Below are 55930 nucleotides of genomic sequence, written 5' to 3' on the forward strand. Positions count from 1 at the left end.
GCATCAGCGCGAACAGCAGTTCGCTCCATGCGGCGGTGAATACAAAACCCAGCGTCGCCGCAATGCCGGGCAGCGTCAGCGGCAGGACGATCTGGCGAAACGCCATGAACTGCGTGGCGCCATCGATCTTGGCGGCCTCTTCCAGCTCCTTGGGAATGCCGTCGAAAAACGACTGCATCAGGAACGTCGCGAAGGGGATGTTGAAGGCGGTGTAGACGACCACCAGCCCGGTCAGGCTGTTGGTCAGCCCTAGCGGCGAGAGCATCTTGAAGATCGGCGCGACCAGCATCACCAATGGAAACATCTGGGTGAGCAGCATGAGCGCGACCAGCCAGTATTTGCCGCGAAAGGTGAAACGCGACAACGCATAGCCGGAGAGGGACGCGAGCAGCGTCACGATCACGGCCGTTGCGCCGGCAACGATCATGCTGTTCCTGAAGAAGACCGGGAATGCGCTGTGGGCGAGCACGAAACGGAAATGTTCGAAGCTCATCCGCGACGGCCACATCCGCACGCCCTCCGAATAGAGCAGGTCGTTCGGCGTGACCGATACTTTCAACAGCCAGAACAGCGGGAACAGCGCAAAGACCACATAGCAGAGGATCGCCAGGCGGTGCAGCGCGGTGCCGAAGATCGAATAGCTGTTCATCTGGTCATCCCCCGACCCATCACGACCGATCCATCAGGACTTGCCGCAGCATGACGATCAGCATCGAATAGGCGAGCAGCAGGACGAGCAGCACCAGCGCGATGGCCGAGGCGTAGCCGAAATCAAGGGCTCTGAAGGCCTGCGTGAAGATGTAGCTCGCGACGATCTGCGTGCGGTCGGCCGGCCCGCCGCTGGTCATGACGATGATCAGGTCGGCGAAGTTCGAGATCCAGACAGTGCGCAACAGCACGGTGATCGCAATGGTCGGCGCAAGGAATGGCAACGTGATCGACGTGAACCGCCTGATCGCGCCGGCGCCATCGATCGCCGCCGCCTCGTAGAGGTCGCGTGGGATAGCCTGAAGCGCGGCCAGCAGCGTGATGGCGAAGAAGGGAATGCCCCACCAGACGTTGGCGATGATCGGTCCCCACATGGCGAGCTGCGGATTGGAAAGGATGTTGGCCGGCTCGCTCATGAGGCCGAGCGCATAAAGCCAATGCGGCAGCGGTCCGATGACGGGATTGAGCAGCCACGCCCAATTGAGCCCGGTAAGAAAGGTCGGCACCGCCCAGGGCAGGAACACCAGCGCCTGCGCGACGGCGCGACCGGCAAACGGCCGGTCGAGCAACAGCGCCAGGATCAGGCCGAACACGAATTGCAGGAAGACGGATGCGCCGGTCCACCACAGCGTGTTGCGCAGCGCCCGGTAGAAATTGTCGTCGCCATAAAGGGTGCGAAAATGATCGAGCCCGACATACCCGCCAGAGAAGGGATTGAGCAAGTGCACGTCGCGGAAGGCGTAGGACAGGCCTAGCACCAGCGGCGCCAGCATGATGGTGACGATCAGAATCAGCGCCGGGGCGGTGTAAAGATATGGCTCGGCGTGGCGCGTGATCCGGTCGACCAGCGACCGGCGGCGCGATTCCGAAAACCCGGCGGTGGCGTCAAAAACCATCAGCTAACGCTTTCGTTCCAATTGGCCATCGTTCCAATCGACCATGGACGAGACCTATCGGAGCCACCCGGCGATGGGCGGCTCCGATGCTCTAGGGTCCGCCGTTTATTTCTTGGCCAGGTACTTCTGCTGCGCCTTGGTCAGATAGTCGGCCCACTGGTTGGCCATTTCCTCGGGCGTGATGTCGCCGAGCAATGCCTGTTGACTGGTCTTGATGACCATCGAGTCCTTGAAGAAGGCGAACTCCTCGAGATAGGTCGGCATGACCGTCGGCACCGCATCCTTGTCCTTGAGTTCGGCGAACCAGCCCTTGAACTGCTCGCTTGCGTAGAAGGGATCCTTTTCGGCCGACTTGTGGACCGGCAGCGCACCGGTGCGCTTGTTCCACTCGACATTGCCCTCGGGCCCTTCGAGCGTTTCGATCAGCTTCCAGGAGAGGTCCTTGTTCTGGCTGGCCGCCATCATCGACCAACCGGCATAGCCGATGGTCGGGAAGGTCTTGCCGGACGGCCCCTTCGGCATGGTCGTGACACCGTAGTCTTCCGGCTTCATCCGCTCGGCGATTGCGATCAGCGCGTCTGGATCCTGATCAAGCATTGCGCAGGTGCCGGTGTAGAATCCGGCGACGATTTCGTTAAAACCCCAGTTGACGCTGTCCTTCGGCGCCAATCCCTTCTTGTACAGGTCGACGACCCAGGTCAGTCCCTTGACCCAGCCTTCGCTGTTCATCGTCGAGGTGCCGTCTTCATTGAAGAACTTGTTGGACCCGGCCATGGTTGCGCCGAACATGATCCAGCCGTTGAGGCCGCCCGGCCCGCCGCGCAGGCAGTAGCCATATTTGCCTGGAAGCTTGGATACTTTTTCCGACGCCGCCACGAACTCGTCCATCGTCTTGGGCGGCTCGGCGACACCAGCCTCCTGGAACAGCTTCTTGTTGTAGAACATCGCCCGGAGATAGAAGCCATAGGGCAGCATGTAGGCGGTGTTGTTCACGTCGCGGCCGAGTTCGAGCGCGCGATCGGTGAGGCCCGAGGTGTGCTCCCATTTGGCAAGATAGGGTTCGAGACTTTCGAGAAGGCCATTGTTGGCATAGAGCGACAGCCAGGTGTCCGGCATCTCCATGACGTCGGGGATTTCGCCGGCGGACACCATGGTCGCGAATTTCTGGAACGCCTCGCCCCAGGGCAGCGAGATGACCTCGACCTTCGTGCCCGGGTTGGCAGCCTCGAATTTGGAGACGATCGATTTCAGGGTTTCGGTGCGCTCGGGGCTGGTGATCACCTCCACGAGCTTCAGCGTCGTGTCGGCGAGTGCAGCACCCGACATCAGTACGGTGGCGAATGCGGCGATAAGAAGCTTCTTCATTTTCCGTTCCCTTCTTGTCTGGTTGCTTCAGGTCTTTTCTTCGGAAGCGGCTGTGATAGCCGTTTCCAGGTCACTCCACAGCGCCTCGGTTCCCTCGAGGCCGACATGGAGACGCACGGACCGCGGATGGACGCCGAACGCCATCGCGGAATTGGGTTGGGCTTTCTGCTGCAGCACGACCTCGCCGGGCACGATGAGGCTTTCGTGGCCGCCCCAGGACACGCCCAGCTTGAACAGTTTGAGGCGGTCGGCAAACGTCCGGATGTCGATGTCGTCGCGGAAAACAAATGAGAACAGGCCCGACGTGCCGGTGAGCCCCGCGGGAAGCTGGTTGGCCAACCCCGGATGGCAGACCTTCTCGACGATCGGATGATCCTGCAGGCGCCGTGCGATTTCGAGGCCGGAGGCCTGATGCGCGCGCATCCGGATCGGCAGTGTGCGCAAGCCGCGAATCAAGAGCCAGGCGTCGAATGGCGACAGCTTGCCGCCGAGATATGGGTAGGCTTCGCCGCGGATGCGGCCAATCAAGTCCCTCGAGCCCGCGACCACGCCGGCAACGACATCGCTGTGGCCACCCAGATACTTGGACGCGGAGTGGACAACAACATCAACGCCGAGCGACAGCGGCCGCTGAAAAACCGGGCTGGCCCAGCTGTTGTCGATGATGGTCGGGATGCCGCGGGACTTTGCCAGCGCAGCGAGCGCACCGATGTCATGGGTTTCCATGACCCAGCTGGTCGGGCTTTCCATATAGAACAGCTTGGCGCCAGGCAGGGCGCTCGCGACAGCCGCCTCGTCGCGCCCGTCGACATAGGTCACCTCGATGCGCATGCGCGCGAGCAGCGTCCCGAACAGCCGGAACGCGTCCGGGTAGATATGCCTGACCGCGACAATGCGGTCGCCCGGTTCGACGAAGCTCAGCACTGCCGACGAGATGGCGGACATGCCGCTTGCAAAACCGATCGCGTCCTCGGCGCCCTCCAGCTTTGCCAGCATTTCCTCGAACATGCGCACGGTCGGGTTCAGCCCGCGCGTGTAGGTCGGCCGCACCTTTTCGCCGCGGTATGTCTCGAGCATCTCGTCATAGTTCGGGAAGGTGAAGAGCGAGGTCTGCACGATCGGCGGCACGACGGCATCGAAGGCGTTGCCCTCGTCATGCGCGGCGATCAGCGATGCCTGGTCGAAAAAATCGGGACCGTTCATTTCGACATTTCCTCGATATCCTCTTCCACGATCTCGAGGATCTTCAGCGTTTTTCCCCGCGCCAGCTCCGCGTCCCTGGCGACGATGGCATCGAACAGCTCCCGGTGATACGGGAACGATCGCCGCGCGAAATCCTGCCGGTCGAAAGGATGATCCCAGAAGCGCTCGAATGCTTCGCGCATCTGCCCCAGGAGTTGCCGGAAAAGTGGATTGTGCGTGGCGTCGTAGACGGCCAGGTGAAAGGCTAGGTCTTCCGGACCCGACGTGCCGGTGGCGAGATGGACGCGCTCCATCTCGATGAGTTTTTCCTCGATCGTCCGCAGATCGTCGACTGTCCGCCGCCGCGCCGCGACCATGCTTGCCTCGGCCTCGATGCCGCGGCGTACCTCGAGGGTGTGCAAGAGACCATCGCGCAGCTCTGCCGTATCGAGCGACAGCGGCAAATGGATCGTGCCGGCGGATATCGGCTTGAGCAGATAGGTGCCGCTGCCTTTGCGGGTCTCGGTGACGCCGAGCGCTTCGAAACGCCCCATCGCCTCGCGTATCGTCGAGCGCCCGACGGAAAGCGCGGCCATCAATTCGCGTTCGGTCGGAAGCCGGTCACCGCTCTTCAACGCAGCGCGCTCGACATAGTCGGCCAGCGCTTCCATGACCTGCTTGCCGCGATCCAACGGCGGGAGCGTGGCGATTGCCACACGCGTGGCAGGTGCCCCGGGCAGTTCGCCGCGCGCTCGCATGGGAACCTACATCCAAAATTGGTCTGACATCTTAGCAGTTTTGCGCGCGGCCGACCTTTCGTCAAGTGCCCTGGGCAGTGTCTCAGTGCTCACGACCCGCTGTGGAACCCTAAACCTTGCCGCAAAGGCTTCTTCTGCGACGTTGCAGAAAATCAGGTGCAAAAACTGTCGTTTAAACGGGGATTTTGCGACAGTCGCTTTGAGCCCAAAGCTACCGTTCAGCCTCATCCTGGAGAGAGGCCATCGAGGAGGAAACCGAGGCCTTTCCGGAAGGTGCCACCCCAATCGTTATCCAACAGCAGACGAGAGCGTTCGATTGTCGGGTAGCGGTCGCTGAGACGTGTAAGGCGTTGCTGCGCGGCGGCCCTGTCGTCGTCCGAGAGGTCGAAGCTCGCCCGGGTGATGGTGGCGCCCATCACATAGTTCCAGAGCGACCATATCGCGACGTTCATATCTGCGTCCGCAACCCCGGCTCTGGACAAGGTGTTGCTCAGCAGTTCTAGGCGACTGAGGATGTTCGGGCCGAGTGCCCGGCGCGGCAACAGCGATGCCGACCAAGGATGGCGCAGCATACTGGCGCGCCAGTCTTCGAGCATATGAACGACTTCTCCGCGCCAGTCTCGAGACTCAACCATTTGCGGCGGTCCGCGATATTCAAGCACCGAGTCGAGCGCCAGATCAAAGACATCCTCTTTGTTGTCGACGTGCCAATATAGGCTCATCACGCCCGAACCGAGGCGATCGGCCAGCCGACGCATCGTCAATCCGTCGACTCCCTGGGCGTCCAGCAGTTCTACCGCGGTCGCCACGATGCGTTCCCGAGAGAGCGGCGGTTCACTGCGCGGCTCCTGCACGGGCTGGAGCCGCTCATTTATCCCTCGTTTGCTCCGGGCGCCGCTGCGTTTTGCAGCCATCCGTCTCCCTCGCTGTTCAGAACGTCGATTTTGCCCGGCAAAGCGGCGAATGTCGATCTTGAACGATTGACTCGTACGGCGTACCATACGAGTCATCGTATGAGCGATACGGTTAAAGTTCAATCATGCCGGCCGCGAGGGTACGTTGCTCGCAGTCCGCAAAGCCAAAAGAAAATCATGTCACGCGCAATCAAGCATCTGCTTACCGGAGGGCTAATCATCATGACCATCGGAATTCCCACCGCGACGACAGCGAATGAGAAGGATCTCAAGCTGACCATCGTCAATCCACAAAACCTCTACGACCCGTCGCCGAATGGCTACAGCACGGCGGTGATCATGCCCAGCGATGGCCGGGTGGCCTACATCTCCGGACAGGGCGGCCAAGACAGCACGGGAGCCTTGTCGCCCGACTTCGCCGTCCAGGTCGAGCAGGCCTACGCAAATTTGCGTACCGCCCTCGATGCGCTCGGTGCCAGGCCGGATCAGGTCGCCAAGCTCACGGTCTTCGTGGTCGATCACGATATGTCCAAGCTTGAGGTGTTGACCAAGAACGTCAAGAAAATGTTCGGTGAGACGCTGCCGGCGCAGACCCTGATTCCCGTTCCCAAGCTTGCAATTGACCCCATGCTCTTCGAGGTGGAGGCCGTCGTCATTCTGGAGTAGTGATGCCGGTCGCCTTTCACAAATATCCTTGAGCTTCGCGATAGTTTCAGCCTGTCCATCCGGTCAATGGTTTGCCTGTCGCAAATGTCCCTCGCAAAAAAAGTGGGTGTCTCGCGACCGATTTTTGGGACAGCCGCAAGGGGCGCTCGCCACCCGAATGCGACGGTCATGTAGTGTGCGGATCGAGGAGCCGAATGTGATGGCATTGGATGGTGTACGTGCCTTGGTATTCGACGTATTCGGCACTGTCGTCGATTGGCGCAGCGGCGTGGCGAGCGAAGCTGAACCGTTCCTGAAGCGGCATGGAGCAGGATCCGCCATTCCTACCGCTTTCGCGGATGCGTGGCGCCGCCGTTACTCCCCAGCGATGGAGGAGGTGCGCAGCGGCCGGCGGCCTTTTACACGGCTCGACGTGCTGCACCGGGAGAATCTGGAAGCCGTTTTGCCAGAATTCGGGATCGATCCGGCTTCGGTGCCAGCGTCCGAACTGGACGAACTGAATCTGGCATGGGCACCGATTGGAGCCATGGCCGGACGCGGTGGCCGGCCTCACACGGCTGAAGGCCCGCTATATCATCGCGCCGCTCTCGAACGGTAACATCGTCCTCATGCTCAACATAGCGAAGCGTAGTCGCATCCCCTGGGATGCGATCCTCGGCGCCGAAGTCGTGCAAGCGTACAAGCCGATGCCGCAAGCCTATCTTCGCACCGCTGACGTCCTGGCAATGAAGCCAGATGAGATCTGTCTTGTGGCCGCCCACAATGGCGACCTTGCAGCGGCTCGGTCATGCGGATTGCGAACAGCTTTTGTCCCGCGTCCGACCGAGCACGGGTTAGCGCAGACCACGGACTTGCATCCTGATCAGGCCTGGGATTTGGTCGCCAGCGACTTCATTGACTTGGCTGAACGGCTTCAGTTGTAGCGCGTCTCAACGATCAGCAAACCACCCCTTCGGGGGTTCTTCCACGTTTCGGTCCGATGCTCCATTCGGCATTGCGACCCAACCGCGCAGCGATCTGATCCCAGGAGGATAGGCAAGGCGGCAGGTTTTACTACGCCTTGCGTTCCCAGCGCCGGTCTGAAGTCTGCTGCCAGTAGGTGACCGCGTGGCCGGCTTCCTTCATCGTCTTCCAGTGCGTGCGCGCCGCCTCGACCTGGGCCGCATCGTGGCCGTCGAACAGGAACACGGCGCGCTCATAACCGGTAAGCTCCGGCGGCGCCGCGCCGTCGACCAGAAAGCGTATCTGCGCCTCGTTCGGATTGTCGTGGCCGGTCGTCAAAAGGATCGGCTGCTCGGCCAGATAGGATTCGCGGTCCGTCGCATGCGCCAAGAACGAATCATCCCTGAACGTCCACAGATGCTGGTCCAGCGCGTCGCGCCGCTCCTCGGTGCCGGTCTGCACCACGGCGCGCCAACCGCGATCGACGCTGCGTTCGAGCAGGCCGGGCAGCGCATCCTCCAGCGTCGATTCGGTCAGATGGTAGAACAGGACGTCGGCCATGATCGCGCCTTGAAAGGCCTCACCCCTCGTAGTTGTCGCGCACCAGCCGGTCGAGCAGCCTGACGCCGAAGCCGGAGCCCCATGACTGGTTGATCTCGCTGGACGGCGCGCCCATCGCGGTGCCGGCAATGTCGAGATGCGCCCAGGGCGTATCCTTGACGAAGCGCTGCAGGAACTGCGCCGCGATGATGGCGCCGCCATAGCGGCCGCCGATGTTCTTCATGTCGGCATTTTTCGAATCGATCAACTTGTCGTATTCGGTGCCGAGCGGCATCCGCCACACTCGTTCCTGCGTCGTCTGCCCGGCGCTCGTCAGCCTGTTCGCCAATTCGTCATTGTTGGAGAAAAGGCCGGCATAATGCTGGCCGAGGGCGACCATGGTGGCGCCGGTCAGCGTCGCCAGATTGACCATGAATTTCGGCTGGAAGCGATCGTTGCAGTACCACAGCGCATCGGCCAGAACGAGGCGGCCTTCGGCGTCGGTGTTGAGCACCTCGATGGTCTGGCCCGACATCGAAGTAACGATGTCGCCCGGGCGTTGCGCATGGCCGTCGACGGCATTTTCCACCAGCCCGATGATGCCGACGACATTGGCCTTGGCTTTGCGGGCGGCCAGCGCGTGCATCAGCCCAGTCACGGCCGCCGCGCCGCCCATGTCGCCCTTCATGTCCTCCATGCCGGAGGCCGTCTTAATCGAATTGCCGCCGGTGTCGAAAGTGACGCCCTTGCCGACGAAGGCAATCGGGCTGTCCTTGGCCTTGCCGCCATTCCATCGCATGACGGCCAGGCGGGCGCCACGCGGCGAACCTTGCGCGACGCCGAGCAGCGCGCCCATGCCGAGCTTCTTCATCTCCTTCTCGACCAGGATCTCGACCGTGACGCCGAGCGCTTCCAGTTCGTTGACGCGGGCGGCGAATTCTACCGGCCCGAGCATATTGGCCGGTTCGTTGACCAGATCGCGCGCCAGCAGCACCCCATCGATCACCGCCGCCTCGTCGGCGAAGGCCTTTTTCGCCGCCGCCGGATCGGTGGTATGGATGGTCACCTTGACCGGCTTTTTGGGCTCGGCCTTGTTGCCATCGCGCTGGCCGTCGCCATTGTCCTTTTTCGTCTTGTACTTGTCGAAGGCATAGCTGCGCAGAAGGATGCCCGCGGCAAGCTGTGCCGCTTGCCTGCCGCCGACGTCAGCACCCGGCAGATCGAGCACGACGGCCACCTCTGTCGCCTTGCGCAGGGACGCAGCGATGGTGCCGCCAAGCTTGAGCCAGGCATGGTCGTCGAGCCCCGAGACCTTGCCGGCGCCGACCGCCACCAGCCGGTCGAGCGATGTGCCCTCCGGCGCCAGCACTTCGACCAGGCCGGCGAATTTGCCGGAAAAGTCCGCCACCGGAAACGCCCGCTCCAGGGTCTTTGCCGGATCGCAAGCCTTTGCCGCGTCGCCGAGACCGCCATCGTTGGCCGCCAGCACGAAGACACTGCCCTTCTTGGGCGCTGCGAATTTGGCGAAGGCGATCGAAGGTCTCGAAGTCATCATGTCCTGCTTTCGGGAACGGCGTTGGATTTTTGGGAGAGTGCCTTGGCGAAACTAGATATTTGGCTGTTTCCGACCGGAAGCACCACCCCAATTTTCAATCATCGCCCCTTCCTGACGATCTCCTGCGCGATTGCGTTGGCCTGAATTCGTGCGTTTGGCGAAAGCAACCGCGAATGCTTGGCCGCATGCCGGTAAACCACAGGCCGGGCAATTTCGGGTTCGTCTCGCCGCCGTTGCAGCCACGGCGGCCAGGACCGTGACCGGCGCGACATTTGGTCGTTTTCCGGCATTTGGCAAGACTTTGCCGGAATCCGATCCCATATGGCGGATGGAATCGATGGCGATTCGTCGCGGCACGGCCCCGCTTTCCTGCCGCAACGTGTTGTTAACCATTGATGTTCGCCCTTTCTTATCCATTGCCGCCGACACTCCGGCCCACCGGAAATATCGATGTGGGATGGGAACCAGATCGAACCGCCAACGGACCGGTTGTACAGTCGTCGCCGGGCGACTACCTTGTCTGGAGGCATGATGCCGTTCGGCAAAATCGAGAAAAGCCTTCATGAAGGTCGTTGAACGCTACATCATGCGTCGTGCGTTGGCGGTCTTCCTGGCAGCGCTCATCTGGACGCTGGCGATCGTGTGGACGACGCAGGTGCTCGCCCGCATCGACCTTGTCACCGACAGCGGGCAGTCGGCGCTGACCTTCTTCGAGGTCGCTGCGCTGATCATTCCGTCGATCGTCCCGATCGTCGTGCCTTTCGCCCTGGTGGTCGCGGTCGCCCAGACACTGAGCGCGATGAATTCCGATTCTGAGCTTGCCGTCTTGAACGCCGCGGGCGCTTCGCGCTGGACCATCGTCAGGCCGATCATACTCCTGGCGCTGGCGGCCAGCATCTTTTCGTTCGCCGTCGACAACGGCGTCGACCCCTATGCACGACAGAAAAACCGCGAACTGGTGGCGTCTTCGCGTGCCGATCTTCTGTCACTGATCATCCAGGAAGGCACCTTCCGCAAGATCGACGACGGCCTGTTCCTGCAGATTGGCGAGCGGCTTCCGGACAACCGCCTTGGCGGCATCTTCGTCGCCGATTCACGCGAAGAGGGCATCAACCTGATCTACTACGCCAAGAGCGGCGCCATCATCGATAGCGGCGACGAGAGGGTGCTGATGATGAACGACGGCGTTATCCATCGCGAAACGCTGGCCGGCGATCTTTCGGTCATCCGGTTCACCTCCTATGCCTTCGACCTGTCCGCCTTCATGTCGGCCTCATCGGACGTATTGCTTTTGCCGAAGGACCGGACGACCCAGTACCTGCTCAATCCCAGTCCGAACGACAAGATGTTCCAGAAAAGGCCGAACAAGTACCTGGCCGAGCTCAACCAGCGTTTTTCCGAATGGTCCTATTCACTCGTTTTCGCGCTGATCGCGCTTGCGGTGGCGGGAGACGCACGCTCCCATCGCGAGGCGCGTATTCATCCGCTGATCACGGCCATCGCGATTGCGCTTTTCGTACGCTGGCTTGGTTTCTTTGCCGCCGGCAAAGCCGACAACGTTCCGCAATACACCTATATGGTTTACGGCGTTCCTATCGTGGCGTCCGCAGTCGCGACATGGTTCATCGTCTCCAACCGAACCATGGAGCTGCCGGTCGCCTGGGCCGACTGGATGACGAATTTCGCCGGCCGCATCAGTGACGGCTGGGGCGCCCTGAAGCTCCGCTTCGCCAGGCGCGGGGCTTCTGGCCAAGGGGCCGGCTAATGGGCTGGACACGCTAATGGGCTGGACTCTGGGCAGATACTTCTTCTTCCGCTACGTGACGATTACCATCTGGTTCTTCATCGGCCTCCTGGCGCTTGTGTTCCTGATCGACTTCACCGAACTTTCCGGCCGCACGACCGGCTTGCCGGGTTTCACCTACGGCACAGCGTTCGCCATTTCAGGGTTGCGAATGCCGATGATCATGCTGCAGACGGTTCCGTTCGTCGGCCTGTTCTCGGCGATGGCGACGCTGGTCTCGCTCAATCGCAGATATGAACTGGTGATCGCGCGTTCCGCCGGCGTGTCCGCATGGCAATTCCTGCTACCGTGCTGCATCGGGGCGCTGCTGTTCGGCGCGTTGTCGGTCGGCGTCATCAATCCGATCGCCGCGCATGCGTTTTCCTGGTCCGAAAAAATTGAAACCCAGCTCCGCTCCGGCAAGTCGAACACCGTCTCGGCTGACGCCGAGCCCTGGATCCGGCAGAAAACCAGTTCCGGCGATACCATCATCGGCGCGCGCGCCATTCTCAATCAGGGCCTGGAGATGGCCGACGCCGTCTTCTTCGTCCTCAACCCGCAAGGCGACATCGTCGAACGCAAGGACGCGGCGCACGCGTTTTTGCGGGACGGCTACTGGGAACTGCAGGACGTCAAGGTTTTCCGAGACGGCAACATTCAATCGGTGGCAAGCGACCGGGTGCCGACCAACCTCAAGCCCGAATTCGTGCAAGAAAGGCTGGCGCGCCCGGAAACCATCCCTTTCTACGATCTGCCCGGCAAGGTCGAGGTTGCCCGCTCCTTCGGCCTCAAGGCAAATGCCTTCGCCATGCAGTTCGATTCGCTGGTGGCGCTGCCGTTCCTCCTCGTCGCCATGACGCTGATCGCCGCAACGGTGTCGATGCGATTTGCGAGGATGGGCCAATCCGCGACGATGATTCTGGGTGGCGTCCTGGCCGGGTTTCTGCTTTATGTCGTCACAGTGCTGGTCAAGGCATTCGGCGTGGCGGGATTCGTACCCACAGTCGTGGCTGCATGGGTTCCGGTTGTCGTGGCTATGTTCTTCGGGGTGACTTTCTTGCTGTACAAGGAAGACGGCTAGTGAGGGGGGCGGTTTTGCGCATCCATAGGCAGGCCGGTTTGGCGCGCCTCTATGGGGCGAGCGCCTTGGCATGCCTGCTCGCTTGCGTGGTCCCGAATATCCCGGCTTCTGCCCAGGATATCAGCGACATGGCAGCCGACGTTCCTGCCGGCTCGCAAATGCTGCTGGCGGCAGATACGCTGGTCTATGACAACGATAACCAGACAGTGACGGCCGTCGGCGGCGTCCAGATCGATTATGGCGGCAACCGCCTCGTCGCGCAGCGGGTCGAATATAATCGCAACACCAAGCGCCTCGTCGCCAGCGGCAATGTCGAGGTGATCAACAGCGACGGCACCAAGATCTATTCGCAGCACGTCGACATCACCGACGATTTCGCCGACGGCTTCGTCAACGCGCTGCGTGTCGAAACCGTCGACAAGGCGTATTTTGCCGCCGAAAGCGCGGAACGCATGGGCGGGGTGCTGACGACGTTCCACAACGGCGTCTACACGGCCTGTGAGCCGTGCGAGGACCAACCGGACAAAGCGCCGACCTGGCGCATCAAGGCCAGAAAAATCATCTGGAACGGCGAGAAGAAGACGGTTCGCTTCGAGAATTCGAATTTCGAGTTCTTCGGCTTTCCGCTCGCCTATCTGCCGGCTTTCGAGATTGCCGACCCGACCGTCAAGCGCAAGAGCGGCTTCCTGATTCCAGGCATCGCCTACAAGAGCGATCTCGGCGTTGGCGTCAAAGTCCCCTATTATTTCGCGCTCTCACCGACCTACGACCTCACCGTCACCGGCAGCGGCTACACCAAGCAGGGCTTTCTCGGCGAAGCCGAGTGGCGCCAGCGCTTCAACAACGGCCAGTACAGCCTGAAGATCGCCGGCATCCGGCAAGTGGATCCCGACGAGTTCATCGACAGCGACGGGCACAATGTCGATTCGGGTGCGGCCGGCGACCCGAACAAGTTCCGCGGCATGATGGGCACCAAGGGCCAGTTCGCCATCAATCCGCGCTGGGACTTCGGCTGGGATGTCCTGCTGCAGACCGACAAGAACTTCTCGCGCACCTACGCCATCGAAGACTTCAACGACAGCGTGCATCACTCCTCGATCTACCTGACCGGCCTCAACGGCCGCAACTATTTCGACGTGCGCGCCATGCGCTTCGAGGTCCAGGAAGAGACGCTCTCTGACGATCCGACCGCGCGCGCCGGCAAGCAACCCTGGGTGCTGCCCTCGCTCGACTACGCCTACATTCCTGACATGGCGGTAGGCGGCGGGCAGTTGTCGTTCAATGTCAACGCGCAGGCCATCAGCCGCGACAGGCTGGACAGGGTCCTTGCCGATCCGAACAACGCTGCGTCCGTGACCAATGTACGCGGCATCGAGGGCCAGTCGGGCCGTCTCACCGCCGAAGCGGAATGGAAGCGCACCTTCACCACCGATGGCGGGCTGCTGCTGACGCCGCTGCTGGCGCTGCGCGGCGACGCCGGCTATGTCAATGCCTCTTCGGGATCGCTGAATGCCATCAATCAGATGGCGTCTAACCTCGGCGTCGACGACGATATGCGATCGTCGCTCGCCCGGTTCATGGCGACCGCCGGGCTGGAAATGCGTTGGCCGGTGCTGTTCTCGTCGACCAGTTCCAGCCACGTCTTCGAGCCGATGGCGCAGGTGTTCGTGCGTCCGAACGAGCAATATGTAGGCGGCCTTGCTGTCCCCAATGAGGACGCGCAGAGCTTCGTCTTTGACGCCACGACATTGTTCGAGCGCGACAAGTTCTCCGGTTACGACCGCTTGGAAGGCGGCACGCGCGCCAATGTCGGGCTGCGCTATTCCGGCGCCTATGACAATGGCTGGAGCACCAACGCGCTGTTCGGCCAATCCTACCAGCTTGACGGCCAGAACTCCTTCGCCGCGCCGGACCTGGTCAACGTCGGCGAAGATTCGGGCCTTGAGACAGCGACCTCCGATTATGTCGGCCTTGTCGGCTTCAACAGCCCCAGCGGGCTTTCCGGCTCGGTCAGCGGCCGCTTCGACGAGCAGAGCTTCGAGATTCGCCGCGCCGAGGTGAAGGCAGCCTATTCCGGTCTGCCGATCTCGTTCAGCGCCAAATACGCCTTCATCCAGGCGCAGCCACTCTATGGCTTCACGACCGATCGCCACGAGGTCACGCTCGGCGCCTCGACGCAACTTGCCGAGAACTGGCGTGTCTTCGGTACCGGCACCTACGATCTGGAGCAAAGTGTGCTGGTCAAGGACGGGGTCGGCTTTGCCTATAGCGATTCATGTTTCACCTACTTGATGACATTCTCGGAATCCCGCGACCTGAGCACCAAGGAAGTGTCGCAGAACATCGGTTTCAACCTGTCGTTCCGCACGCTCGGCGATTTCGGCTCGACACAAAGCTCCTTCAACACTGTGCAGTAGCAGGCGCCTGGCAAATAACAGACGGGCGGAACGGGCGGCCGGCCAACGCATCGGCCCGAAAATCGGAATTGATTTTCGGAAAGCACGATGCGTAGATTCAAAGTGTAAGAACGTATCTTGTGCGTCCAAGCGGACGCACATCGCTTCTGACGACATCGTTTCGCCGCATAGGGCAGGCACGGATTCCAGCTCCCACAAAATGGGATAGAATTGGGCCGGAACCGAGATAGAATTGGGATGCTTTCGATGAGGAAATACCTCTTTTCGGCAGGGTTCGCGCTGCTGGTGGCGGCGACCTCGGCCTCGATCACCATGATGACGCCGCCGGCTTTCGCCAGCCAGATCAAATACGTCGTCAACAACGTACCGATCACCACCGGCGACATCCAGCATCGGGCTGCCTTCCTGCGCCTGCAGCGCAAGAAAGGCGACGCCGCCGAGGAGATGATCGAGCAGACGCTGCGCGTCGCCGAAGCCAAGCGTCTCGGCATCCGCATCAGCGACGCCCAGGTCGATGCCGCCTATCAGCGCTTTGCCACGACTAACAAGATGCAGCTCAAGCAACTCGACGGCGTCATGGCGCAGTCCGGCGTCGGCAAGGAGCATTTCAAGGAATTCATCCGCTCCCAGATGGCCTGGAACCAGGCGCTGACCGCGCGCCATCGCTCCGACAGCGGCGGCGCCATGAGCGAGCAGGACGTGGTCAGGCGCATGCTCGACAATGGCGGCACCAAGCCGACCGCCATGGAGTACATGCTGCAGCAGGTCATCTTCGTTGTGCCGGCGGCCGAGCGCAGCGCGACGCTGGCCAAGCGCAAACGCGAGGCCGACGCCATGCGCGCCCGCTTCAACGGCTGCAACACCTCGCGCGAATTTGCCAAGGGCCTGATCGACGTCACCGTTCGCGATCTCGGCCGGATACTGGCGCCGCAATTGCCGCCGGACTGGGCCGACCAGATCAAGGCCACCAAGGTCGGCGGCGCCACCGCCACGCGCGAAACAGACCGCGGCGTCGAGTTCATCGGAATCTGCTCGTCGCGCGAAGTGTCCGACGACAAGGCCGCCCAGATGGTGTTCCAGAGCGAAGGCTCGAGCGGCAAGGATGCCGACGAGATCTCCAAGAAGTATGTCGAGGAGTTGCGGAAGAAAGCCCGCATCGTCGAGCGCTGAAGTCGCCAGAGGCAGAGCTTCCGCTGGCGCTGAGCGCCGGCGATCCATCCGGCGTCGGGCCGGAAATCGCCATTGCCGCCTGGCAGGCGCGCGACAGCGCCGGTGTGCCGCCCTTCTATCTTATCGCCGATCCGGCGTTGATCGCCGCACGGGCGCGCCTGCTCGGCGCCGATGTGCCAATCACGGAGACAGTGCCAGCCAAAGCGGCGCACGTCTTTACACGCGCCCTGCCCGTCGTGCCGCTTGTCGCCCGCTTCGTCGACGGCCCCGGCCGGCCGGACCCAGTCAACGCCGCCGGCATCATCGAGGCGATCGACCGCGCTGTTGACGACTGCCTTGGCGGCCGCGCAGCAGCAGTCGTCACGTGCCCGATCGCCAAGAAGCCGCTCTACGATGCCGGCTTCCGTTTCCCCGGCCACACCGAATATCTGGCGCATCTGGCGACGCTCCACACCGGCGCAGAAGCGATGCCGGTGATGATGATTGCCGGTCCCGAGTTGCGCACGGTTCCGGTCACCATCCACATTGCGCTGCGCGAGGTGCCGACAGCGCTGACCACGGACTTAATCGTCGCGACCGCCCGCATCACCGCCGCCGACCTCGAACATCGCTTCGGCATCGCCAAGCCGCGACTTGCCATTGCCGGCCTCAATCCGCATGCCGGCGAAGGCGGCGCGATGGGCGCCGAGGACGAGCGCATCATCCGCCCGGCGATCGACAGGCTGAGGGCGGAGGGCATCGACGCTTTCGGGCCGCTGCCGGCCGACACGCTGTTCCATGCCCGTGCCCGAGCCGGTTACGATGTGGCGTTGTGCATGTATCACGACCAGGCGCTGATCCCGGCCAAGGCGCTGGCCTTCGACGAGGCGGTCAACGTCACGCTCGGCCTACCCTTCATCCGCACCTCACCGGATCACGGCACGGCCTTCGATATCGCCGGCAAGGGCATAGCCCGGGCCGACAGCCTGATCGCGGCGCTAAGGCTCGCCGGCAGGCTTGCCGACACCGGGACGAAGGCTGCCGCCGCATGAGCATCGACGGGCTGCCGCCGTTGCGCGCGGTGATCGAACGCCATGGGCTGCAGGCGAAAAAGGCGCTCGGCCAGAATTTTCTGCTCGATCTCAATCTGACCGGCAAGATCGCGCGCGCCGCCGGCGATCTGACGGACGCCACGGTGATCGAGGTCGGTCCGGGTCCCGGCGGCCTAACCCGGGCGCTGCTTTCCCACGGCGCTGGTCGGGTCATCGCCATCGAGCGCGACGAGCGCTGCCTGGCAGCGCTCGCGGAGGTGTCAGACCACTATCCGGGCCGGCTCGAGACCATTGCCGGCGATGCGCTAAAGACGGATTTTGCAGCGCTTGCCAAAGGGGCGCATGGGGGCAATGGATCTGTGAGGATCGTCGCCAACCTGCCCTACAATATCGGCACCGAACTTTTGATACGCTGGCTGACCGTCGCCGAGTGGCCGCCCTTCTACACATCGATGACGCTGATGTTCCAGCGCGAGGTGGCCGAGCGCATCGTCGCCCGTCCCGGCAGCGATGCCTATGGCCGGCTTGGCGTGCTGGCAGGCTGGCGGACGGAGGCAAAAATCGCTTTCGACGTGCCGCCGCAAGCGTTCACGCCGCCGCCCAAGGTGGTGTCGTCGGTGGTGCATCTGGTGCCGCGGGCAAGTCCCCTGCCCACCGAGGTCAAGAAACTCAGCCGCGTCACCGAAGCGGCCTTCGGCCAGCGCCGTAAAATGCTGCGGCAGAGTGTCAAGAGGCTCGGCGGCGAAGCCCTGCTCAGCCGCGCCGGCATCGACCCGACGCGGCGGGCGGAAACCTTGAGCGTCGAGGAGTTCGTGCGACTGACCAACGCGGTGTAGCTCTCTTCTCCCCGTTTACGGGGAGAAGATGCCGGCAGGCAGATGAGGGGCAGCGCAAACCACCAAAGAGTGTGGCGCCGCCCCTCATCCGGCCCTACGGGCCACCTTCTCCCCGTATATTGACGGGGAGAAGGAAGGCGCCCTAATCCGTCTTCTCGTCGAGCAGCCCCGAGACGAAATCGAACAGGCCGGGCCGGCGATCGCGTCTGAGCCGCTCGGCGGTGACAATGCCGCGCACTTCGGCGAAGGCGCGGTCGAGATCATCGTTGATGATGACGAAATCATATTCCTTCCAGTGCTCGATCTCGTTACGGGCGTTCTTCAGACGCGTCTCGATCACCGATTCCTGGTCCTCGGCGCGGCGCTTCAGCCGCGCCTTCAATTCTTTCATCGAGGGCGGCAGGATGAAAATCGAGACGATGTCGGCGCGCATTTTCTCCTTGAGCTGCTGGGCGCCCTGCCAGTCGATGTCGAACAGCATGTCGCGGCCCTGTACCAGCGCGAGTTCGGCCGGTTCACGCGGCGTCGCATAGCAATTGCCATGCACTTCGGCCCATTCGAGCAGTTCGTCTGAATCGCGCAGCCGCTCGAACTCGCGCATGGTGCGGAAATGATAGTGGACGCCCTCGATCTCGCTGCCGCGGCGTGGCCGCGTGGTGACAGAGACCGACAGTTCGAGACTGGAATCGCTCTCGAGAAGATTGCGCGCGATCGTCGACTTGCCGGCGCCGGACGGCGACGACAGCACGAGCATCAAACCCCGGCGGCGAATGCGGGAACCCAAATCCCTGGCAACCATAGGCTCCTTGGCGACCATCAGGGTTACTCCAGATTCTGGACCTGTTCGCGAAATTGGTCGACGACCGCCTTCAGTTCCAGCCCTATGGCGGTGACCGCAGCGGCATTCGACTTCGAACACAGCGTATTCGATTCGCGGTTGAATTCCTGCGCCAGAAAATCGAGCTTGCGGCCGATGGCGCCGCCGCCTGCCAGCAGCACCCGGCCGGACGCCACATGCGTCTTCAGCCGGTCGATCTCCTCGCGGATGTCGGCCTTGGTGGCCAGGAACGCCGCTTCCATATGCAACCGGCTGGCGTCGAGATTGGCGGAGGCATCCATCAGCAGCCGAACCTGCTCGGCAATCCGTTCGCGGATCACCGCCGGCTCGCGCGACGGATCGGCCTCGGCGCGCAGCGTCAGCGCCTCGATAGCGTCGATATGGCCGGACAGTAGCGTGCGCAGGGCGGCGCCCTCGCCCTGGCGTGCCTGCTCCAGCCCGCCCAGCGCCACTTCGAGCGCCGAGAGAATCGCACTGTCGAGCGCCGCCCGCGCCTCTTCGGTTTCGGTGGTTTCGGGGATGTCGAGCACGCCGCGTAGCGAAAGCAGCCCGTCGGCTGTCGCAGGCGCTGCGCCGAACTGCTCCTGCAGCCGCTTGGCCAGCCCCGCCAGATCCCTAAGGAAGGCCTCGTTGATCACGGGCTGCGCCTGCTGGCCGGCGGCGCGACCGACGGTCAGCGTTGCCTGGAAATTGCCGCGCGCAAAGCGCTTTTGCACCGTCTGCCTGACGGCCGGCTCCAGTCGCTCGAGGCCCTGCGGCAGCCGCAGCCTGACCTCGACGCTCTTGCCGTTGACCGACTTGACCTCCCAGGCGATCGACGTGCCGCCATGTTCGGCGACGGCCCGCGCAAAACCGGTCATGCTCTGCAAATTCATGATGCCCTTGCTTCCCCCTGGCGCATGATCCCGGAAGCGGTTCCGGGCCAGATCATGCGCGGCTTCAAAATGCCGGAGCGCCTCTTCGCGCCGGATCGGACGCAGACGCTCCTCATCACAAAATCAGCACGTCCGCTGCCGTCAACGAATCGGAGGGACGATCCCAGAACGTCCGGCGCTACTGCGCCGCCGCTCCCGCATCGCCATCGCCGCCGTCAACCGGCGCATCGGTCTGACCTTCCACCTTGGCGGCGTCGGCCTTGTCAGCACCGGCCTTGTCAGCACCGGCCTTGGCGGCTTCATCGGCCAGCTTCTTCTGCAGCGCCCGGTAGCGGGCGACGTTCTCATTGTGCTCGGCGAGCGTCGCGGCAAAGACGTGACCGCCGGTGCCGTCGGCGACGAAATAGAGGTCGTCGGTCTTCGACGGGTTGGCTACCGCCTCCAGCGCCGCACGGCCGGGATTGGCGATCGGCGTCGGCGGCAGGCCATTGATCAGATAGGTGTTGTAGGGCGTCGGCTTCTTGATGTCCGACTGGTAGATCGGGCGGTCGGCGGGTTTGCCCTTGCCGCCGAACAGGCCGTAGATAATGGTCGGATCGGACTGCAGCCGCATGCCCTTGGCCAGCCGATTGAGGAAGACGGCGGCGACCCGTGAGCGTTCGTCGCCCTTGCCCGTCTCCTTCTCGACGATCGAAGCCAGGATGACGAAGTCGTCGACATTGGCCAGAGGCAGATCGGGGGCGCGCCGCTGCCAGACATCCTCGACCAGCTTCTTCTGATCCGCCAAAAGCTTCTCGACCATCTGCTGGCGTGTCGCGCCGCGGGTGAAACGCAGCGTGTCGGTGGCAAGGCTGCCCTCGGGTGGAATGGTCGCCGGCATATCGCCGTCGAGCGCTGCCTGATCGGCAATGCGCTGCAGCGCCTGCGCGACCGTCAGTCCCTCGGGGACGGTCAGCGAATACATCACCGACTTGCCGCTCTTCAGCAACTCCATGATGTCGCGCATGGAGGCCTGCGGCTTGATCTCGTATTCGCCAGCCTTCAGTTCCGAATCATTGCCAAAGGCACGCACGCCAAGGCGGAAGATGCGCGCGTCGCTGATCAGTCCGCGCCGCTCGAGCTGCTCTGCAATTTCCTGGACGCCGGTGTTCGGCTTGACCAGGAAGGTGTCGGCATTGGCCGACGGGCCGGGCTCGTTGAATTCCTGCTTACCGAAATACAATGCAAAACCGGCCGCCAGAACCAACAGCATCACCAAGGAGATGACGAAGTTCATGAACACGACGAACTGGCTGCGCGAGGCGCGCGAGCGCTTGGGCGGCGGCGTGCCGGCTTCAGGCCGCAATGCTTCGCTGGCCGTCTTCGGCACGATCGGACCCGACGGTGCGGACCGTTGCCCGAATTCCCCGTTGTCCGCCGCATTCGTGTTCATGGCGCCCTACCGTTTGGTCTTGCAACGAATCCCCTTGGGCAGAGTAGGGGCGAATATGGCAAAATTGACGGCACGCATACACCGTGCCGGCCGGCGGACCGGTCAGCCATTGTAGCGCTGAAAGACCAGCGAGGCGTTGGTGCCGCCGAAGCCGAAGGAATTGGACAGCGCCACGTCGATCTGGCGGGCGCGCGGCTTGTGCGGCACCAGGTCGATCGCCGTTTCGCGATCCGGGTTGTCGAGATTGATGGTGGCCGGCGCGATGTTGTCGCGAATCGCGAGGATCGAAAAAATCGCCTCGGCGGCGCCCGCCGCACCCAGGAGATGGCCTATCGACGACTTGGTCGACGACATCGATATTTTCGACGCGGCATTGCCGACCAGCCGCTCGACGGCGCCGAGCTCGATCGTGTCGGCCATGGTCGAGGTGCCGTGCGCGTTGATGTAGTCGACGTCTGCGGGCGTCAGCTTGGCCCGATTGAGCGCCGCAACCATGCAGCGGAAGGCGCCGTCGCCATCTTCGGCCGGCGCGGTGATGTGATAGGCATCGCCGGTCAGGCCGTAACCGGTGACCTCGGCATAGATCTTGGCGCCGCGTGCCTTGGCGTGTTCCAGTTCCTCCAGAACGACGACGCCGGCGCCCTCGCCCATGACGAAGCCGTCGCGGTCGCGGTCATAGGGACGCGAGGCCGTTTCCGGAGCGTCGTTGCGGTCGGTGGACAGCGCACGGCAGGCTGCGAAACCGGCGATCGACAGCCGCGTCACCGGCGCCTCGGTGCCGCCCGCGACCATCACGTCGGCATCGCCCCACATGATCAGCCGAGCGGCGTCGCCGATGGCATGCGCGCCGGTGGAGCAAGCGGTGACGACGGCGTGGTTGGGGCCTTTCAGCCCATGCCGGATCGAAACCTGGCCGGAGACGAGATTGATGATCTGGCCGGGGATGAAGAACGGGCTGATGCGGCGCGGTCCGCGCTCCTTCAGGATCAACGCGTTCTCGGCGATGCCTTCGATGCCGCCGATGCCGGAGCCGATCAGCACGCCGGTGGCGCACTGCTCCTCATGCGTCTTCGGTGCCCACCCCGAATCCTTCAGCGCCTCGTCGGCGGCGGCGAGCCCGTAGAGGATGAAGTCGCCGATCTTGCGCAGTTCCTTGGGCTCGAGAACGGCCTCGGGATTGAAGGTGGCGTTCTCACCATTACCGCGCGGAATCACGTGGGCGACCTTACAGGCAAGATCCTCCACCTCGAACTCGGTGATGCGCTTGGCTGCGCTGCGGCCGGTAAGAAGCTCCTTCCAGCCATGCTCGAAGCCTACGCCGAAGGGCGAAAGCAGCCCAAGGCCCGTGACGACGACACGCCTCATCGCAGGTCCTCCTCGGTGATGACTGCAAATAGCGTCAGGCAGAAGCCTTATCGATGTACTTCACCGCATCGCCAACAGTCAGGATGGTTTCGGCCGCATCATCCGGGATCTCGACGCCGAATTCTTCTTCGAACGCCATGACGAGTTCGACCGTGTCGAGACTGTCCGCGCCAAGATCATCGATGAAGCTCGCCTGCTCCGTCACCTTGTCGGCATCGACGCCAAGGTGCTCGATAACGATCTTCTTGACGCGCTCTGCGGTGTCACTCATTTGGGCATCCTCGTCTTTTGTTTGTCTGTCTTCGTTAGCGGGCAGAATGCCGCTAATCAAGCTGAAAGATGGTCCGGCCGGAAACGCAACAGCACCGGACCGGTTTTTGCCCGAACCGCCGGGTTGCGGGCCGCATTACACGAAAATCGGCCTGGGTCCAAGGCGAAAAGGGGTGTTTTCCCGCAACTGTCAAATCATCGCCATGCCGCCATTCACGTGAATGGTCTGGCCGGTGACATAGGCAGCTTCGTTGGAAGCGAGGTAGGCGACGGCGGAAGCGACTTCGGCGCTGGTGCCCATGCGCCGTGTCGGGATCGCTGCCATGATCGCCTCTTTCTGCTTGTCGTTGAGCTTGTCGGTCATCGCCGATTCGATGAAGCCCGGGGCGACGCAGTTGACGGTAATGTTGCGGGTGGCGATCTCCTGCGCCAGCGACTTGGAAAAGCCGATCATGCCGGCCTTGGAGGCGCAGTAATTGGTCTGGCCGGGATTGCCGGTGACGCCAACCACCGACGTGATGTTGATGATGCGGCCATGCCGGCGCCGCATCATCGGATGGGTCAGTTCGCGGGTCAGCCGGAACACGGCGGTCAGATTGACTTCGAGCACCGTATCCCAGTCGGCGTCCGCCATGCGTACGAACAGACCGTCCTTGGTGATGCCGGCATTGTTGACGAGAATGTCGACGCCTTCAAGATCGGCCTCGACCTTCTGGCCGAGCGCCTTGACCTCGTCGCGATTGGAAAGGTTCGCCGGGAACAGCTTGACCCGCTCGCCGAGCTCGGCCGCCAGCGTCTCCAGCTTTTCGACGCGGGTGCCGTGCAGGCCGACAACGGCGCCTTGCGCATGCAGCACCCTGGCGATAGCCTCGCCGATGCCTCCCGATGCGCCTGTGACGAGCGCCTTGCGGCCGGTCAATTCGAACATGTCTTGTCTCCTGGTCTAAGAGAACACCCTACACGGGTGGGGTCAAATCTCGGCGGTTATGCGAGCGCCGCCAGCGCCGCCTCGACATCCGCCGCCGTGCCGACAGCGCCGGTGGCGATATCGCGGTTGATGCGCCGCGCCAGTCCCGACAGCACCTTGCCGGCGCCCACCTCGTAAAGTGTCGCAATGCCATTCGCGCCGAACCACTCCACCGTTTCGCGCCAGCGCACGCGGCCGGTCACCTGTTCGACCAGGCGGCGGGCGATTGAGTCCGGATCGCTGGACGGGGTGACCGAAACGTTAGAGACTACGGGCACCAACGGCGCGTTCTTCGTGACCTCGGCCAGCGCATTGCGCATGGCGTCGGCCGCCGGTGCCATAAGCGCCGAATGGAAAGGTGCCGAGACCTGCAGCATCAGCGCTCGCTTGGCGCCTTTTTCCGTGCACAGCTTCGCCGCCAGTTCGACTGCCGCGCTGGCACCGGAGATCACCAGTTGGCCACCGCCATTGTCGTTGGCGATCTGGCAAACTGAATCTTTGGCTGAACCTTTGGCCGCTTCAGCGCAGGCGGCTTCGACATCGGCCTGTTCCAGCCCGATGATCGCCGCCATGGCGCCCTCGCCGGCCGGCACTGCCGCCTGCATGGCATTGCCGCGGATACGCAAGAGCCGGGCGGCATCGGCGACGGAAACGAAACCGGCGGCGGCAAGTGCCGAATATTCGCCGAGCGAATGGCCGGCGACATAGGCGACCTTGTCCTTCAGCGAGAAGCCGCGCGATTCCAACGCGCGGATCGCGGCAAGTGACACAGCCATCAGCGCCGGCTGGGCATTGGCGGTCAGCGTCAGCGTCTCTTCCGGCCCTTCCCAGATCAGCTTCGACAGGTTTTCGCCGAGCGCGTCGTCGACCTCTTCGAAGATCTTCCGCGATTCCGGAAAGGCGTCGGCGAGGTCCTTGCCCATGCCGACAGCTTGGCTGCCCTGTCCCGGAAAGGTGAATGCAACGGCCATGTGTGGCTCCCAAGCGGCTGATTTTTTCCTGCCTGTGACGCAAGGCGGGCGGGCAAGTCAAGTCCGCCATCGGCCCGACCCGGGCCACTCCGGCTCGGTATTGCTGGCCGAGTACCTGTTCCAAAAGGCTTTTTGTCGATCACTCATGATGAAAATCGCTCACGATTCGTTTGCTGGCTCTTCTTATTTCAGCCACAGGCGCTAGCTTTTCGTGACATATCGATGACAGCTCAATGACGCTTTTGTGTATGGTCGGGGGAATTGTAAGGTGGCAAGGACTAGGAAGGGCGTTGGCAAAGCCGCGCCACAGTTTCTGGAAGGCGATCCGGCCACCGGCTATCTGCCGGGCCGGAAATGGCCTGTTATCCGTTATGGCCTCGTCAGCCTTCTCGCCGCCACCATCCTGGTGTTTGCGATCGAACTGATCGTGCGCGGCGACTTTGCCGGAACCGTCACCTTCTTCCTGCAGCCCTTCAAGCCGGGCTGGACCACCATCATCATCTTCGCGCTGATCCTGATCGGTCTCGACGCCGTTCTCGGCCGAAGTCACCAGAGCCTGGTGATCATCGCGCCGCTGACGCTGGCGCTGGCCTTTGTCGGCCATCAGAAATCGCTCTATCTAGGCGACCCGCTTTATCCGACCGATTTCCTCTATTCACGCCAGATCGTGGCGCTGATGCCGCTTCTGGTGCGCGAACGCCCGGGAACTGCCCTCGCATTGACGGTCGGCATCGTCGGCGGCCTGTCGCTGCTCGTTTATGGCTGGCGGCTGTGGCGCCGCCGCGTGCCGGCGCTCAGCCGCAAGGGGCGCCTTGCCCGGCTGACACTGACCGTGCCGCTGCTCGCCTTCTTCGTCTCGATCATGGATTACGCCACCTTCTCGTGGACCCGCGACCGGCTGCAGATCATCCCGATCATGTGGGACCAGAAGGAAAACTACGCCTCCAACGGCTTCGCGCTCGCCTTCGCGCTCAACGTGCCGATGGCCCATGTCTCGGCGCCTGCCGGTTATTCCGACAAGTCGATCGCGGCGATCGACAGGCCTGATGTGACGGCTTCGGTACCGGCCGAGAAGCCCGACATCATCATCGTCATGAGCGAATCCTTCTGGGATCCGACCGAACTGCCCGGCGTCACCATCACGCCCGATCCGATTCCCAATGTGCGGGCGCTGCGCTCGGGCTACGTGTTCTCACCCGAATTCGGCGGCATGACGGCCAATGTCGAGTTCGAGGCGCTGACGGGCTTTTCCAATGCCTTCCTGCCGGCCGGCAGCATCCCCTATCAGCAATATGTCCGCGCGCCGGTGCCGTCGATGGCGACGTTCCTGAAGAGCCAGGGCTATGAGACGCGCGCCATCCATCCGGGCACAAGCTGGTTCTGGAACCGCACGCCGGTCTATGCGGAGTTCGGCTTCGATGACTTCAAGTCCGAAGAAAACATGCCATATCTCGAAAAGCGCGGGCCGCTAGCGTCGGACGCGGCGATGACCGACGAGATCATCCGCGAAGCCGACGCCACGGACGATCCGTTCTTCTACTTCGCCGTCAGCCTGCAAAACCACGGGCCCTACGAGCCGAATCGCTACTATAATCCGACCCATAAGGTGCAGGCGCCGACCAGCCAGTGGGCAAAGGATTCGCTGCTGAGCTTCACAGAGGGTGCATCCGACGCCGATAAGGGCCTCCAGCGCCTTATCGAATGGGCGAAGAACCGCCAGCGGCCGACAGTCATCGCCTTCTTCGGCGACCATTTGCCGCCGCTCGGACCGGTCTATGTCGAGACCGGCTTCCTCAAGGATAACGTCGCGCCGCGCAAAGAGCCGCCCGACCAGATGCTGCTGCATCACCGAACACCGCTGATCGTATGGTCCAACCGCACCGGTCCGGTCGCGGACATGGGCACTGTCAGTCCAGCCTTTCTGCCCTACCATGTCCTGACCACGGCCGGGATCAGCCACCCCTATTACACCGGCTTCCTCGGCCAGATGCGCGAGCGCTACAGCGTCGTCGACCGCAATTTGTTGATGACGCCGGCGGGCGAGGCCACGCCGGACTGGGCGCGCAAGAAGAAAATCGACCCGGCCATTCGCGATTTCCGTCTGCTGCAATACGACATGATGTTCGGCAAGCGCCGTGCAGCGCCCGATTTCTTCCCGGAAACGGTGAAGAAGCTCGTTCCGCATACAAGCTGAAGATGCCGCGACATGTCGCCCTTGCGGCGGCGGATTTTCGGCTTGCCCTTGCCTTGCGGCCAAATTCCTGTATAGACGCCCGCAATCTGCCGGTCCTTGCTGGGGGCTGAACGGAGGGCCGGAGGTTTTTTCGAAAATCTTCGTGTGAAGCCAGAAGCGCTTCCGCCTCCCGTGTCTCCGCTCTCGACCGTCTCGTCATGCTCCTTTCTTCCCCGCCCCTAGGGATCGGCGGGTCAGAGAAGTTGCAGAGGCTTTTGCCGCCGGGAACCGGGAGAGAAACGAAGAAAGGCAATAGAACAATATGGCTCTTTACGAACATGTGTTTCTTGCCCGGCAGGACCTCTCGCAGCAGCAGGTCGATGCGCTTGTCGAACAGTACAAGGGCGTCATCTCCGCGAATGGCGGGTCCGTCGGCCGGGTCGAGAACTGGGGACTGAAGTCCCTCACCTACCGGGTCAACAAGAACCGGAAGGCATACTACACGCTGATGGACATCACCTGCCCGCCGGCCGCACTCAACGAGATGGAGCGCCAGATGGGCCTGTCCGAGGATGTGCTGCGTTTCCTCACCATCAAGGTCGATGCGCATGAGGAAGGCCCGTCGGCGATGATGCAGAAGCGCGAAGAGCGCTCGGAACGCGGCGGCTTCGGCGACCGTGACCGCGGTCCGCGCTCGTTCGGCGACCGCGATCGCGGCGACCGTGGCGATCGCCCGCCGCGCAGCTTCGGTGGCGACGCCGGTGCAGACCGTGGTCCGCGCCGTCCGCGCGAAGGTGTTGAAGGGGGTGCAGAATAATGGTCGACATCAACCAGATCCCGACCCGGCGCCCGTTCCACCGCCGCCGCAAGACCTGCCCGTTCTCCGGCGCCAACGCGCCCAAGATCGACTACAAGGACGTACGTCTTCTGCAGCGCTACATTTCCGAGCGCGGCAAGATCGTGCCGTCGCGCATCACCGCCGTCAGCCAGAAGAAGCAGCGCGAGCTCGCCAAGGCGATCAAACGCGCCCGCTTCCTCGGCCTGCTGCCCTACGTGGTTCGCTAGCATTCTTTCAGCGGGCGGTTCGCCGCCCGCTTTTCCCACGGCGACGGGCGCCGCAGGGTTGCCATCAAATCCCGGGTTGAGGTGAAGACCTCTAACTGCCGCGACAGGCAGGACAGCGACATAGGCGGCGACGCCCTCAGCTTTCCTGACCTGTTCCAGACAATTCGGCGTCGATGCCAGCGATTTGGCGCCCAAACGAAGGAACAAAACCATGGACGTCATTCTTCTCGAGCGCGTTTCCCGCCTCGGTCAGATGGGCGATACCGTCAAGGTCAAGGATGGATTCGCCCGCAACTTCCTGCTGCCGCAGGGCAAGGCGCTGCGCGCCAACGAAGCCAACAAGAAGAAATTCGAAGGCCAGCGCGCCCAGCTCGAAGCCCGCAACCTCGAGCGCAAGTCCGAGGCCATGCAGATTTCGGAAAAGCTCGACGGCAAGAGCTTCATCGCCGTGCGTTCGGCCGGCGAAACCGGCCAGCTCTACGGCTCGGTGTCGACCCGCGACATCGCCGAGTTGCTGACGGCGGAAGGTTTCTCGGTCAACCGCAACCAGATCCTGCTCAACCAGCCGATCAAGACCATCGGCCTTACCAATGTGGCGATCGCGCTGCATCCGGAAGTCGAGGTCACCATCACGCTAAACATCGCCCGCACGGCCGATGAAGCCGAGCGCCAGGCCAAGGGCGAGACGCTGACCACCGCCGAAGCCATCTATGGCGAAGACATCAACGACAATGCGCGCCCGGACAACTTCTTCGACCCCAATGCCGAGTTCGAAGGCGGCGAAGACAACGGCTGATTGCACGTCACAAGGCGTCAGAGCGGCCTTTAAAACGTTTCGTCGGCTTCCAGTCATTTCTGGACCAATGCCCAGGCCCCTCGCCTGGGCATTTTTGTGCCAAAAGGAACTTTTCGAACCCCTATATGTTGAGGCAGACTACAGCGCCGCGCGTCATTTGGACGCGGAAAGGATGCTGTAGAACTTTGGTTTGGCGCATGATCCTTTCCGAAAATCGATTTCGATTTTCGGCGTCATGCGCCACAACAGCGTGTCTGACCGAGAGGGGACATTGGTCATGAATATTCTGCTGAAACGCATTCTCGACCGCCTGGTGCGCACCGGCAATCTCAAAGTCACCGGACCGAAAGGCCTCTCGGTGATCTTCGGCGACGGCAGCGGCGATCTGGTGCACATGCACATCAAGACGGCGCATGCCGAGCGCGCCATCACCTTCGATCCGATGCTGGCGGTGCCGGAAGCCTATATGGACGGTGAACTCGACATACTCGAGGGCGGCGTGCTGGGGGTGATGCGCATCGCCTTCCAGAACATGGGCAGCGGCGGCATTGACGCCACCTGGTCGAAGGCGATCGAGGGCCTGCGCCACGCCTTCCGCCGCCTGCAGCAGATCAACACGGCGGCCCGCGCGCGCCGTAACGTGCAGCGCCACTATGATCTGTCGGGCGACCTCTACCGGCTCTTCCTCGACGAGGACATGCAGTATTCCTGCGCCTATTTCGAGCAGCCGGACATGACGCTCGATGAGGCCCAGGCCGCCAAGAAGCGCCACATCGCCGCCAAGCTCAGGCTGAAGGCCGGCCAGACGGTGCTCGACATCGGCTCCGGCTGGGGCGGGCTCGGCCTCTATCTCGCCAAGTCCTTCGACGTCGACGTGCAAGGTGTGACGTTGTCGACCGAGCAGCATGGCGTCGCCACCGACCGCGCCCATGCGCAGGGCCTGGAAAACCGCGTGCATTTCGAAGTGAGGGATTACCGCGAGCTCAACGAGCGCTTCGACCGCATCGTCTCGGTCGGCATGTTCGAGCATGTCGGCGTCAACCACTACCGCACTTTCTTCGACAAATCGGCGACGCTCTTGAAGCCGGACGGCGTCATGCTGCTGCACACGATCGGCCGCTCCGGCGCGCCGTGGGCAACCAGCGCCTTCATCCGCAAATACATCTTTCCGGGCGGCTACATCCCCTCGCTATCGGAAGTAATGCCGGCGATCGAAAAGTCGGGCCTCATCGTCACCGACATCGAAATCCTGCGGCTGCATTATGCCGATACGCTGAGGCATTGGAGCGAGCGCTTCGCCGCCAATCGCGACAAGGCCAAGGCGATCTATGACGAGCGTTTCTGCCGCATGTGGGAGTTCTACCTGGGAGCCTCGGAAGCTGCCTTCCGCTGGCAGGATCTGGTCGTCTTCCAAATCCAAATTGCCAAGAAGAACGACACGCTGCCGATGTCTCGCGACTATATGGCCAAATGCGAGAAGGCGCTGGAGATGCGCGACATGGGGCGTCGCCCGAAAGCCCCTGCCGCCAAGCCCGCGCGACGCCGCAAGGTGGCGGATATGGAATAGACTGCCGGCGATCACGCTATTGCCTCTTGCCATTGCCGGCCCCCACAATGAAAAGGTCTCGTCGCCGCCGCGAGACCTTTTTTCATGACCTATCTCATCTACATCGTTGCTGCCCTTGCCGAGATCGCCGGCTGCTTTTCGATCTGGGCGTGGTGGCGGCTCGAAAAGTCACCGTTGTGGCTGGCGCCGGGCCTGGTCTCGCTCGCTTCGTTCGGCTTCCTGCTGGCGCTGGTAGACATCAGCGCGGCGGGCCGCGCCTATGCTGCCTATGGCGGCATTTACATCGCCGCCTCGCTCGGATGGCTGTGGCTGGTGGAAGGCGTACGCCCCGACCGTTGGGACCTCGCCGGTTCGGCGCTCTGCATCGTTGGCGCCTCGGTCATCCTGCTCGCACCTCGGGGTGCCTGAGCTATGGAACTGCCTATCCCGCTTCGACAGGGCGTCGAGCGCCTCCTCGAAAAAGTGCCGCTGCCGACGCTGAAGCAAGCGGCAAAAACGCTGTCGGACCGCTACCGCGCCGAACGGCGCGACGGGCGCCTGCACATGGCCGAGGAGATGGCGGTCAAGGCCTATCTGGCGACGCGGCTGCCGGCGACCTATGCCGCCGTCCATGCCAGCCTCGATGCGGTCAGCGAGGCAAGGCCTGATTATGCGCCCAAAACCCTGCTCGATGTCGGCGCCGGTCCTGGTACCGTGCTTTGGGCTGTGGTCGATCTCTGGCCCGACCTCGAGCAGGCGGTGCTGATCGAGGCGAGCGCCGCGGTGCGCCGGGTCGGCGAGGCGCTTGCCACTGAGGCGATGACGGCCAGGATCGCCTGGCTGGCCGGCGATGTCACCATCGACCTTGCCGATCTCAAGCCGGCCGAGCTGGTCACCTGCGCCTATGTGCTGGACGAGATCGGACCGGCGTCGCTGCCAAAACTCATCGACCGGCTCTGGCACCTGACCGACGACACGCTGCTGGTCGTCGAGCCGGGCACGCCGGCCGGATGGCAGCGCATTCTTTCCGTGCGCCGGCAACTGTTCGAGGCGGGCGCGCATGTGCTTGCGCCTTGCCCGCATGAGGCGCCCTGCCCGCTCGTGCCGCCCGACTGGTGCCATTTTTCGCAGCGCGTCGCGCGTTCGCGCCTGCACCGGCTGGCCAAAGACGCCGACGTGCCATGGGAGGACGAGAAATTCATCTACGTCGCCGCCTCCCGCCAAACTGCCGCCCCACCGCAGGCGCGTGTGATCGCACCGCCGAAATCGGGCTCCGGCAAGGTCCTGCTGAAACTTTGCGAAAAGGACGGCAGTGCCGACGAGAAACTGTTCACCAAGCGCGACGGCGATGTGTTCAAGGTCGCCCGGCGGCTGGGCTGGGGCGACGCGCTGCCGGAGTGATTGGCAGCTATTTTCCTGTTTTGTTCTCGCCCGAGAACGGCTAGGCTCGCCATCTTGATTCGAGTCAATCAAGATTCTTTCCACCGAAAGATCTTGGCTGTGAATCGCGGGCACCAAAGCTGATTGGATGGGGACTGATGCAGATAAGTCATCACCGATTTATCCCGTTCTGATATCGAGAGACCGGGATCGAAATCGGGGACATCATGGCAGAGGCAGCACGAAAATTCGGCGTGGCGGAAACACCGCTCTATCGCGAGGCACCGAACAACATCGAAGCCGAGCAGGCGCTCCTAGGCGCCATCCTCGTCAACAACGACGCCTTCTACCGCGTCTCGGATTTCCTGAAATCCGGCCATTTTTACGAGCCGCTGCACAGAAAAATCTTCGAGGTCGCCGCCGAACTCATTCGTATGGGCAAGATAGCGACACCGATCACGCTGAAGACCTTCCTGCCGGCCGACGAGAAGGTCGGCGACATGACGGTTGCGCAATATGTCGTACGGCTGGCCGTCGAGGCGGTCACCGTCGTCAACGCTGCCGACTACGGCCGCGCCATCTATGATCTCGCCACGCGACGCGCGCTGATCACCGTCGGCGAAGACATGGTCAACATCGCGTACGATGCACCGGTCGACATGTCGCCGTCCGAGCAGATCGAGGATGCCGAGCGGCGCCTGTTCGAACTGGCCGAAACCGGCCGCTATGATGGCGGCTTCGAGAGTTTCACCGACGCGGTTAAAACCGCCGTCGACATGGCCAACGCCGCCTATATGCGCGACGGGCACCTGTCGGGCGTCGCCACGGGCCTGCGCGATCTCGACCGCCGCATGGGCGGCCTGCAGCCGTCCGATCTGATCATCATCGCCGGCCGCCCCGGCATGGGCAAGACCTCGCTTGCCACCAACATGGCCTTCAACATCGCCGAGGCCTATGTGCCGGCGCAACAGGCCGACGGCTCGTTCAAGGCGGCCAATGGCGGCGTCGTCGGCTTCTTCTCGCTTGAAATGTCGTCGGAACAGCTCGCCACCCGCATCATTTCCGAGCAGACCGAAATCCCGTCGTCGAAAATCCGCCGCGGCGAGATCAGCGAGATGGATTTCGAAAAGCTGGTCGCCTGCTCGCAGACGATGCAGAAGATCCCGCTGTTCATCGACCAGACCGGCGGCATTTCTATTGCTCAGTTGTCTGCCCGCGCGCGTCGTTTAAAGCGCCAGCGCGGCCTCGACGTCATCGTCATCGACTATATCCAGCTGATGCAGGGTTCGAGCGCCAAATCCTCACAGAACCGCGTGCAGGAGATCACCGAGATCACCACCGGCCTGAAGGCGCTGGCCAAGGAGCTTGCCGTGCCGATCATCGCGCTGTCGCAGCTGTCGCGTCAGGTCGAAAGCCGCGACGACAAGCGCCCGCAGCTGTCGGATCTGCGCGAATCCGGTTCGATCGAACAGGACGCCGACGTGGTGATGTTCGTCTACCGCGAGGAATACTATTTGAAGAACCGCGAGCCGAAGCCCGGCACCGACGAATACATCAAATGGGAAAACGAGATGAACGAGATGCGCGGCAAGGCCGAGGTCATCGTCGCCAAGCAGCGCCACGGACCGACCGGCTCGGTCAGCCTCGCCTTCCAGGGCGAGTTCACCCGCTTCTCCGACCTCGCCGAAGAGCATCATATTGCAGAGAGGTTTGAGTAGCCTCTTGTCCGCTGTCGCACCCAAGATGCGGGATAGCAGCGCTCTACGGCGCCCCCCTCTGTCCTGCCGGACCCCCCAAGTGGGGGAGATGTCCGGCAGGACAGAGGGGGGCGCGAAGGATCACGACGCTTGCCAGAGAGCCGGAAGGTAAGACTTTGGCTAAATCCCGCGTCCAGTTCATCTGCCAGAATTGCGGTTCAGTGCATCAGCGCTGGGCCGGCAAATGCGATGCCTGCGGCGAGTGGAACACGCTGGTTGAGGAAGGCACGTCCGGCGGCATCGGCTCGGGTCCGGCCAACACCCGCAATGCGCGCAAGGGCCGCGCCGTGGTGCTCACGACTTTGTCCGGCGATATCGAGGATGCGCCGCGCATCGTCTCCGGCATCGGCGAACTCGACCGCGCCACCGGCGGTGGTTTCGTGCGCGGCTCGGCCCTTCTGGTCGGCGGCGATCCCGGCATCGGCAAGTCGACGCTGTTGACCCAGGCTGCCGCAGCACTTGCGTCCAAGGGCCACCGCATCGTCTACGTCTCGGGCGAAGAGGCGGTTGCCCAGATCAGGCTGCGTGCGCAGCGGCTCGGCGTCGCCGATACTCCGGTGGAGCTTGCCGCCGAAACCAATGTCGAGGACATCCTCGCCACCATCGCCGACGGCAAGCGGCCGGACCTGGTGATCCTGGATTCGATCCAGACCTTGTGGACCGACATGGCCGATTCGGCGCCCGGCACCGTCACCCAGGTGCGTGCCGCCGCCCAGGCGATGATCCGCTATGCGAAATCCACAGGCGCGGCGATCGTGCTCGTCGGCCACGTCACCAAGGAAGGCCAGATCGCCGGGCCGCGCGTCGTCGAGCATATGGTCGACGCAGTGCTCTATTTCGAGGGCGAAGGCGGCCACCACTACCGCATCCTGCGCACGGTCAAGAACCGCTTCGGACCGACCGACGAGATCGGCGTCTTCGAAATGTCTGATATGGGCCTGCGCGAGGTCGCCAATCCGTCCGAGCTTTTTCTCGGCGAACGCCATGCGAAAGCGCCGGGCGCCGCGGTTTTCGCCGGCATGGAAGGCACTCGACCGGTGCTGGTCGAGATCCAGGCGCTGGTGGCGCCGTCGTCGCTGGGCACGCCGCGCCGCGCCGTCGTCGGTTGGGACGGCGCCCGGCTGTCGATGATCCTCGCCGTTCTCGAAGCCCATTGCGGGGTCCGCTTCGGCACGCATGACGTCTATCTCAACGTCGCCGGCGGCTACCGTATCTCGGAGCCGGCTGCCGATCTGGCGGTGGCGGCCGCACTGGTTTCCTCGCTCACCGGTCTTGCCCTTCCCGCCGATTGCGTCTATTTCGGCGAAATCAGCCTTTCGGGCGCCGTGAGGCCGGTTGCGCACGCGCAGCAGCGCCTGAAGGAAGCCGAAAAGCTGGGTTTTGGAAGCGCGGTTCTGCCCTTGGGCAGCGAGGAACTTGCCGGCGGGATAGGGGCCGGCGCTTTCCAGCCCACCGAGCTTGCCGATCTCGTGGCGCGCATAGCCGGCTCACGGCGCAGCCGCGCCGACGAGCAAGAGTGACGCGGCTCATGAAGTGGGGCGAAAGACATGCCGATTACGCTGCTTGACGGAATTCTCGTCGGCTTCACCTTGGTCTCGGCGATGCTCGCCATGGTTCGCGGCTTTTCGCGCGAGATCCTCTCCGTCGTCTCCTGGATAGCGGCGGCGGCTGCGGCGTTCTTCTTCTACCAACCGGTCCTGCCTTACGTTCAGCCCTATGTCGACAATGAGAAGATTGCCATGGTGGTGGCCGCCGGCATCGTCTTCATCGTCGCGCTGATCGTCGTCTCCGTCATCACCATGAGACTCGCCGACTGGATCATCGATTCCAGGGTCGGCGCGCTCGACCGCACGCTCGGTTTCCTCTATGGCGCGGCGCGCGGCATCCTGGTCGTCGCGGTGGCCCTGCTGTTCTTCAACTGGCTGGCCGGCCCCAAGGCTCCGGGCTGGGTCGCCAACGCCAAGTCGCGGCCGCTGCTCGAATCGATCGGCGCCAAGCTCGAAAGCCTGCTGCCCGAGGATCCGGAGAACGCGATCCTCAACAGGCTCAATCCGAATCAGCCGGCACCCGAGACCGGAGCCGAAACGCCTCCGGCGGCCGACGCGCCGGCGGCGGACGCACCGGCAGCCGGCGACGATGCTCCGGCGCTCGACGGGAGCGCGACCGACGCGCCACCGGCCGACAATGCACCGGCCAATCCGGCGCCGGCAAACTGACGATCATGTGAAGCGGCAGACTCTACGTTGCTCTCGAGCAGTCCTTACACTATATAGCGACTTTAGCGGAGCTGAAGATGCCAGACGCAGACGACGTGCTTTCCGCCGAAGCTGACGATCATTTCCATGACGAATGCGGTGTGTTCGGTATTTTTGGCCGGCAGGACGCTGCGGCTATCGTCACTCTCGGCCTGCATGCGTTGCAGCATCGCGGCCAGGAAGCGGCGGGTATCGTTTCCTATGACGGCACCCAGTTCCATGTCGAACATCATGTCGGCCTGATCGGCGATACGTTCACCAAACAGCGCGTCATCGACAGCCTGCAAGGCAACCGCGCCATCGGCCACACGCGCTACGCCACCACAGGCGGTGCCGGCCAGCGCAACATCCAGCCGTTTTTCGCCGAGCTCGCCGATGGCGGCTTCGCCGTCGCCCACAACGGCAACCTCACCAACGCCATGACCGTGCAGCGCGCGCTTCAGAAACAGGGCGCGATCTTCTCATCGACCTCCGACACCGAGACGCTGCTGCATCTGGTCGCCACCAGCAGGGAACGCGATCTCAACTCACGCTTCATCGATGCGGTGCGCCAGGTCGAAGGCGCCTTCTCGCTGGTGGCGATGACTTCGAAGAAGATGATCGGCTGCCGCGATCCGCTCGGCATCCGGCCGCTGGTGCTCGGCGATCTCGACGGCGCCTGGATCCTGGCTTCCGAAACCTGCGCGCTCGACATCATCGGCGCGCGTTTCGTGCGCGACCTGAAGCCCGGCGAGATGGTCGTCGTCACAGCTAAGGGCATCGAGAGCCTGTTTCCGTTCGAGCCGCAGAAGACCCGCTTCTGCATCTTCGAATATGTTTATTTCGCGCGTCCGGATTCGTCGGTCGAAGGCCGCAACGTCTACGAAGTTCGCAAGCGCATCGGCGCCGAGTTGGCGCTCGAAAGCCCGGTCGAGGCCGACATCGTCGTGCCGGTGCCGGACAGCGGCACTCCGGCGGCGATCGGCTTTTCGCAAGCCGCGGGCATCCCGTTCGAGCTCGGCATCATCCGCAATCACTATGTCGGCCGTACCTTCATCCAGCCTGGCGATTCGATCCGCCACATGGGTGTCAAGCTCAAGCACAACGCCAACCGCCGCATGATCGAAGGCAAGCGCGTGGTGCTGGTCGACGATTCGATCGTGCGCGGCACCACCAGCCAGAAGATCGTGCAGATGGTGCGCGATGCCGGCGCCAAGGAAGTGCACATGCGCATCGCCTCGCCGCCGACACGCGCTTCCTGCTTCTATGGCGTCGACACGCCGGAGAAGTCGAAGCTGCTCGCGTCGCGCATGTCGGTCGAAGAGATGGCTGAGTTCATCCGCGTCGATTCGCTCGGATTCCTGTCGATCGACGGGCTCTATCGCGCCGTCGGCGAGGCTGGCCGCGATAACGAGCAGCCGCAATTCTGCGACGCCTGCTTCACCGGGCAATATCCGACCCGGCTCGCCGACTTCGAAGGTTCGGACAATGTGCGTACGCTGTCGTTGCTGGCGGCAGGAGGGTCGTAGGCCTTGCTGCAACCCCGCGAATTTCGCCGGTTGCAAATTTCGTCGCGATTGCTGTATCGCGGCCCCTCTGTCCTGCCGGACATCATAGTACCTTCGGAGCTGCCTGGTGACCCCTGCCCTCGACCTTTCCGGCCGCGTCGCGGTCGTCACCGGTGCCTCGCGCGGCATCGGCTACTTCATCGCCTTGGAACTTGCCGCTGCCGGAGCGCATGTCGTCGCGGTTGCCCGCACCGTCGGCGGACTGGAGGAACTCGACGACCAGATCAAGGCGGCCGGCGGACAAGCTACACTTGTGCCGCTCGACCTTGCCGACATGGCCGGCATCGACCGGCTGGGCGGCGCCATCCACGAGCGCTGGGGCAAGCTCGACATCCTGGTCGCCAATGCGGCGGTGCTCGGCGTCATCTCGCCGATCGGCCATGTCGAGGCCAAGACCTTCGAGAAGGTGATGACCATCAACGTCACCTCGACATGGCGGCTGATCCGCTCGGTCGATCCGTTGCTCAGGCTCTCCGATGCCGGCCGCGCCATCGTGCTTTCCTCCAACGCCGCCCATTCGGCGCGGGCCTTCTGGGCGCCCTATGCGGCGTCGAAGGCGGCGGTTGAGACGATGATGCGTTCCTGGGCGCATGAGACGGAAAACTTGGCCCTCAGGGTCAATGCCGCCGACCCCGGCGCCACCCGCACCGCCATGCGGGCGCAGGCGGTGCCCGGCGAGGATCCGGAAACGCTGCCGCATCCCCAGGAGATCGCCAAACGCATCGTGCCGCTGGCCAGCCCTGCGCTTAGGGAAACCGGGCTGATCTTCCAGGCCAAGCACAACCGCTTTGTTGCCTACCGGCAGCCGGAGTAGACGCATCGCGCATTTTGACGGAAGAATTGCGCCGCCACCGACGTTATTGGAATGCCAAATGTTCCCAAACGGAGGACCACCATGCGCAGACTGCTTGTCGTCACCGCCGCTGCATCGCTAGCAGCCGTCGGCGTCGCATTCTCACAGAATGCGACGATGAGCTTCTTCGTCACCAGTGTCGGCTTGGGCAAGGGTGCTGATCTCGGCGGCCTCGCAGGCGCCGACGCGCATTGCGCCTCGCTGGCTGAAGCCGCTGGCATCACGGGCAAGACATGGCGCGCCTATCTCTCGACCAGCGACACCGATGCGCGCGATCGCATCGGCAAGGGACCATGGTTCAACGCCAAGGGCGTCAAAATCGCCGACGATGTCGCTTCGCTGCATAGTGATGCCAACGCCATCACCAAGCAGACGGCGCTCGACGAAAAGGGCGAAATGATCAACGGCCGCGGTGACAAGCCCAACCGCCACGACGTGCTGACCGGCTCCAAGCCCGACGGCACGAAGATCGCCGACCAGACCTGCGGCGACTGGACGCTCAGTGGAGCAGAAGGTGCTGCAATGACGGGCCATCACGACCGCACTGGTCTCGACGATTCGGCCGCCGCCAAATCGTGGAATTCCTCGCACGCTTCACGCGGCGGCTGTAGCCAGGAGGCGCTGAGGAGCACCGGCGGCGACGGCCTGTTCTACTGCTTTGCCGTAAACTGAGCCGTTCCAACAGACGTAGGACATTCACGCGGGCTGTGATGCCGTGGCGAACCACCGCGCCCGGCCGCGCTTTCGTCGATTGCCCGGAGTTGATAGGATCGCCCGACTCCCACAACAAACGAGGAAATCCCATGGCGGCTCCGAGCGTAGCGTTGGTCTGGTATCTGGTGATTGCCGGCCCGCAAGGCGGCATGGTGGTGCTGCCCAGCACGTTCGACACCCGCGAACAGTGCACCTCCGCCGTCACCGAATATCAGAAGCAGCCAACGCCGGCCGGCTGGTCGGTGCAGTGCGTGCCGAGCGCCTCGCCCTTCGCCGACGAGGGCGAAACTGAATAAAACTGGCAGCGCGCGCATTCAGCGCTGAGCGCTGACCGTCAGTTCCGGCCTGGTATTGATGGTCTGAAACACCACGCAGTAGCGTTCGGTCAGCTTGAGCAGCGCGTCGATGCGCTCCTGTGGCTCGTCGCTGTCGAGGCCGAATGTCAGCCGGATGGCGCGAAAGCCGACCGGCGCATCTTTTGCCACACCCAAGGTGCCGCGAAAATCGAGATCGCCTTCGGCCTCCACAGTGGCGGCGCCGAGCTTGAACTCCAGCGCCGTCGCCACCGCCTTCAGCGTCACGCCGGCGCAAGCGACCAGCGCCTCCAGCAGCATATCGCCCGAGCACAGTTCGAGCCCGGAACCGCCGGTCGCCGGATGCAGCCCGGCAACGGCGAGCGCCCTGCCGGTCTCGACCTTGCAGGCGATCGACTGGTCGTCGATCGAGCCCTTGGCCCGAAGCGTGATCAGCGCGCGCGATGCGTCATCGCGATAGGCCTCCTTGAGCGGCGCCTGCATGGCCTTCAGTCCGGTGGCGTCCATGTGCAACCCTTTCCGCAGTCGGCTTTATCGCTCGTCAGGATACTCGAATAGAACCGGCCTCGATTTCACGACATTTGGATCAGACTGACAAGCTGTCCAGACATTGCCGCGTCGTTAGACCTGGTGCCCTTTCATGCGACCCGGGCCGCCACGCGATGACGCCCTCCGTCCGCGCCCGCACCTCGGGTGAGGCCAGGCAGGTGGCGACGGCCTCGTAGCCGGGAGTGCCGGGGTACCGGGCGACGTATGTTGGCGGGCTGTGATTGGCGGGGCAGAGGATGATCGCTTCGTCGGTGCCGACGGCCGCCAGGTCGAGTATCGCGCAGGGGCGCGTGAGCAGAAAAAGCGGTCGACCACCGGGGCCGCGGCGACGCAAATGGGCGATCAGGGCTTCTTGCGAAGCCTGATCCAGTCCCCGTTCGATCATGTCGACGACCAGGATGGCTGAACCTTCGACTTCCAATCCGGCGAGTAGAGCGATCAGTGCGTCGGACACCGCGGCGCCGTCCTCAACGAGCCAGGCCAGCGTCTGATCAACCTGCGACCTGAGAGCTGGGTCGGCGTCAACGCGAGCCAGAGCCGCCGCACAGCCATTCGCCAGTCGGTCCAAGCCAAGGAAGGCGGCGTCGGGCAATGTCTCGGCCAGGCGCTGCGCCAGCCGGGTCTTGCCACTGCCCAGCGGACCGATGATGTAGTTCAGCGGTCGGATATGTCCCAGTTCAAACCGCTCGCCGCCCCAAGGCCAGGGAAGGTCGAAAGCGACGCTGAGCATAGCCTCTGGCGCCATCAGGCGCGCGAGTTCCCCGGCGGTTGGCGCTTCGCCTCGAGCGAGGTCATCCCGTAGGCTGCCGATCTTCTCTATTATGCCGACAAGCTGGCGCAGCCGGCCTTCGAGTACTGCCTGGTGCGCGGCCAAGGCCGGCTCCATGCCGCGGGAGTCGCCCTTCAACACCCGCGCCACTTGGGCGAGGCTGAAGCCAAGCGCGCAGGGCCGCGATCTCGGCGGCGCGGCTCATCTCGACAGGACCGTAGGCCCGCCATCCGGCCGCGGTGCGGATCGGAGCGATCAGGCCACGCTGCTCGTAGAGCCGCAGGGCTTTGGCCGACACACCGACCGGCCGGCGGCTTCGCAAGCACTCAGGAACTGGGCGGAAGAGCTCACGAATCACCTCGTTGCTGTTGACCGCCTTTCTATCGGGGCTGACCCAAGGGCCGAGTCAACAGGGATGTTCGCGGTGTGCTCCGCAGGAGCCGTGCGAAACTTGCGCAGCTAAGCCCTGTTCAGCCGCATCGGCCGGACGGGATACCGAACTGCCAGCCCTGCCCCAACGCAAGCTCGCCGCTGGCGCAGCGCCGCGCAGGGTTCTGTCCGTGTAGCGTAAGCTGGGGCCCTGATCGTCACGGCCGGCCTCCTGATCATTCGGCAACGAATATTTCCGCAAGTGGCTGTAGGATGCGGCAACCCTGCTGACAGTGCGGTGTCAGGACAAGGCAGCATAGTCTGGTGACATGACGGAATCCCTAAGCATGCCAGCCACCCCCGACACCGCCGCCGAGCACACCCTTGGCATCATCCTGGTTTCGGCGTCGGCGGCGGTGTTCGGCCTCACCGGCGTGTTGACCAAGTCGATCCATGCCGACCCGCTGACCATCACCTGCTGGCGCGGCTTCGTCGGCTCGATCCTGATCGCCCTCTATGTGCTTTGGCGGCGCCGCCGCTCCGGCAGGCGTGAAAGCCTGCGCCTCGGCTGGCGCGGCTGGCTGCTGGCGGTCGAGGGCGCGCTGGCCAGCATTGCCTTCATATCGGCGTTCAAGTTCACCTTCGTCGCCAATGTCGCGATCATCTACGCCACAGCACCCTTTGTCACCGCGCTGCTTGCCTTCGTGCTGGTTAGTGAGCGCTTCCGCCTGCAGACGCTCGTCGCTGCCGCTGTGTCGCTCGGCGGTGTGGCGATCATGGTCTGGTCCGGCTTCGGCACCGGCCATGTGATCGGCGACGGGCTGGCGCTGCTGATGACAATCGGCAGCGCGCTGTACATGATCATGGTGCGCGCCTTCCGCGCCACGCCTGTGGTGTGGGCCGGAGCGGTATCGGCGTTTCTTTTGTTCGTGCTCGGCTGGTTCGTCACCGATCCATTGGCGGTCTCGGCCAGAGACGCAGTGCTGCTCGTCGCCTTCGGCATGTCGTTCGCGCTGGCCTCTATTCTGTGGACGGAGGGCGCGAGGCTCATTCCGGCGGCCGAATCCGGCCTGCTGGGCTCCGCTGAAGTGCCGTTCGCGATCCTGTTCGCCTTCCTGTTCCTGGCCGAAATACCGCCGGCCGCCAGCATGATCGGCGGCGCCATCGTGCTCTGCGCGGTGTTCGCCCATGCCGGACGCGACTGGCAAGCAGCCAGGCAGCGCTCTGCCTGAGAAAATCTGCCCCTGAAATAAATTTGCAAAGTCATGGAACCATCATCGGGTTCAGGCATTGTTGGGTTCGACGGGTCACCCCAAGTCCCCCCCAAACCCCTCGGCCCGTCTAACCTAGAGCCGACCGCAAGGTCGGCTTTTTCTTTTTGCGAAATCAGCTTGGTGCGCCTGCCAAGGCAAGGTTGCCGCTGAACAGCGCAGCCAGATGCTGTGCCGGGGGCTCGGCAGCCTGGCGCAGCCGGATGGCGAACTCGGCGATGGGAACCGGCGGCAGGCCAAGGTCGCGCGGTGCCTCGACGATGCCGGAATGGGCAAAGCGCGCCGTCCGGAGCGTCAGCGCGATGCCGGCATTCACCGCTGTGCGCAGTCCTGCCAGGCTGGCACTGCCGGCGGCGATGCGGTAGCGGCGGCCGGTCGTGTCGAGTGCCGCGATCGCTGCTTCACGAAAGCCGCAATGCGGATCGAGCAGCGCCAGCGGCAGCTCGTCCTGGCGCGAGACCAGCCCCTTTTGCGAACAGAGCCACATCATCGGCTCGCGGAGCACGCCGACTTCGTCCGGCGCCGGCGCCTGGCGCATGGCGATCGCCAGATCGAGGGTGCCGGATTGCAGCGCCTGCGTCAATTCGGCGGAGCGGCCGACGCGCAATTCGATCCTGACGCGCGGATGACTCACGGCGAAGGCCCTGAGCAAATCCGGCAGGCCGCTGTCGGCGAAATCTTGTGTCGTGCCTATGGCCACGCGCCCATCGGCTCGCACGCCCTTGAGGGCCAGCCACGCCTCGCGATGCACTGCCAGGATACGCCGTGCGTGGCCGACCAGATCCTCCCCGGCCGGCGTCAGGACGCGGCCCCGCCCCTGCGGCACCAAAAGCGGTTCGCCGACAATATCCTCAAGCCGCTGCATCTGCGTGGTCACCGCCGACGCCGAGCGGCCGACAACTGACGCCGCCTGCGCCAGCGAGCCGCCATCGACGAAGGCGAGAAAGGTTTTGAGGAGATCGGGGTCGAGCATTTGCATAATTTGATAATATCAAAGTGTCATCCAAAAACAATTTGATTTTAATAATGAAAGAGCGATGGCAAAGATTTCTGACGGCGAAGAGATGCCGCGTAACCCGAGGAGAAAAATTATGCCGATCATCAATGTCAGCGTCACCGGCAGGCCCGATGCCGCTCTGTCCGCCACCATCGCCAGGGAAGTGACCGAACTGACCGCAGTGCATCTGCGCAAGGATCCGACCGTCACCGCGGTCGCCATATCCTATCTCGACCCTCAGCACTGGTTCGCCGGCGGCAAGTCGCTGGCCGAGCACGGCGCCAAGACCTTCTGGCTCGATATAAAGGTGGTCGACGGCACCAACACCAAGCTCGAACTGGAAGCCTATCTCAAGGCGATCTTCGCCGCCTTTGGCCGCTTGCTGGGTGAGATGCACGAAGAAAGCTACGCCTTCGTGCACGAAGTGCCGGCCGCCGCCTATGGCTATGGCGGCAAGACGCAGGAATTCCGTTTCATCAGCGGGAGGTTGAAAGCGGCTTGAGCAGCGCCGTTCAGTTCCACGCTCATCCCGCAAGTCACATTGGCGACGGTGAAGCGTAACAGGCCTGCAGCCAGCCCTGGTCGAGCAGCATTGACGTTGACCCCACTTCGTCTAGGTTCTCATTGAAGCGGCCAGGAAAGAGCCGCGACGTGAGAATCTGTTGGGAGAGACGCGGCATGATCCTGACACTGGCGCTGCTTGCGGGCCTCGTCGCGGCCTGGCTGCTGATCGGGGTGGTGGAAAAATTCCGCCTCGGCGTGCGCTTCACGCAGGCGCTGCTCTACGTGCCGTTCAAGCTCGCCTACCGGATTGCCGACGACCGCATCAAGATCGCTCGCAAAACAGCCGCCCCGGTCATTTACGTCATTTCGCACCAGTCGCGCCTCGAACCAGCGCTGATGCTGTCACTGCTGCCGGAAGACACTCTGCACATCCTCGACGAAGTCTCGGCGCGATCGCCCTGGCTCGAACCATGGCGCGAGCTTGGCCGCACCATCGCTTTCAACGCCGAGCATGTCTTCGTCAGCCGCCGGCTGGTGCGGGTGCTGAAGGGCAAGGGCCGCCTTGCCGTCTATCTGCCGGACGCGGTCGAGCCTGATATCAAGACATTTCGCCTGTTTCGCGCCGTCACCCGCATCGCCATGCAGGCCGACGCCCGCATCGTGCCGATCTTCGTCGCCGGCGCGCGCACTCTGCCGGTATCGCTGACGCCGGCAGACAAGGCGCCGCGGCGCTGGTTTCCCCTTCTGTCGATCAGCGTGCTGGAGCCAATGACCATCGCCGAGCTGGTGGCACGAAATCCTGATCAGTCCTCGAACACCAATGCGCTGTTCGACCGTGTCGCCGAAGCCCGCCTTTTCGGCAGCGATCTTAACCGCGGCCTGTTCCTCGCCATACGCGACGCCGCCGACCGTGTCGGAGCCTCGCATCCTATCGTCGAAGACGTGGTCAGCGGCACGTTGAACTACAGAAAGCTGTTCATCGGCGCGCGGGTGCTGGGCCGCCGCTTCGAGGCGGTGACGGCGCCGGGCGAAGCGGTTGGACTGCTGCTGCCCAACGCCAATGGCGTCGTGCTGTCGCTCATTGGCCTGTTGTCGGCGAGCCGGGTGGCGGCGATGATCAACTACACCGCAGGCCCGGCCAGCGTGACCGCCGCCGTGCGCACGGCGGAGATCCGCACCGTGGTCTCGTCGCGCGCCTTTGTCGACAAGGCCAGCCTCGCTGACATCGTCGCGGCGGTAGAAGAAGGCGGCGCCAAGCTGTTGTGGCTGGAGGATGTGCGGGCCAGAGTAACCGTACTGGACAAGTTCGCCGCGGCCTTGCTGTGGCGCTGGCCGCTGCAGCCGCAGAATGCCGCCAAGCCAGCGGTGATCCTGTTCACTTCAGGCTCGGAAGGCACGCCCAAGGCGGTGGTGCTGTCGCACAGGAACCTTCTCGTCAACGCCATGCAGGCCGAAACCCGCATCACCATCTCACCGGCCGATATCCTGCTCAACGTGCTGCCGGTGTTCCACTCGTTCGGGCTCACCGGCGGCACCATCCTGCCGCTGGTCACCGGAGTGAAACTATTTCTCTATCCCTCGCCGCTCCACTACAAGCTGATCCCCGAGGTCGCACGCAAGGCAAGGCCGACCGTCATGTTCGGCACCGACACGTTCCTCGCCAACTATGCGCGCACCGCCAAGGACGGCGATTTTTCCAGCCTGCGCTTCATCGTCGCCGGCGCCGAAGCGGTGAAACCGGAGACACGCCGCGTCTACCGGGAGCGTTTTCAAGCCGAGATCATCGAGGGTTTCGGGCTGACCGAGGCGTCACCAGTCGTTGCCGTCAATACGGCCATCCACGGCCGCGACGGCACGGTCGGGCGGCTGTTGCCGGCCATGCGCATGAAGCTCGAGCCGGTCGAGGGCATTAGCGGCGCCGGACGGTTGTGGCTCGACGGGCCGAACTTGATGATGGGCTACATGACATCAGATCGGCCCGGCGAATTGCAACCGCTCGACGGCTGGCACGATACCGGCGACATCGTTTCGGTCGACCGCGAAGGCTTCATCACCATTCGCGGCCGGGCCAAGCGCTTCGCCAAGATCGCCGGCGAGATGGTGTCGCTGGGCGCAGTCGAGATGCTGGTGCAGTCGCTATGGCCGGAAGAGCACCACGCTGTGGTGGCGGTGCCGGACAGGCGCCGCGGCGAGCGCATCGTGCTGGTCACCACCGCTGATGACGCCGACCCCGATGAATTGCGCAAATTCGGCAGACAAGCCGGTGCCGCCGACCTGATGGTGCCGAACGACATCATCAAGGTGGAGGAAATCCCGGTGCTGGGTTCAGGCAAGACCGACTATGTCTCGACCCGCAAACTGGCGATTGAACGGCTGGGGCTCAGCGCGGCAGCTTAGCACTAGAGCGCTTTGCGTTTTGGTGGAACCAAAACCGCGCTCTAGCTCTTTGTTTTAACGCATTTCGTCGGACGCCAAGCGAAGACGTTTGGCTGCAAAATGCTCTAGAGGACCACCACCGACAACAGCAGGATGAACCCGACCGCCATCATCAGCAGGCCCGGCCAGTTCTGCGACAGGCCGAGGAAACCGAGGCCGCGCCGCCGCGGCTCAAGTGTCGGGCCTGGCGTTGCGAGATTTGGCGTCGAGCGATCCGGCGCCGCGCGAACAGGTGCCGGATCGCTGAGCCGCCCGCGCCATAGGGCTGCGCCAGCCATGTACACAACGCCAGCGACAATGAGCAACGCACCAATGAGGACGACAGCCATTTCTTCTCCCTCTTCTTCAGCTCCTGCGCCTCGCACAGCAACTTGAGGGTTGGTAGCAAGGCGCTTCGCGAGGTCGCTCGCCTCGCCCGCTGAGACAAAACGGTCAAGATGCCCGGCAGGTTCCCGCTAGAGCGGGATGCGTCCGAATTGAACTGGGCATCCCGCTCTATCTATTTGTTTAGCTGCATTTCTGCGACGCCAAGTGATTCCACTTGGCTGGATGACCCTCGAAGCGAATTGGCGACAGGCCTGTCAGCCGATGTCTGAAGGCGGCACCTTCTCGCCCTCGCGCTTGGCGCGCCTGGAATAGGCGCGCACGCTGAACGGCAGGAACAGCAGATAGCCGGCGACGGACGCTGTCAGCGTGTACCAGGGGTAGGTCATCAAAAGCAGGATATAGAGGACGACGCCGAGGATGATCGGCAGCACTTTGTCGCCCGGGACTTTCAGGCTCTTGCCGGAATAGACCGGCAGCCGGCTGACCAGCAGGAAGGCGACCAGAACGGTGAAGCAGGCGGCGACGAAGGCGGCAGGGCGGGACGGCTCCACGCCAAGCCGCAGGAAGTACAGATAAAGCGGCAGCATCACCAGCACTGCACCCGCCGGCGCCGGCACGCCGACGAAATACTCGGTTTGCCACTGCGGGCGATCTATTTCTTCGTCGAGCACGTTGAAGCGAGCGAGTCTCAGTCCGCAGGCGATGGTGAACAGGAGCGCGGCAATCCAGCCAGGCGAGCCGGCCTGGTCGAGCAGGAAGGCATAGAGCACCAGCGCGGGAGCTACGCCGAAATTGACGATGTCGGCCAGCGAATCCATCTGCGCGCCGAATTTGGACGTCGCCTTCAGCATCCGCGCCAGGCGGCCATCGATGCCGTCGAGGAAGGCGGCGAGCAGCACCATCACCACTGCCGGCTCAAAACGGCCTTCGAAGCCGAAGCGGATGCCGGACAGGCCGGCGCAGATGGCGAGCACGGTGACGAGATTGGGCAGCACCATACGCATCGGGATTTCATGGATGCGCGGACCGCCGCTGCCATGCGCCTCGAATTTCTTGAACGGCGCGCCCACGGCTCAGGACACCCGCACGAGCGGCGTTGCGGCAATGCCGCCGAATTCGGCCAGTATGGTTTCACCACCGACCGCGGTCTGGCCGACGGCGACACGCGGTGTTGCGGTCGACGGCAGGAATACGTCGACGCGCGAGCCGAAGCGGATCAGCCCGAAGCGCTCGCCGATGCCGATCGTGCCGCCGGTCTCGGCCCAGCAGACGATGCGCCGCGCCACCAGGCCGGCGATCTGCACCGCGGCCACCGTGCCGTTGGGGCTGTCGATGACCAGGCCGTTGCGCTCGTTGTCGGCGCTCGCCTTGTCGAGTGCGGCGTTGAGGAACTGGCCCGGGCGATGCTCGATCCTGGTGATGCGGCCGCGCACCGGCGCCCGGTTTACGTGGCAGGAAAAGACGTCCATGAACACCGAGATGCGGGTCATCTCGCCGCCGCCGAGGCCAAGTTCGCGCGGCGGCACGGCCGGACCGACCGCCGTGATGATACCGTCGGCCGGGCTCACCACCAGCCGGTCATCGACAGGCGTGACGCGCTCGGGATCGCGGAAAAAATAGACGCACCAGGCCGTCAGGATCAGGCAGATCCAGAACAGGATCGAAGAGAAATAGCCGAGGAAAAGCGTCACCGCTGCGAAGGCGGCGATAAACGGATAGCCTTCGCGATGGATCGGAACGAACGTTTTCTTGATCGTGTCGACGAGGTCCATGGAATGGAAACAGCCTAGTTTCAGGTCCGGCCTCAATAGCGGAAACACCCTGTGGCCGCAACGCAACAATGTGGGAAAGCCGGTTCGGCGGCGGTTGCGTTGTGCATATTGGAACCGATCCGGCCTTTGCGAAAAAACCGTCGCAGTTGTCGGCGCGCGGCATCCTCGCCCGTCCTTGGTGAGAGGCGCTTTATATCGGCCGAGTGGGGCGCCTACGGCACGAAACCTGGGAGCCCGCAATGCTGTCGCAGAAATTAGCAGCCAAAGAAGCAAATGTCGTGATGAACGGTCTGGCGTTCGGCGAGTCGCCGCGCTGGCATGATGGCAGGCTTTGGTTCTGCAACTGGGGAACCGGCCAGATCATCGCCGTCGATGCCGACGGCAATAGTGAGGTCATGCTCACCGTGCCGGCCACCCTGCCCTATTCGATCGACTGGCTGCCGGACGGTCGCCTGGTCGTCGTCTGCGGGCGTGAGGGGCTGGTGTTGCGGCAAGAAGCAGACGGTACGCTGGCCACCCACGCCGATCTGCGGGGTTTTTCAACGAGCCCTTGGAACGAGATCGTCGTCGACGGGCGCGGCAACATCTACATCAATGGCGGTGGGCCGGCGCCGGCTCCCGGCCAGCATTTCGGCCCCGGCACCATCGTGCTGATTGCGCCGGACGGGTCAGTGCGGCAGGTGGCGGACAAGATCGCCTTCGCCAACGGGATGGCGATTACGCCTGACAACAAAACGTTGATCGTCGCTGAATCCCACGCCAACAGGCTAACCGCCTTCGACATCGCCGCCGATGGCAGCCTTGCCAATCGGCGGCGATGGGCCGACCTCGGCAACGGCTTTCCAGACGGCATCTGCCTCGATGCCGAAGGCGCGGTCTGGTATGCCGACGTGCCCAACCGGCACTGCGTGCGGGTAGCCGAAGGCGGCGCAATGCTCCAGAGCGTCGATGCCGATCGCGGCTGCTTTGCCTGCATGCTCGGCGGCGCCGACGGCAAGACCCTGTTCATCGTCGCCGCCGAATGGCGCGGCTTCGAACACATGATCAGCGATGCCCGCACCGGCCAGGTGCTAAGCGTCGAGGCACCGGCACCGGGTGCCGGCTGGCCGTAGAGAGCCTACACGCCGGGAATCCGCTGATAGTTGGCGATGTCGACCCTGACGCCGAGTCGGGCGATCGTCTCTTTTGGATCGAAGCCCCTGCGCTCATGCTCGGCCTTAACGATCGGCACGACCCTGTCTATGGCCGCCTGCCCTTCCCATTCGACTATGGTGACGAGGTTGAATTCGCCAGGGCCTGAGGATTGCTCGAGCAGAAAATCCTGGACGAACCCTTGCTGCCGGCGCAGCAATTCATGCGTCATCCGGACCTTGACAAGGATCTCCTCACGGGCGTTGGCCGGAACGACAAACTTGTCCACCCTGAACACACTGCTGCCATTAACTGCCTGATTTATCTCACTCATATCGATTGTCTCTGTTTTTGAACGACACATCTTCTGCGATCCAAAACGGTCTACAATCTCAACTTAAGTTGAGGTCAAGCACGAATTTTCAGCTCACCTCCGAGGGGCGGCGGCGGACGACAACGCCGAACTCGTCGCTCTCACGCGCAATGCGCAGCCGCTCCTCGGCCTCGGTTGCCTCGCGCTGGCGGTCCCACATCGAGGCGTACAGACCGGCCTTGCGCATCAAGGCGGCATGCGTGCCGCGCTCGGCGATCTGGCCGTCCTGCAGCACGATGATTTCGTCGGCCGAAATCACCGTCGACAGCCGGTGGGCGATGACGATGGTGGTGCGGCCTTGGCTGACGAGATCGAGCGCCGCCTGGATCTCCTGTTCGGTATGACTGTCCAACGCCGAGGTCGCCTCGTCGAGCATCAGGATCGGCGGCGCCTTCAAAATGGTGCGAGCGATCGCCACGCGCTGCTTCTCGCCGCCGGACAGTTTCAGCCCGCGCTCACCGACCATCGATCGGTAGCCGTCTGGCAGACGTTCGATGAACGGCCCGATCTGAGCGAGTTCGGCCGCCTTGCGCACATCCTCCTCGCTGGCATCGACGCGGCCGTAGCGGATGTTATAGGCGATGGTGTCGTTGAACAGCACGGTGTCCTGCGGCACCATGCCGATCGCCGCGCGCAGGCTCTCCTGCGTTACGTCGCGAATGTCCTGGCCGTCGATCAGTATCTTGCCGCCCTGGATGTCGTAAAAGCGGAACAGGAGGCGCGAAATGGTCGACTTGCCGGCGCCCGACGGCCCGACAATGGCAACCGTCTTGCCGGCCGGCACTTCGAAGCTGATGCCTTTCAGGATCTTGCGGTTGGGATCGTAGGAAAACTGCACGTCGCGGAACTCGACCTTGCCGGCGCCGACAACCAGCGGCTTGGCACCCGGCTTGTCGACGATCTCCTGCGGCACATCGAGCAGATCGAACATCTGCTCGATGTCGGTCAGACCCTGGCGGATTTCGCGATAGATGAAGCCGATGAAGTTGAGTGGCACCGAAAGCTGGATTAGCATGGCGTTGATGAAGACGAAGTCGCCAACCGTCTGCGTACCAGCCTGCACCTCCAGCGCCGAAAGGCACATGACGATAACCGTGCCGAGACCGAAGATGACGCCCTGGCCGAAGTTCAGCCAGCCGAGCGAGGTCCATATCCTGGTGGCGGCGGTCTCGTAGCGCGCCATCGAACGGTCGAAGCGCTCGGCTTCCATGCTCTCATTGTTGAAATATTTGACCGTCTCGAAATTGAGCAGCGAATCGATCGCCTTGGTGCTGGCATCGGTGTCGCTGTCGTTCATGTCGCGGCGAATGACGATGCGCCAGTCGCTCGCCCTGATGGTGAACCAGATGTAGAGCCAGACCGTCACCGCCACCACAGCCACGTATTTCCAGCCATAGGTGACGGCGAAGATGCCCGCTGTCAGCGCGAATTCGAGGATGGTCGGCAAGGTGTTAAGCACTGTGAAGCGGACGATCGTCTCGATGCCCTTGGTGCCGCGCTCGATGATGCGCGACAGGCCGCCGGTGCGGCGCTCGAGATGGAAGCGCAGCGACAGTTGATGCATGTGGATGAAAGTGCGGAAGGCGAGCTGGCGCACCGCATATTGTCCGACGCGGGCAAACAGCGCGTCGCGCAGCTGGTTGAAACCGAGCTGCACCAGCCGCACGACATTGTAGGCGATGACCAGCATGACTGGCGCCAGCAGGAAGGCCGGCAGCGGCGGCACCGACTTGGCGTCACCAGCCAGCGCATCGGTGGCCCATTTGAAGAAATAGGGGCCGGCAACCAGTGTCAGCTTGGCGACGACCAGAAGCACGGTCGCCCATACCACCCGCGCCCGGAGGTCGGCGCGATCGGCCGGCCACATATAGGGCCACAGATTACGCAATGTCTTGAAGGTCGAGCCAGAATCGGCAGAGACGGTTTTTTCGACCATTTTTTTTCGCCTTTTTTCTTATGTCTTACTGCTTGACCGTGATCTTTTCCGAAAACCGGCTTCCAACGCGGTCCTTCGGTTCGGGATCATGGTCTAGCGGCCGGTGCAGCACGAATTGACGAGCGCGGCCAGCGATGCGGAAACATCGGCGAGCGCATCGCTGTCGACTTCATAGCGCGAGCGTTGCCGGTCCGGCTCGTAGCGGACGAGCCCGGCGTCGACCAATATTTTCAGGTGCTGCGAAACGGTGGACTGCGCCAGGTCGAGATGGTCGACGACCTCGCGGCAGCAGCAGGAGCGGCTGGCCGACAGATGCCTGAGGATCTCGATCCGGGCCGGATGCGAAAGCGCGGCGAGCTTCGCGGCGACGGACTGGCTGTCTGCGAAGCCGCAGGTCTTCTCGATTAGGGGAGCGTTCATCGTCTATCGGCGATAGACGATGAACTAACTTTCCGCAAGAGGCCGGAAAGGAGAAAAGGATTTCTAGTCGGCCTTCGTCGGGGCCGTCGTCATCTGATTGCCTATCGCCTTGAGGTTGGCGGCTTCGCCTTCCTGCGATTTTTCCGGGACCTTGAACACCTGCCCCGGCCAGATGCGGTCGGGATTCCTGATCTGATCCTGATTGGCGAGGTAGATGGTCGAGTAGCGCACGCCTTGGCCATAGACCCGCCGCGAGATCTGCCACAGCGTATCGTGGCGGCGGATAATAACGGTGCTGTCGGCGTGTTCGAGCTTCGGCGCCGCGGTCTCGGGAATTTCAGCCGATGCGGCGGGTGGAGCAGGCGCGGTCGCGCCAGCGGCGGGGGATGGCGTGGCAGGCTTCTGCTCGGCGGGCGCCACGGCGGCGACCGACTCGCCCGGCTCGCGCTCGAACGGCACGGCGGCGCGGGCCACCACCTTGACCCCGTCGGCATCGAGTGCGTCGACATGGATGGTGTAGGTGCCGACTGGAATGTTGCGCGTCGCCTCGACCAGGAAGTGGCCGTCGGGCGAAGTTTTCGCGTCGCCGAGCAAGATATCGTTGGCATAGGCGCGCACCTTGCGGCCGGGATCGGCGAGTCCGGCGACGAAGATCTTGTTGCCGTCGATCTCGATCGCTTCGACGACGATCTTTGGCCCTGCAGCTGGTGTTGCCGGTGCGACCGGCACGTCCGGAGCCGGCGCGGGGACAGCTTCGACAGTGGCCGGCGCCGTGGCGGCAGCGGGGTCCCCGGCAGCCGGAGCGGCCGCCTTGTCGCCGGCAGGGCCTTCAGGCTTCTTCTCTGGTGTAGGAACGGTGAGCAATTCCGAGGGCTTGCCCGGCTCCTCGATCATCGCCAGCACCTGGCCAGCAGGGCTCTGGGGAATCGAGACGACGGCTGTCTGCGCTGAGGGGGTTACGACATTGCCCGTCATTGAACGCAGCGCGATCGTGTAATCGCCGGGTTTCAGCGGATCGTCGAGAACGATGGCAAAAGCGCCATCGGCACCGGCGATCGTCGAGCCGAGAACCGTTGAGCCGTTGAGAATCTCGACCTTGGCGTTGGGTGCGGCGTTGCCGGCGACGACGATAGAGCCCTTGATTTCGACCCGAACGATATCGAAGGTCGGCGCGATCGCATCGGCCGTGGCCGGCGCTGCCGGTGCCATCGGATCTGTGGCCGGCGCGGGCGGAAGCGGTCCATCGGTCCCCGGCTCGGTCGGGTTCTCCACCGGGGGCGCCAGCGATGCCACTTCCGCCGGTGGCGCGCGATTGAGATATGGGTCGAGCGCGCCCGACACATAGGCGGTTCCCGCCGCGGCGACGGAGCCGCCGACGGCGAACAAAAGCGCCTTCAATGGATTAATCGTCATATTTCCCTGCCCTTAGCCACCTAATGCCGGTCTAGCCTGTTTTGCCCAAACCGACAAGAAAAAGGGGCCGACAAGAATAAAGGGGCCGACAAGAAAAAAGGGGCCCGGGCTTGACCGCGAATAAAGACCCAATCACCAATCATCTCATGAACACGATTCGATCCATCTGCGTCTATTGCGGCTCGTCTCCAGGCCGCGATGAAACCTATGCCAAGGCCGGACACCTGCTTGGGCGTTCGATCGCCAAGTCCGGGCTGCGTCTGATCTATGGCGGCGGCACCAGGGGCATCATGGGAGCCGTTGCCGAAGGGGCGTTGCGGGCTGGCGGCAAGGTGACGGGCATCATTCCGCGCTTCCTGATCAACAGGGAGGCCACCGAAACCGCACTTAACCGGCTCGACGAGCTCGTGATCACCGATAACATGCACGAGCGCAAACATACGATGTTCGAGAAATCCGACGCCTTTGTGGCGCTGCCGGGCGGCATCGGCACGGTCGAGGAAATCATCGAGATCATGACTTGGGGCCAGCTCGGCCATCATCGCAAGCCGATCGTCTTCGGCAACGTTGGGGGATTCTGGGATCCGATGCTGGCGCTGCTCGACCATATGATGGCCGAAGGCTTCATCCACACCGCGCAGCGGGTCAAGCCGCTAGTGGTCGACGATCCGGAAGCGATCGTCGCCGCCATCATGGTCGCCGGATCATCGGTCGACGCACCGACCGAAGGTGTGCAGTCGGTAATCGACAAGCTTTAGGGGAGTAAGGCAGTAGGGCAGTAAGGCAGTAAGTAGTGAAATTGCCGTGCTCATGACATGAAGCGCTATCCTACTCCCCTACTCCCCCCGCAAGTCGGCGACTTGCCCGGCTGACCCGCCAGATGACATTGCCGACGTCGTCGGCGACGAGCAGTGCGCCGGTCTGATCGATGGCAACGCCGACCGGACGGCCCATCGCCTTGCCATCACGCCCGACGAAGCCAGTGAGCACATCTTTCGGGGGACCGCTCGGTTTACCACCGCGGAACGGCACGAAGATCACCTTGTAGCCGCTGAACACGCTTCTGTTCCACGAGCCGTGCTGGCCGACGAAGGCGCCGTTGCCGTAGGCCGGACCGAGCGACGCGCCTTTGGAGAAGGTCAGTCCCAGCGAGGCGGTATGGGAACCCAGCGCATAATCGGGCTTGACTGCCCTCGCCACGAGATCGGGGCGCTGCGGCTTGACGCGTTCGTCGACGTTCTGTCCGAAGTAGCTGTAGGGCCAGCCGTAGAAAGCGCCGTCACGAACCGAGGTCATATAATCCGGCACAAGATCGTCGCCGATCTCGTCACGCTCGTTCACGGCGACCCAAAGCTCGCCAGTTTCAGGGTTCCAGGACAGCCCGTTCGGGTTGCGCAGCCCTGACGCGAAGACCCGGGTGCGGCGGGTCGACCGGTCCACTTCAAGGACGGCGGCACGGTTCTTCTCGGCGGCCATGCCGTTTTCTCCAACGTTACTGTTGGAGCCGACGGTGACATAGAGCTTGCGTCCATCCGGACTTGCGATCACATCCTTGGTCCAATGATGGTTGAGATCTCCGGCCGGCAAGTCGATGATCTTTTCCGGCGGCGCGGCGACTCGGGTCTGGCCTTTGGAGTAGGAGAAAGCGACGAGCGCGTCGGTATTCGCGACATAGAGCTTGCCTTTGGAAAGCGTCATACCGAAGGGTGAATTGAGGCCATCTGCGAACGTCCTGCGCACATCCGCAATGCCGTCGCCATTGGTGTCGCGCAGGAGCGTGATGCGGTTGGCGCTTTTGGTCGCGGCCCCGGCGCGCTTCATAGCGAGGTCCATGAAGACTTTTCTAAGGCTGAAGCCTTCGTCATGCTTGGCAGGGGCATTGGTTTCGGCAACCAACACGTCGCCGTTCGGAAGCACGTGCAGCCAGCGCGGATGGTCGAGGCCGGTGGCGAAGGCATTCGCCGTCAGCCCCTCCGCCGGGGTCGGCATACCACCTTTCTGCCAGCCTTTCGCCTCGGCGATGTTGACGGTCGGGATCAGCGTCGGTCTTGGTTTCGGTAAAGTGGGGTTGGGGCCATATCCGGGTTATTACCCCCGTTTTCTGCGCCGAAAAGCCAGCGCAGCTCGCCATGAGGGCTCCCAATACCGCTATGAGTACGCTTCGTTGGAAGCCGGCATGCATCGGACGTCCTCCGCATGGATTTGCGTCGTGCTCTTTGTCTAAACGCAAGTCAACGGGGTATTCTTCCAAATTGCCTCCAAACAGCGGCGTTCGTAGGCGCCTCGGATGACAGTCAAGGTGTCAAGAAACCGTCACACGAAACCGGGAGCGCCCGTGCTAGGAATCACCGGCCGCCGCCGCGCGGCGTTGTTTTCAAAAAGCTGGCGAAGCGACCATGAACATCGCTCTCAACCCGGAAGGCACCGACCTGTCGCCGTACCTGCCCGACGAGCACGGGCTGTTCTTCATCTATCACTTCACCGCCGAAGGCACGCGGACCAAAGACCCGGCCGACGCACACTGGACATGGCGCAGCTACCAGCTTTCCGACATGCGCGCGCGCCACGAGATCGCTGCCGAGCCGGCTTTGCCGCCGCCGGTGCGCGATGCCTTCCTGTCGGCCGGCCATGGCTGCCATATCGACCTCGAGGGCGACTGGCTCTACGGCGATCTGCCGGACCTGCGCCACGACTATTCGGC

General features: G+C 63.2%; 56 protein-coding genes and 1 pseudogene (2 of these 57 only partly in view). 29 read left to right on the forward strand and 28 right to left on the reverse strand.

All coding sequences use genetic code 11. The features are described from left to right. From CIT26_RS33835 to CIT26_RS33865, 6 genes are all read right to left on the reverse strand, one after another. On the reverse strand, positions 1-649 hold the 5' portion of the coding sequence (locus tag CIT26_RS33835; RefSeq protein ID WP_095496616.1) for a carbohydrate ABC transporter permease. It extends 185 nt beyond the left edge of the window; 649 of the gene's 834 nt are visible here — the first part of the coding sequence; the start codon lies at positions 647-649; the stop codon falls past the left edge of the window. Between the two features lie 19 nt (positions 650-668). After that, the gene (locus tag CIT26_RS33840) at positions 669-1604 is read right to left on the reverse strand and encodes a carbohydrate ABC transporter permease (protein ID WP_095496617.1); all 936 of its coding nucleotides are present in this window, start codon (positions 1602-1604) and stop codon (positions 669-671) included. A gap of 105 nt (positions 1605-1709) precedes the next feature. Further along, positions 1710-2969, reverse strand: a complete 1260-nt coding sequence (locus CIT26_RS33845) for an ABC transporter substrate-binding protein (RefSeq protein WP_095496618.1) — start codon at positions 2967-2969, stop codon at positions 1710-1712. 27 nt (positions 2970-2996) lie between these two features. Next, the gene (locus tag CIT26_RS33850) at positions 2997-4172 is read right to left on the reverse strand and encodes a PLP-dependent transferase (protein ID WP_095496619.1); all 1176 of its coding nucleotides are present in this window, start codon (positions 4170-4172) and stop codon (positions 2997-2999) included. Next, entirely contained in the window at positions 4169-4909 is a 741-nt protein-coding gene (locus CIT26_RS33855) for a FadR/GntR family transcriptional regulator (protein ID WP_095496620.1), read from the reverse strand. The genes CIT26_RS33850 and CIT26_RS33855 overlap by 4 nt, the downstream gene beginning before the upstream one ends. A 224-nt stretch (positions 4910-5133) precedes the next feature. Continuing rightward, complete coding sequence (locus CIT26_RS33865; RefSeq protein ID WP_095496622.1) at positions 5134-5823, reverse strand: TetR/AcrR family transcriptional regulator; 690 nt, start codon at positions 5821-5823, stop codon at positions 5134-5136. Positions 5824-6000: 177 nt separating this feature from the next. Between CIT26_RS33865 and CIT26_RS33870 the strand changes: the two genes are divergently transcribed. From CIT26_RS33870 to CIT26_RS38600, 3 genes are all read left to right on the forward strand, one after another. Next, positions 6001-6489: a RidA family protein gene (locus tag CIT26_RS33870; protein ID WP_095496623.1), complete on the forward strand. Its 489-nt coding sequence runs from the start codon at positions 6001-6003 to the stop codon at positions 6487-6489. A gap of 199 nt (positions 6490-6688) precedes the next feature. Then, a complete protein-coding gene (locus CIT26_RS38595) occupies positions 6689-7087 on the forward strand; it encodes an HAD family hydrolase (protein ID WP_342587050.1) in 399 nt (132 codons plus the stop codon). Further along, entirely contained in the window at positions 7029-7412 is a 384-nt protein-coding gene (locus tag CIT26_RS38600; RefSeq protein WP_342587051.1) for an HAD family hydrolase, read from the forward strand. The genes CIT26_RS38595 and CIT26_RS38600 overlap by 59 nt, the downstream gene beginning before the upstream one ends. A 130-nt stretch (positions 7413-7542) precedes the next feature. Here CIT26_RS38600 and CIT26_RS33880 read toward each other — a convergent pair whose 3' ends face one another. Genes CIT26_RS33880 through CIT26_RS38975 form a run of 3 tightly spaced genes read right to left on the reverse strand, consistent with a single transcriptional unit; the run spans position 7543 to position 9943 of the window. After that, on the reverse strand, positions 7543-7992 hold the full coding sequence (locus CIT26_RS33880) for a DNA polymerase III subunit chi (RefSeq protein WP_095496624.1): 450 nt from the start codon (positions 7990-7992) through the stop codon (positions 7543-7545). A 19-nt stretch (positions 7993-8011) separates the two neighbouring features. Next, on the reverse strand, positions 8012-9523 hold the full coding sequence (locus tag CIT26_RS33885; RefSeq protein WP_095496625.1) for a leucyl aminopeptidase: 1512 nt from the start codon (positions 9521-9523) through the stop codon (positions 8012-8014). Positions 9524-9577: 54 nt separating this feature from the next. After that, the gene (locus tag CIT26_RS38975; protein ID WP_167391636.1) at positions 9578-9943 is read right to left on the reverse strand and encodes a hypothetical protein; all 366 of its coding nucleotides are present in this window, start codon (positions 9941-9943) and stop codon (positions 9578-9580) included. Between the two features lie 145 nt (positions 9944-10088). Here CIT26_RS38975 and lptF point away from each other — a divergent pair, with 145 nt between their 5' ends. From lptF to rsmA, 6 genes are all read left to right on the forward strand, one after another. After that, on the forward strand, positions 10089-11291 hold the full coding sequence (gene lptF, locus CIT26_RS33895; RefSeq protein ID WP_095496626.1) for an LPS export ABC transporter permease LptF: 1203 nt from the start codon (positions 10089-10091) through the stop codon (positions 11289-11291). 16 nt (positions 11292-11307) lie between these two features. After that, positions 11308-12390: an LPS export ABC transporter permease LptG gene (lptG, locus tag CIT26_RS33900; RefSeq protein ID WP_095496627.1), complete on the forward strand. Its 1083-nt coding sequence runs from the start codon at positions 11308-11310 to the stop codon at positions 12388-12390. A 128-nt stretch (positions 12391-12518) separates the two neighbouring features. Beyond that, positions 12519-14807, forward strand: a complete 2289-nt coding sequence (locus tag CIT26_RS33905; protein ID WP_425350392.1) for an LPS-assembly protein LptD — start codon at positions 12519-12521, stop codon at positions 14805-14807. 237 nt (positions 14808-15044) lie between these two features. Then, the gene (locus CIT26_RS33910) at positions 15045-15977 is read left to right on the forward strand and encodes a peptidylprolyl isomerase (RefSeq protein ID WP_165848681.1); all 933 of its coding nucleotides are present in this window, start codon (positions 15045-15047) and stop codon (positions 15975-15977) included. Further along, positions 15974-17008, forward strand: a complete 1035-nt coding sequence (gene pdxA, locus CIT26_RS33915) for a 4-hydroxythreonine-4-phosphate dehydrogenase PdxA (protein ID WP_167391648.1) — start codon at positions 15974-15976, stop codon at positions 17006-17008. Before CIT26_RS33910 ends, pdxA begins: the two co-directional genes overlap by 4 nt. Then, positions 17005-17844 carry a 16S rRNA (adenine(1518)-N(6)/adenine(1519)-N(6))-dimethyltransferase RsmA gene (gene rsmA, locus CIT26_RS33920; protein ID WP_095496630.1) on the forward strand — a complete coding sequence of 280 codons (840 nt, stop codon included), beginning with the start codon at positions 17005-17007 and terminating at the stop codon, positions 17842-17844. The genes pdxA and rsmA overlap by 4 nt, the downstream gene beginning before the upstream one ends. Positions 17845-17986: 142 nt before the next feature. Here rsmA and gmk read toward each other — a convergent pair whose 3' ends face one another. From gmk to fabD, 7 genes are all read right to left on the reverse strand, one after another. Further along, positions 17987-18661 (reverse strand): guanylate kinase, encoded by a 675-nt coding sequence (gene gmk, locus CIT26_RS33925; RefSeq protein ID WP_167391638.1) that lies wholly within the window; start codon positions 18659-18661, stop codon positions 17987-17989. Between the two features lie 5 nt (positions 18662-18666). Further along, positions 18667-19557: a YicC/YloC family endoribonuclease gene (locus tag CIT26_RS33930; RefSeq protein WP_095496631.1), complete on the reverse strand. Its 891-nt coding sequence runs from the start codon at positions 19555-19557 to the stop codon at positions 18667-18669. A gap of 178 nt (positions 19558-19735) precedes the next feature. Further along, positions 19736-20989: an endolytic transglycosylase MltG gene (gene mltG, locus CIT26_RS33935; RefSeq protein WP_095496632.1), complete on the reverse strand. Its 1254-nt coding sequence runs from the start codon at positions 20987-20989 to the stop codon at positions 19736-19738. Between the two features lie 102 nt (positions 20990-21091). Continuing rightward, a complete protein-coding gene (gene fabF / locus CIT26_RS33940; RefSeq protein WP_095496633.1) occupies positions 21092-22354 on the reverse strand; it encodes a beta-ketoacyl-ACP synthase II in 1263 nt (420 codons plus the stop codon). A gap of 34 nt (positions 22355-22388) precedes the next feature. Next, positions 22389-22625, reverse strand: coding sequence for an acyl carrier protein (locus CIT26_RS33945; protein WP_006203723.1), 237 nt, complete (start codon positions 22623-22625; stop codon positions 22389-22391). Between the two features lie 189 nt (positions 22626-22814). Beyond that, the gene (fabG, locus tag CIT26_RS33950; protein ID WP_095496634.1) at positions 22815-23552 is read right to left on the reverse strand and encodes a 3-oxoacyl-[acyl-carrier-protein] reductase; all 738 of its coding nucleotides are present in this window, start codon (positions 23550-23552) and stop codon (positions 22815-22817) included. A gap of 56 nt (positions 23553-23608) precedes the next feature. Next, on the reverse strand, positions 23609-24562 hold the full coding sequence (gene fabD / locus CIT26_RS33955) for an ACP S-malonyltransferase (protein WP_095496635.1): 954 nt from the start codon (positions 24560-24562) through the stop codon (positions 23609-23611). Positions 24563-24830: 268 nt separating this feature from the next. Here fabD and CIT26_RS33960 point away from each other — a divergent pair, with 268 nt between their 5' ends. The 14 genes from CIT26_RS33960 (at position 24831) to CIT26_RS34025 (ending at position 38944) form a co-directional block, all read left to right on the forward strand. Next, complete coding sequence (locus CIT26_RS33960; RefSeq protein WP_095496636.1) at positions 24831-26756, forward strand: LTA synthase family protein; 1926 nt, start codon at positions 24831-24833, stop codon at positions 26754-26756. 301 nt (positions 26757-27057) lie between these two features. Further along, positions 27058-27552, forward strand: a complete 495-nt coding sequence (gene rpsF / locus CIT26_RS33965) for a 30S ribosomal protein S6 (RefSeq protein WP_029354402.1) — start codon at positions 27058-27060, stop codon at positions 27550-27552. Continuing rightward, positions 27552-27800: a 30S ribosomal protein S18 gene (rpsR, locus tag CIT26_RS33970; protein ID WP_006203718.1), complete on the forward strand. Its 249-nt coding sequence runs from the start codon at positions 27552-27554 to the stop codon at positions 27798-27800. The genes rpsF and rpsR overlap by 1 nt, the downstream gene beginning before the upstream one ends. Before the next feature lie 211 nt (positions 27801-28011). Then, entirely contained in the window at positions 28012-28596 is a 585-nt protein-coding gene (gene rplI / locus CIT26_RS33975) for a 50S ribosomal protein L9 (protein ID WP_095496637.1), read from the forward strand. A 277-nt stretch (positions 28597-28873) separates the two neighbouring features. Continuing rightward, on the forward strand, positions 28874-30163 hold the full coding sequence (locus tag CIT26_RS33980; RefSeq protein ID WP_095496797.1) for a cyclopropane fatty acid synthase: 1290 nt from the start codon (positions 28874-28876) through the stop codon (positions 30161-30163). An 84-nt stretch (positions 30164-30247) separates the two neighbouring features. Beyond that, positions 30248-30571 (forward strand): YnfA family protein, encoded by a 324-nt coding sequence (locus CIT26_RS33985; protein ID WP_095496638.1) that lies wholly within the window; start codon positions 30248-30250, stop codon positions 30569-30571. A 3-nt stretch (positions 30572-30574) separates the two neighbouring features. Continuing rightward, a complete protein-coding gene (locus CIT26_RS33990) occupies positions 30575-31543 on the forward strand; it encodes a small ribosomal subunit Rsm22 family protein (protein ID WP_095496639.1) in 969 nt (322 codons plus the stop codon). Positions 31544-31749: 206 nt separating this feature from the next. Beyond that, a complete protein-coding gene (locus tag CIT26_RS33995; protein ID WP_065009846.1) occupies positions 31750-33240 on the forward strand; it encodes a replicative DNA helicase in 1491 nt (496 codons plus the stop codon). Positions 33241-33395: 155 nt separating this feature from the next. After that, positions 33396-34799 (forward strand): DNA repair protein RadA, encoded by a 1404-nt coding sequence (gene radA / locus CIT26_RS34000; RefSeq protein ID WP_023800715.1) that lies wholly within the window; start codon positions 33396-33398, stop codon positions 34797-34799. A 27-nt stretch (positions 34800-34826) separates the two neighbouring features. Then, positions 34827-35495, forward strand: coding sequence for a CvpA family protein (locus tag CIT26_RS34005; protein ID WP_095496640.1), 669 nt, complete (start codon positions 34827-34829; stop codon positions 35493-35495). 77 nt (positions 35496-35572) lie between these two features. Beyond that, entirely contained in the window at positions 35573-37042 is a 1470-nt protein-coding gene (purF, locus tag CIT26_RS34010; protein ID WP_095496641.1) for an amidophosphoribosyltransferase, read from the forward strand. Positions 37043-37148: 106 nt separating this feature from the next. Next, the gene (locus CIT26_RS34015; RefSeq protein ID WP_095496642.1) at positions 37149-37895 is read left to right on the forward strand and encodes an SDR family NAD(P)-dependent oxidoreductase; all 747 of its coding nucleotides are present in this window, start codon (positions 37149-37151) and stop codon (positions 37893-37895) included. An 81-nt stretch (positions 37896-37976) separates the two neighbouring features. Then, a complete protein-coding gene (locus CIT26_RS34020) occupies positions 37977-38606 on the forward strand; it encodes a hypothetical protein (protein ID WP_095496643.1) in 630 nt (209 codons plus the stop codon). Between the two features lie 131 nt (positions 38607-38737). Further along, on the forward strand, positions 38738-38944 hold the full coding sequence (locus CIT26_RS34025) for a hypothetical protein (protein WP_095496644.1): 207 nt from the start codon (positions 38738-38740) through the stop codon (positions 38942-38944). Between the two features lie 18 nt (positions 38945-38962). Here CIT26_RS34025 and CIT26_RS34030 read toward each other — a convergent pair whose 3' ends face one another. From CIT26_RS34030 to CIT26_RS38125, 3 genes are all read right to left on the reverse strand, one after another. After that, positions 38963-39469 carry an OsmC family protein gene (locus CIT26_RS34030; RefSeq protein WP_095496645.1) on the reverse strand — a complete coding sequence of 169 codons (507 nt, stop codon included), beginning with the start codon at positions 39467-39469 and terminating at the stop codon, positions 38963-38965. Positions 39470-39548: 79 nt separating this feature from the next. Beyond that, complete coding sequence (locus tag CIT26_RS34035) at positions 39549-40385, reverse strand: P-loop NTPase family protein (protein ID WP_245319665.1); 837 nt, start codon at positions 40383-40385, stop codon at positions 39549-39551. After that, positions 40303-40638, reverse strand: coding sequence for a MerR family transcriptional regulator (locus tag CIT26_RS38125; RefSeq protein WP_342587052.1), 336 nt, complete (start codon positions 40636-40638; stop codon positions 40303-40305). Before CIT26_RS38125 ends, CIT26_RS34035 begins: the two co-directional genes overlap by 83 nt. A 358-nt stretch (positions 40639-40996) precedes the next feature. Between CIT26_RS38125 and CIT26_RS34040 the strand changes: the two genes are divergently transcribed. After that, positions 40997-41881 (forward strand): DMT family transporter, encoded by an 885-nt coding sequence (locus tag CIT26_RS34040; protein WP_167391639.1) that lies wholly within the window; start codon positions 40997-40999, stop codon positions 41879-41881. A gap of 154 nt (positions 41882-42035) precedes the next feature. Here CIT26_RS34040 and CIT26_RS34045 read toward each other — a convergent pair whose 3' ends face one another. Further along, positions 42036-42899 carry a LysR substrate-binding domain-containing protein gene (locus CIT26_RS34045; RefSeq protein ID WP_095496647.1) on the reverse strand — a complete coding sequence of 288 codons (864 nt, stop codon included), beginning with the start codon at positions 42897-42899 and terminating at the stop codon, positions 42036-42038. Between the two features lie 112 nt (positions 42900-43011). Between CIT26_RS34045 and CIT26_RS34050 the strand changes: the two genes are divergently transcribed. After that, positions 43012-43419 (forward strand): tautomerase family protein, encoded by a 408-nt coding sequence (locus CIT26_RS34050; RefSeq protein WP_095496648.1) that lies wholly within the window; start codon positions 43012-43014, stop codon positions 43417-43419. A 176-nt stretch (positions 43420-43595) separates the two neighbouring features. Next, the gene (locus CIT26_RS34055; RefSeq protein WP_095496649.1) at positions 43596-45818 is read left to right on the forward strand and encodes an AMP-binding protein; all 2223 of its coding nucleotides are present in this window, start codon (positions 43596-43598) and stop codon (positions 45816-45818) included. 104 nt (positions 45819-45922) lie between these two features. Here the strand turns inward: CIT26_RS34055 and CIT26_RS34060 are convergent, their stop codons facing one another. The 3 genes from CIT26_RS34060 to CIT26_RS34070 form a co-directional block, all read right to left on the reverse strand. After that, a complete protein-coding gene (locus tag CIT26_RS34060) occupies positions 45923-46186 on the reverse strand; it encodes a hypothetical protein (RefSeq protein WP_095496650.1) in 264 nt (87 codons plus the stop codon). Between the two features lie 252 nt (positions 46187-46438). Then, complete coding sequence (gene pssA / locus CIT26_RS34065) at positions 46439-47254, reverse strand: CDP-diacylglycerol--serine O-phosphatidyltransferase (RefSeq protein ID WP_095496651.1); 816 nt, start codon at positions 47252-47254, stop codon at positions 46439-46441. Positions 47255-47257: 3 nt separating this feature from the next. Then, positions 47258-47956: a phosphatidylserine decarboxylase gene (locus CIT26_RS34070; protein ID WP_095496652.1), complete on the reverse strand. Its 699-nt coding sequence runs from the start codon at positions 47954-47956 to the stop codon at positions 47258-47260. A 239-nt stretch (positions 47957-48195) separates the two neighbouring features. On the opposite strand from CIT26_RS34070, the gene CIT26_RS34075 reads away from it, so the two are divergent. Continuing rightward, the gene (locus CIT26_RS34075) at positions 48196-49068 is read left to right on the forward strand and encodes an SMP-30/gluconolactonase/LRE family protein (protein ID WP_095496653.1); all 873 of its coding nucleotides are present in this window, start codon (positions 48196-48198) and stop codon (positions 49066-49068) included. Between the two features lie 5 nt (positions 49069-49073). On the opposite strand, the gene CIT26_RS34080 is transcribed toward CIT26_RS34075, so the two are convergent. From CIT26_RS34080 to CIT26_RS34095, 4 genes are all read right to left on the reverse strand, one after another. Continuing rightward, complete coding sequence (locus tag CIT26_RS34080; RefSeq protein ID WP_095496654.1) at positions 49074-49421, reverse strand: antibiotic biosynthesis monooxygenase; 348 nt, start codon at positions 49419-49421, stop codon at positions 49074-49076. An 88-nt stretch (positions 49422-49509) separates the two neighbouring features. Next, positions 49510-51396 (reverse strand): ABCB family ABC transporter ATP-binding protein/permease, encoded by a 1887-nt coding sequence (locus tag CIT26_RS34085; RefSeq protein WP_095496655.1) that lies wholly within the window; start codon positions 51394-51396, stop codon positions 49510-49512. 93 nt (positions 51397-51489) lie between these two features. After that, on the reverse strand, positions 51490-51816 hold the full coding sequence (locus CIT26_RS34090) for an ArsR/SmtB family transcription factor (protein WP_095496656.1): 327 nt from the start codon (positions 51814-51816) through the stop codon (positions 51490-51492). Between the two features lie 63 nt (positions 51817-51879). Next, entirely contained in the window at positions 51880-53229 is a 1350-nt protein-coding gene (locus CIT26_RS34095; protein WP_095496657.1) for a LysM peptidoglycan-binding domain-containing protein, read from the reverse strand. A gap of 146 nt (positions 53230-53375) precedes the next feature. Here CIT26_RS34095 and CIT26_RS34100 point away from each other — a divergent pair, with 146 nt between their 5' ends. After that, entirely contained in the window at positions 53376-53987 is a 612-nt protein-coding gene (locus CIT26_RS34100) for an LOG family protein (protein ID WP_095496658.1), read from the forward strand. A 70-nt stretch (positions 53988-54057) separates the two neighbouring features. Here CIT26_RS34100 and CIT26_RS34105 read toward each other — a convergent pair. Further along, a pseudogene (locus CIT26_RS34105) lies at positions 54058-55411 on the reverse strand (PQQ-dependent sugar dehydrogenase). Positions 55412-55625: 214 nt separating this feature from the next. Here CIT26_RS34105 and CIT26_RS34110 point away from each other — a divergent pair. Next, positions 55626-55930, forward strand: the 5' end (the start) of a protein-coding gene (locus tag CIT26_RS34110) for a transporter (RefSeq protein ID WP_095496659.1). The gene runs 697 nt beyond the window's last position; only the first 305 of its 1002 coding nucleotides appear in the window; its start codon is at positions 55626-55628; the stop codon falls past the right edge of the window.

The sequence above is a fragment of the Mesorhizobium temperatum genome (assembly GCF_002284575.1).
GTDB lineage: Bacteria > Pseudomonadota > Alphaproteobacteria > Rhizobiales > Rhizobiaceae > Mesorhizobium > Mesorhizobium temperatum.

Coding starts and splice junctions, on each gene's coding strand:
- CIT26_RS34085 (WP_095496655.1), bottom strand. CDS start 51,396: ATGGTCGAAAAAACCGTCTCTGCCGATTCTGGCTCGACCTTCAAGACA.
- CIT26_RS34080 (WP_095496654.1), bottom strand. CDS start 49,421: ATGAGTGAGATAAATCAGGCAGTTAATGGCAGCAGTGTGTTCAGGGTG.
- rpsF (WP_029354402.1), top strand. CDS start 27,058: ATGGCTCTTTACGAACATGTGTTTCTTGCCCGGCAGGACCTCTCGCAG.
- CIT26_RS33870 (WP_095496623.1), top strand. CDS start 6,001: ATGTCACGCGCAATCAAGCATCTGCTTACCGGAGGGCTAATCATCATG.
- CIT26_RS33980 (WP_095496797.1), top strand. CDS start 28,874: ATGAATATTCTGCTGAAACGCATTCTCGACCGCCTGGTGCGCACCGGC.
- CIT26_RS34090 (WP_095496656.1), bottom strand. CDS start 51,816: ATGAACGCTCCCCTAATCGAGAAGACCTGCGGCTTCGCAGACAGCCAG.
- CIT26_RS34070 (WP_095496652.1), bottom strand. CDS start 47,956: ATGGACCTCGTCGACACGATCAAGAAAACGTTCGTTCCGATCCATCGC.
- CIT26_RS34055 (WP_095496649.1), top strand. CDS start 43,596: ATGATCCTGACACTGGCGCTGCTTGCGGGCCTCGTCGCGGCCTGGCTG.
- CIT26_RS33850 (WP_095496619.1), bottom strand. CDS start 4,172: ATGAACGGTCCCGATTTTTTCGACCAGGCATCGCTGATCGCCGCGCAT.
- CIT26_RS34045 (WP_095496647.1), bottom strand. CDS start 42,899: ATGCAAATGCTCGACCCCGATCTCCTCAAAACCTTTCTCGCCTTCGTC.
- rsmA (WP_095496630.1), top strand. CDS start 17,005: ATGAGCATCGACGGGCTGCCGCCGTTGCGCGCGGTGATCGAACGCCAT.
- CIT26_RS38595 (WP_342587050.1), top strand. CDS start 6,689: ATGGCATTGGATGGTGTACGTGCCTTGGTATTCGACGTATTCGGCACT.
- CIT26_RS33865 (WP_095496622.1), bottom strand. CDS start 5,823: ATGGCTGCAAAACGCAGCGGCGCCCGGAGCAAACGAGGGATAAATGAG.
- CIT26_RS33945 (WP_006203723.1), bottom strand. CDS start 22,625: ATGAGTGACACCGCAGAGCGCGTCAAGAAGATCGTTATCGAGCACCTT.
- CIT26_RS34075 (WP_095496653.1), top strand. CDS start 48,196: ATGCTGTCGCAGAAATTAGCAGCCAAAGAAGCAAATGTCGTGATGAAC.
- CIT26_RS34040 (WP_167391639.1), top strand. CDS start 40,997: ATGCCAGCCACCCCCGACACCGCCGCCGAGCACACCCTTGGCATCATC.
- CIT26_RS34060 (WP_095496650.1), bottom strand. CDS start 46,186: ATGGCTGTCGTCCTCATTGGTGCGTTGCTCATTGTCGCTGGCGTTGTG.
- CIT26_RS33930 (WP_095496631.1), bottom strand. CDS start 19,557: ATGAATTTGCAGAGCATGACCGGTTTTGCGCGGGCCGTCGCCGAACAT.
- mltG (WP_095496632.1), bottom strand. CDS start 20,989: ATGAACACGAATGCGGCGGACAACGGGGAATTCGGGCAACGGTCCGCA.
- purF (WP_095496641.1), top strand. CDS start 35,573: ATGCCAGACGCAGACGACGTGCTTTCCGCCGAAGCTGACGATCATTTC.
- CIT26_RS38975 (WP_167391636.1), bottom strand. CDS start 9,943: ATGGATAAGAAAGGGCGAACATCAATGGTTAACAACACGTTGCGGCAG.
- CIT26_RS34025 (WP_095496644.1), top strand. CDS start 38,738: ATGGCGGCTCCGAGCGTAGCGTTGGTCTGGTATCTGGTGATTGCCGGC.
- CIT26_RS33855 (WP_095496620.1), bottom strand. CDS start 4,909: ATGCGAGCGCGCGGCGAACTGCCCGGGGCACCTGCCACGCGTGTGGCA.
- CIT26_RS33905 (WP_425350392.1), top strand. CDS start 12,519: ATGGCAGCCGACGTTCCTGCCGGCTCGCAAATGCTGCTGGCGGCAGAT.
- fabD (WP_095496635.1), bottom strand. CDS start 24,562: ATGGCCGTTGCATTCACCTTTCCGGGACAGGGCAGCCAAGCTGTCGGC.
- fabG (WP_095496634.1), bottom strand. CDS start 23,552: ATGTTCGAATTGACCGGCCGCAAGGCGCTCGTCACAGGCGCATCGGGA.
- lptG (WP_095496627.1), top strand. CDS start 11,308: ATGGGCTGGACTCTGGGCAGATACTTCTTCTTCCGCTACGTGACGATT.
- rplI (WP_095496637.1), top strand. CDS start 28,012: ATGGACGTCATTCTTCTCGAGCGCGTTTCCCGCCTCGGTCAGATGGGC.
- CIT26_RS33840 (WP_095496617.1), bottom strand. CDS start 1,604: ATGGTTTTTGACGCCACCGCCGGGTTTTCGGAATCGCGCCGCCGGTCG.
- CIT26_RS33995 (WP_065009846.1), top strand. CDS start 31,750: ATGGCAGAGGCAGCACGAAAATTCGGCGTGGCGGAAACACCGCTCTAT.
- rpsR (WP_006203718.1), top strand. CDS start 27,552: ATGGTCGACATCAACCAGATCCCGACCCGGCGCCCGTTCCACCGCCGC.
- gmk (WP_167391638.1), bottom strand. CDS start 18,661: ATGGTCGCCAAGGAGCCTATGGTTGCCAGGGATTTGGGTTCCCGCATT.
- CIT26_RS33880 (WP_095496624.1), bottom strand. CDS start 7,992: ATGGCCGACGTCCTGTTCTACCATCTGACCGAATCGACGCTGGAGGAT.
- CIT26_RS34005 (WP_095496640.1), top strand. CDS start 34,827: ATGCCGATTACGCTGCTTGACGGAATTCTCGTCGGCTTCACCTTGGTC.
- CIT26_RS34050 (WP_095496648.1), top strand. CDS start 43,012: ATGCCGATCATCAATGTCAGCGTCACCGGCAGGCCCGATGCCGCTCTG.
- CIT26_RS34100 (WP_095496658.1), top strand. CDS start 53,376: ATGAACACGATTCGATCCATCTGCGTCTATTGCGGCTCGTCTCCAGGC.
- CIT26_RS34095 (WP_095496657.1), bottom strand. CDS start 53,229: ATGACGATTAATCCATTGAAGGCGCTTTTGTTCGCCGTCGGCGGCTCC.
- lptF (WP_095496626.1), top strand. CDS start 10,089: ATGAAGGTCGTTGAACGCTACATCATGCGTCGTGCGTTGGCGGTCTTC.
- fabF (WP_095496633.1), bottom strand. CDS start 22,354: ATGAGGCGTGTCGTCGTCACGGGCCTTGGGCTGCTTTCGCCCTTCGGC.
- CIT26_RS34020 (WP_095496643.1), top strand. CDS start 37,977: ATGCGCAGACTGCTTGTCGTCACCGCCGCTGCATCGCTAGCAGCCGTC.
- CIT26_RS34030 (WP_095496645.1), bottom strand. CDS start 39,469: ATGGACGCCACCGGACTGAAGGCCATGCAGGCGCCGCTCAAGGAGGCC.
- CIT26_RS33845 (WP_095496618.1), bottom strand. CDS start 2,969: ATGAAGAAGCTTCTTATCGCCGCATTCGCCACCGTACTGATGTCGGGT.
- CIT26_RS33910 (WP_165848681.1), top strand. CDS start 15,045: ATGCTTTCGATGAGGAAATACCTCTTTTCGGCAGGGTTCGCGCTGCTG.
- CIT26_RS33885 (WP_095496625.1), bottom strand. CDS start 9,523: ATGACTTCGAGACCTTCGATCGCCTTCGCCAAATTCGCAGCGCCCAAG.
- CIT26_RS33990 (WP_095496639.1), top strand. CDS start 30,575: ATGGAACTGCCTATCCCGCTTCGACAGGGCGTCGAGCGCCTCCTCGAA.
- CIT26_RS33985 (WP_095496638.1), top strand. CDS start 30,248: ATGACCTATCTCATCTACATCGTTGCTGCCCTTGCCGAGATCGCCGGC.